52 protein-coding genes, 1 rRNA gene and 3 pseudogenes (1 of these 56 cut by a window edge) are annotated in these 56209 nt (G+C 68.1%); 27 read left to right on the top strand and 29 right to left on the bottom strand.

Annotated elements, in window-relative coordinates; all coding sequences use genetic code 11:
- Positions 1-205, bottom strand: the 5' end (the start) of a protein-coding gene (locus tag AMK34_RS30575) for an ATP-binding protein (protein ID WP_038517622.1). It extends 1160 nt beyond the left edge of the window; the window shows 205 of its 1365 coding nt (coding positions 1-205); it begins with the start codon at positions 203-205; its stop codon lies off the left edge, out of view.
- A gap of 77 nt (positions 206-282) precedes the next feature.
- On the opposite strand from AMK34_RS30575, the gene AMK34_RS30570 reads away from it, so the two are divergent.
- The 3 genes from AMK34_RS30570 to AMK34_RS30560 are packed head-to-tail and all read left to right on the top strand — an operon-like array spanning position 283 to position 2557.
- Complete coding sequence (locus AMK34_RS30570) at positions 283-789, top strand: ATP-binding cassette domain-containing protein (protein ID WP_228694630.1); 507 nt, start codon at positions 283-285, stop codon at positions 787-789.
- Positions 786-1445: an ATP-binding cassette domain-containing protein gene (locus AMK34_RS30565; protein WP_038517618.1), complete on the top strand. Its 660-nt coding sequence runs from the start codon at positions 786-788 to the stop codon at positions 1443-1445. Before AMK34_RS30570 ends, AMK34_RS30565 begins: the two co-directional genes overlap by 4 nt.
- Complete coding sequence (locus tag AMK34_RS30560; protein ID WP_038517615.1) at positions 1442-2557, top strand: ABC transporter permease; 1116 nt, start codon at positions 1442-1444, stop codon at positions 2555-2557. The genes AMK34_RS30565 and AMK34_RS30560 overlap by 4 nt, the downstream gene beginning before the upstream one ends.
- On the opposite strand, the gene AMK34_RS30555 is transcribed toward AMK34_RS30560, so the two are convergent.
- The 5 genes from AMK34_RS30555 to AMK34_RS30535 all read right to left on the bottom strand — a co-directional run bounded on the left by AMK34_RS30555 (position 2551) and on the right by AMK34_RS30535 (position 7949).
- Positions 2551-3255 carry a response regulator transcription factor gene (locus AMK34_RS30555; RefSeq protein WP_037346833.1) on the bottom strand — a complete coding sequence of 235 codons (705 nt, stop codon included), beginning with the start codon at positions 3253-3255 and terminating at the stop codon, positions 2551-2553. The two genes, AMK34_RS30560 and AMK34_RS30555, sit on opposite strands and share 7 nt — an antisense overlap.
- Before the next feature lie 76 nt (positions 3256-3331).
- Positions 3332-4804 carry an apolipoprotein N-acyltransferase gene (locus AMK34_RS30550; protein WP_073847666.1) on the bottom strand — a complete coding sequence of 491 codons (1473 nt, stop codon included), beginning with the start codon at positions 4802-4804 and terminating at the stop codon, positions 3332-3334.
- A 69-nt stretch (positions 4805-4873) separates the two neighbouring features.
- Positions 4874-5680, bottom strand: a complete 807-nt coding sequence (locus tag AMK34_RS30545; protein WP_073847665.1) for a sugar phosphate isomerase/epimerase family protein — start codon at positions 5678-5680, stop codon at positions 4874-4876.
- Positions 5680-6831 carry a dihydrodipicolinate synthase family protein gene (locus AMK34_RS30540; RefSeq protein ID WP_073847664.1) on the bottom strand — a complete coding sequence of 384 codons (1152 nt, stop codon included), beginning with the start codon at positions 6829-6831 and terminating at the stop codon, positions 5680-5682. Before AMK34_RS30540 ends, AMK34_RS30545 begins: the two co-directional genes overlap by 1 nt.
- 77 nt (positions 6832-6908) lie before the next feature.
- The gene (locus tag AMK34_RS30535) at positions 6909-7949 is read right to left on the bottom strand and encodes a LacI family DNA-binding transcriptional regulator (protein ID WP_038517603.1); all 1041 of its coding nucleotides are present in this window, start codon (positions 7947-7949) and stop codon (positions 6909-6911) included.
- A 38-nt stretch (positions 7950-7987) separates the two neighbouring features.
- Between AMK34_RS30535 and pip the strand changes: the two are divergent.
- The 4 genes and pseudogenes from pip to lpdA form a co-directional block, all read left to right on the top strand.
- A pseudogene (pip, locus tag AMK34_RS30530) lies at positions 7988-8926 on the top strand (prolyl aminopeptidase); the annotation flags it as partial.
- Positions 8927-8989: 63 nt separating this feature from the next.
- Positions 8990-9397: a nitroreductase family deazaflavin-dependent oxidoreductase gene (locus AMK34_RS43970; protein WP_435826488.1), complete on the top strand. Its 408-nt coding sequence runs from the start codon at positions 8990-8992 to the stop codon at positions 9395-9397.
- A gap of 63 nt (positions 9398-9460) precedes the next feature.
- On the top strand, positions 9461-10231 hold the full coding sequence (locus AMK34_RS30525) for a lysophospholipid acyltransferase family protein (RefSeq protein WP_073847663.1): 771 nt from the start codon (positions 9461-9463) through the stop codon (positions 10229-10231).
- Positions 10232-10278: 47 nt separating this feature from the next.
- Positions 10279-11664 (top strand): dihydrolipoyl dehydrogenase, encoded by a 1386-nt coding sequence (gene lpdA / locus AMK34_RS30520; protein ID WP_037346846.1) that lies wholly within the window; start codon positions 10279-10281, stop codon positions 11662-11664.
- A 42-nt stretch (positions 11665-11706) separates the two neighbouring features.
- On the opposite strand, the gene AMK34_RS30515 is transcribed toward lpdA, so the two are convergent.
- Positions 11707-11946, bottom strand: a complete 240-nt coding sequence (locus tag AMK34_RS30515) for an AMED_5909 family protein (protein ID WP_143202660.1) — start codon at positions 11944-11946, stop codon at positions 11707-11709.
- Between the two features lie 123 nt (positions 11947-12069).
- Between AMK34_RS30515 and AMK34_RS30510 the strand changes: the two genes are divergently transcribed.
- The 3 genes from AMK34_RS30510 to AMK34_RS42850 are packed head-to-tail and all read left to right on the top strand — an operon-like array spanning position 12070 to position 15310.
- Complete coding sequence (locus AMK34_RS30510; protein WP_073847662.1) at positions 12070-12813, top strand: DUF5919 domain-containing protein; 744 nt, start codon at positions 12070-12072, stop codon at positions 12811-12813.
- 10 nt (positions 12814-12823) lie between these two features.
- The gene (locus AMK34_RS30505) at positions 12824-13294 is read left to right on the top strand and encodes an NUDIX hydrolase (protein WP_073847661.1); all 471 of its coding nucleotides are present in this window, start codon (positions 12824-12826) and stop codon (positions 13292-13294) included.
- Between the two features lie 54 nt (positions 13295-13348).
- Positions 13349-15310 carry a hypothetical protein gene (locus AMK34_RS42850; protein ID WP_143202659.1) on the top strand — a complete coding sequence of 654 codons (1962 nt, stop codon included), beginning with the start codon at positions 13349-13351 and terminating at the stop codon, positions 15308-15310.
- Between the two features lie 24 nt (positions 15311-15334).
- On the opposite strand, the gene AMK34_RS42845 is transcribed toward AMK34_RS42850, so the two are convergent.
- Both AMK34_RS42845 and AMK34_RS30500 read right to left on the bottom strand, forming a co-directional pair.
- The gene (locus AMK34_RS42845; protein ID WP_143202658.1) at positions 15335-15538 is read right to left on the bottom strand and encodes a hypothetical protein; all 204 of its coding nucleotides are present in this window, start codon (positions 15536-15538) and stop codon (positions 15335-15337) included.
- Between the two features lie 666 nt (positions 15539-16204).
- Entirely contained in the window at positions 16205-16576 is a 372-nt protein-coding gene (locus tag AMK34_RS30500) for a PH domain-containing protein (RefSeq protein WP_038517592.1), read from the bottom strand.
- Positions 16577-16659: 83 nt separating this feature from the next.
- Between AMK34_RS30500 and AMK34_RS30495 the strand changes: the two genes are divergently transcribed.
- Positions 16660-17430, top strand: coding sequence for an FHA domain-containing protein (locus AMK34_RS30495; protein ID WP_038517590.1), 771 nt, complete (start codon positions 16660-16662; stop codon positions 17428-17430).
- Between the two features lie 17 nt (positions 17431-17447).
- Here AMK34_RS30495 and AMK34_RS30490 read toward each other — a convergent pair whose 3' ends face one another.
- The 3 genes from AMK34_RS30490 to AMK34_RS30480 all read right to left on the bottom strand — a co-directional run bounded on the left by AMK34_RS30490 (position 17448) and on the right by AMK34_RS30480 (position 20040).
- Positions 17448-17744, bottom strand: coding sequence for a hypothetical protein (locus AMK34_RS30490; protein ID WP_038517587.1), 297 nt, complete (start codon positions 17742-17744; stop codon positions 17448-17450).
- 76 nt (positions 17745-17820) lie between these two features.
- On the bottom strand, positions 17821-18900 hold the full coding sequence (locus AMK34_RS30485; protein ID WP_073847660.1) for a winged helix DNA-binding domain-containing protein: 1080 nt from the start codon (positions 18898-18900) through the stop codon (positions 17821-17823).
- Between the two features lie 3 nt (positions 18901-18903).
- A complete protein-coding gene (locus AMK34_RS30480; protein ID WP_073847659.1) occupies positions 18904-20040 on the bottom strand; it encodes an epoxide hydrolase family protein in 1137 nt (378 codons plus the stop codon).
- A 62-nt stretch (positions 20041-20102) separates the two neighbouring features.
- Here AMK34_RS30480 and AMK34_RS30475 point away from each other — a divergent pair, with 62 nt between their 5' ends.
- Positions 20103-21056, top strand: a complete 954-nt coding sequence (locus AMK34_RS30475; RefSeq protein ID WP_073847658.1) for a helix-turn-helix transcriptional regulator — start codon at positions 20103-20105, stop codon at positions 21054-21056.
- Here the strand turns inward: AMK34_RS30475 and AMK34_RS30470 are convergent.
- Complete coding sequence (locus AMK34_RS30470) at positions 21034-21495, bottom strand: GNAT family N-acetyltransferase (RefSeq protein WP_073847657.1); 462 nt, start codon at positions 21493-21495, stop codon at positions 21034-21036. The two genes, AMK34_RS30475 and AMK34_RS30470, sit on opposite strands and share 23 nt — an antisense overlap.
- 100 nt (positions 21496-21595) lie before the next feature.
- Between AMK34_RS30470 and AMK34_RS30465 the strand changes: the two genes are divergently transcribed.
- Entirely contained in the window at positions 21596-22507 is a 912-nt protein-coding gene (locus AMK34_RS30465) for an NADP-dependent oxidoreductase (RefSeq protein ID WP_038517573.1), read from the top strand.
- Between the two features lie 30 nt (positions 22508-22537).
- Here AMK34_RS30465 and AMK34_RS30460 read toward each other — a convergent pair whose 3' ends face one another.
- On the bottom strand, positions 22538-23131 hold the full coding sequence (locus tag AMK34_RS30460) for a hypothetical protein (RefSeq protein WP_073847656.1): 594 nt from the start codon (positions 23129-23131) through the stop codon (positions 22538-22540).
- Positions 23132-23293: 162 nt separating this feature from the next.
- Here AMK34_RS30460 and AMK34_RS30455 point away from each other — a divergent pair, with 162 nt between their 5' ends.
- Positions 23294-24547 (top strand): HNH endonuclease signature motif containing protein, encoded by a 1254-nt coding sequence (locus AMK34_RS30455; RefSeq protein WP_073847655.1) that lies wholly within the window; start codon positions 23294-23296, stop codon positions 24545-24547.
- A gap of 160 nt (positions 24548-24707) precedes the next feature.
- Positions 24708-25194 (top strand): annotated as a pseudogene (locus AMK34_RS42360) (HNH endonuclease signature motif containing protein); the annotation flags it as partial.
- A gap of 24 nt (positions 25195-25218) precedes the next feature.
- Here AMK34_RS42360 and AMK34_RS30445 read toward each other — a convergent pair.
- Genes AMK34_RS30445 through pstC form a run of 4 tightly spaced genes read right to left on the bottom strand, consistent with a single transcriptional unit; the run spans position 25219 to position 29712 of the window.
- Positions 25219-26754: a substrate-binding domain-containing protein gene (locus AMK34_RS30445; protein WP_073847654.1), complete on the bottom strand. Its 1536-nt coding sequence runs from the start codon at positions 26752-26754 to the stop codon at positions 25219-25221.
- Entirely contained in the window at positions 26751-27551 is an 801-nt protein-coding gene (locus tag AMK34_RS30440) for a phosphate ABC transporter ATP-binding protein (protein ID WP_378417405.1), read from the bottom strand. Before AMK34_RS30440 ends, AMK34_RS30445 begins: the two co-directional genes overlap by 4 nt.
- Before the next feature lie 41 nt (positions 27552-27592).
- Positions 27593-28726 carry a phosphate ABC transporter permease PstA gene (pstA, locus tag AMK34_RS30435; RefSeq protein ID WP_198941782.1) on the bottom strand — a complete coding sequence of 378 codons (1134 nt, stop codon included), beginning with the start codon at positions 28724-28726 and terminating at the stop codon, positions 27593-27595.
- Positions 28723-29712 (bottom strand): phosphate ABC transporter permease subunit PstC, encoded by a 990-nt coding sequence (gene pstC / locus AMK34_RS30430; protein ID WP_073847652.1) that lies wholly within the window; start codon positions 29710-29712, stop codon positions 28723-28725. Before pstC ends, pstA begins: the two co-directional genes overlap by 4 nt.
- A gap of 187 nt (positions 29713-29899) precedes the next feature.
- Between pstC and AMK34_RS30425 the strand changes: the two genes are divergently transcribed.
- From AMK34_RS30425 to AMK34_RS30415, 3 genes are all read left to right on the top strand, one after another.
- On the top strand, positions 29900-32248 hold the full coding sequence (locus AMK34_RS30425) for a hypothetical protein (protein WP_241832898.1): 2349 nt from the start codon (positions 29900-29902) through the stop codon (positions 32246-32248).
- On the top strand, positions 32245-33129 hold the full coding sequence (locus AMK34_RS30420) for a sortase (RefSeq protein WP_038517559.1): 885 nt from the start codon (positions 32245-32247) through the stop codon (positions 33127-33129). The genes AMK34_RS30425 and AMK34_RS30420 overlap by 4 nt, the downstream gene beginning before the upstream one ends.
- Positions 33130-33336: 207 nt before the next feature.
- On the top strand, positions 33337-35229 hold the full coding sequence (locus AMK34_RS30415; RefSeq protein WP_038517556.1) for a S8 family serine peptidase: 1893 nt from the start codon (positions 33337-33339) through the stop codon (positions 35227-35229).
- Between the two features lie 70 nt (positions 35230-35299).
- On the opposite strand, the gene AMK34_RS30410 is transcribed toward AMK34_RS30415, so the two are convergent.
- Positions 35300-36388, bottom strand: a complete 1089-nt coding sequence (locus AMK34_RS30410; protein ID WP_073847651.1) for a substrate-binding domain-containing protein — start codon at positions 36386-36388, stop codon at positions 35300-35302.
- 177 nt (positions 36389-36565) lie between these two features.
- Here AMK34_RS30410 and AMK34_RS43300 point away from each other — a divergent pair, with 177 nt between their 5' ends.
- Entirely contained in the window at positions 36566-36955 is a 390-nt protein-coding gene (locus AMK34_RS43300) for a hypothetical protein (RefSeq protein WP_198941781.1), read from the top strand.
- Between the two features lie 185 nt (positions 36956-37140).
- Positions 37141-37881, top strand: a complete 741-nt coding sequence (locus AMK34_RS30400) for an SDR family oxidoreductase (protein WP_073847650.1) — start codon at positions 37141-37143, stop codon at positions 37879-37881.
- 128 nt (positions 37882-38009) lie between these two features.
- Here AMK34_RS30400 and AMK34_RS30395 read toward each other — a convergent pair whose 3' ends face one another.
- On the bottom strand, positions 38010-39044 hold the full coding sequence (locus AMK34_RS30395) for an SDR family oxidoreductase (protein WP_073847649.1): 1035 nt from the start codon (positions 39042-39044) through the stop codon (positions 38010-38012).
- A 71-nt stretch (positions 39045-39115) separates the two neighbouring features.
- Here AMK34_RS30395 and AMK34_RS30390 point away from each other — a divergent pair, with 71 nt between their 5' ends.
- Positions 39116-40015: a LysR family transcriptional regulator gene (locus AMK34_RS30390; protein WP_073847648.1), complete on the top strand. Its 900-nt coding sequence runs from the start codon at positions 39116-39118 to the stop codon at positions 40013-40015.
- On the opposite strand, the gene AMK34_RS30385 is transcribed toward AMK34_RS30390, so the two are convergent.
- Positions 39995-41431: a peptide ABC transporter substrate-binding protein gene (locus tag AMK34_RS30385; protein ID WP_198941779.1), complete on the bottom strand. Its 1437-nt coding sequence runs from the start codon at positions 41429-41431 to the stop codon at positions 39995-39997. The genes AMK34_RS30390 and AMK34_RS30385 overlap by 21 nt on opposite strands.
- 118 nt (positions 41432-41549) lie before the next feature.
- On the opposite strand from AMK34_RS30385, the gene AMK34_RS30380 reads away from it, so the two are divergent.
- From AMK34_RS30380 to AMK34_RS30370, 3 genes are all read left to right on the top strand, one after another.
- Entirely contained in the window at positions 41550-42887 is a 1338-nt protein-coding gene (locus AMK34_RS30380) for an LVIVD repeat-containing protein (RefSeq protein WP_038517541.1), read from the top strand.
- Positions 42888-42901: 14 nt separating this feature from the next.
- Positions 42902-43339, top strand: coding sequence for a hypothetical protein (locus AMK34_RS30375; protein WP_073847647.1), 438 nt, complete (start codon positions 42902-42904; stop codon positions 43337-43339).
- 67 nt (positions 43340-43406) lie between these two features.
- The gene (locus AMK34_RS30370; RefSeq protein ID WP_073847646.1) at positions 43407-44480 is read left to right on the top strand and encodes a hypothetical protein; all 1074 of its coding nucleotides are present in this window, start codon (positions 43407-43409) and stop codon (positions 44478-44480) included.
- 9 nt (positions 44481-44489) lie between these two features.
- Here AMK34_RS30370 and AMK34_RS43610 read toward each other — a convergent pair.
- Positions 44490-44678: pseudogene (locus AMK34_RS43610) on the bottom strand (histidine kinase dimerization/phospho-acceptor domain-containing protein); the annotation flags it as partial.
- A gap of 74 nt (positions 44679-44752) precedes the next feature.
- Here AMK34_RS43610 and AMK34_RS30360 point away from each other — a divergent pair.
- Positions 44753-45391, top strand: a complete 639-nt coding sequence (locus AMK34_RS30360; protein ID WP_073847645.1) for a DUF6518 family protein — start codon at positions 44753-44755, stop codon at positions 45389-45391.
- On the opposite strand, the gene AMK34_RS30355 is transcribed toward AMK34_RS30360, so the two are convergent.
- The 5 genes from AMK34_RS30355 to AMK34_RS30335 form a co-directional block, all read right to left on the bottom strand.
- Positions 45388-45933, bottom strand: coding sequence for a DUF4232 domain-containing protein (locus tag AMK34_RS30355; RefSeq protein WP_083650045.1), 546 nt, complete (start codon positions 45931-45933; stop codon positions 45388-45390). The two genes, AMK34_RS30360 and AMK34_RS30355, sit on opposite strands and share 4 nt — an antisense overlap.
- A gap of 83 nt (positions 45934-46016) precedes the next feature.
- On the bottom strand, positions 46017-47798 hold the full coding sequence (locus AMK34_RS30350) for a choline/carnitine O-acyltransferase (protein WP_073847644.1): 1782 nt from the start codon (positions 47796-47798) through the stop codon (positions 46017-46019).
- Positions 47795-48628, bottom strand: a complete 834-nt coding sequence (locus tag AMK34_RS30345) for a class I SAM-dependent methyltransferase (RefSeq protein WP_083650044.1) — start codon at positions 48626-48628, stop codon at positions 47795-47797. Before AMK34_RS30345 ends, AMK34_RS30350 begins: the two co-directional genes overlap by 4 nt.
- A gap of 21 nt (positions 48629-48649) precedes the next feature.
- A complete protein-coding gene (locus AMK34_RS30340; protein WP_073847643.1) occupies positions 48650-49501 on the bottom strand; it encodes a HalD/BesD family halogenase in 852 nt (283 codons plus the stop codon).
- Between the two features lie 150 nt (positions 49502-49651).
- Entirely contained in the window at positions 49652-52207 is a 2556-nt protein-coding gene (locus tag AMK34_RS30335) for a bifunctional FO biosynthesis protein CofGH (protein ID WP_241832919.1), read from the bottom strand.
- 185 nt (positions 52208-52392) lie between these two features.
- Here AMK34_RS30335 and AMK34_RS30330 point away from each other — a divergent pair, with 185 nt between their 5' ends.
- On the top strand, positions 52393-53991 hold the full coding sequence (locus tag AMK34_RS30330) for an IS1634 family transposase (protein ID WP_083650043.1): 1599 nt from the start codon (positions 52393-52395) through the stop codon (positions 53989-53991).
- Here the strand turns inward: AMK34_RS30330 and AMK34_RS30325 are convergent.
- Together AMK34_RS30325 and AMK34_RS30320 are read right to left on the bottom strand one after the other, a co-directional pair.
- Positions 53930-54688 carry an SDR family oxidoreductase gene (locus AMK34_RS30325; protein ID WP_073847641.1) on the bottom strand — a complete coding sequence of 253 codons (759 nt, stop codon included), beginning with the start codon at positions 54686-54688 and terminating at the stop codon, positions 53930-53932. The genes AMK34_RS30330 and AMK34_RS30325 overlap by 62 nt on opposite strands.
- Entirely contained in the window at positions 54688-55491 is an 804-nt protein-coding gene (locus tag AMK34_RS30320) for an alpha/beta fold hydrolase (protein ID WP_038517514.1), read from the bottom strand. The genes AMK34_RS30325 and AMK34_RS30320 overlap by 1 nt, the downstream gene beginning before the upstream one ends.
- A gap of 463 nt (positions 55492-55954) precedes the next feature.
- Here AMK34_RS30320 and AMK34_RS30315 point away from each other — a divergent pair.
- Positions 55955-56209 (top strand): 16S ribosomal RNA (locus AMK34_RS30315); the annotation flags it as partial.

The following is a 56209-nucleotide window of genomic DNA, read 5'->3' as shown; positions in this document are numbered from 1 at the left end:
CGTTGGCCAGGTCGCCGGCCACGCCGAGGACGACGGTGTCGGCGACCCGTTCGAGGTCGTGGGTCGAGTTGCCCTCGTGGAACTTGGCGACCGCGATGGCCAGCGGCGCCCCGAACAGGGTGATCGCCAGCACCGCGGCCAGCACGGTGAGGGTGACGATCCGGCGGCGCACGCTCAGAGTGTGGCCGAAGTGCGAGAGGATCACCCACCCGACGCGATATTTTGCCGTCCGTTGACCTGAGATCAAGGCGATGTTGACCCCCTTCGCCTTACCTTGGGGCCATGCGCCGACGTGCCGCCGTCATGGCAGGCCCGGGGCCCGGATCCGTCCCCCTCGTCCGGTTCGCCGTCCCGGGCGAGTGTGTGGCCGTGCTGCCCGCCGGAAGCGGCGAGGCCCTCCTCGGCGCTCCAGGGGTCGGCGTGCTGCTCCGGCGCGGAAACCTCTTCGACCACCTCACCGTCGGGCGGAACGTCGTGCTGGCGGGGCGGCTCGCCGGGCGGCGCACCGCCGACGACCTGCTCGAACTGGTCGGGCTGGCCGGCCGGGGCGACGACTACCCGGGCACGCTGTCGGCGCTGGAAGGCGCGCGGGCCGGAGTCGCCGTCGCGCTCGCCGGAGCGCCTGACGTGCTCCTCGCCGACGAACCCGCCGGAGAACTCGACGGGCTCGCCGCACTCGAACTCATGGATCTGCTGTGCGCCGTCGCGGCCCGCGGGACGGCCGTCGTCGTGGCGACCCGTGACCCCGAGATCGCGGCGGCCGCGCAGCGGATCGTGAGAGTGGCGTGACGGCGCCACTGGTCCGCGCCGACGAACTGGCGCACACCTACGGTTCCGGGCTGACCGCCGTGGTCGCCGTGCACGGCGTCACCTGCGTGATCGGCGCGGAGACCCGCGCGGTGGTGACCGGCAGGGCGGGCGCGGGGAAGACCACGCTGCTGCACCTGCTCGCCGGGATGAAGAAACCGACGGCGGGCACCATCGACTGGCCCGCCTTCGAGCCGTCGCCGCCGGGGCCCGACCTGATCGGGCTGGTACTGCAGGACGGCGGGCTGCTGCGCGATCTCGACGTCCGGCTCAACGTCGCCCTGCCGCTCGTGCTCGCCGGGCGGACCGGAACGGCGGTCCGCGACGCCGTCGACGGCGCTCTGGAGCTCGTGGGCCTCGACGGCTTCGCCAAGAAGGCGCCCCGCGAGCTGACCGGCGAGCAGATCCGGCTCGCCATCCTGGCCAGGGCGCTCGCACCCGCGCCGAAACTGATCCTCGCCGACGACCCGGCGGGCTGGCTCGACCAGCGCGAGGGCGAGCGGCTCCTCGGCAGGCTCGTGCGTGCCGCGGACCAGCTGGCCGCCGGATTGCTGGTGGCGACGGCCGAAGCCGCCCCGGCCGGGCTGTTCGGGGAACAATGGGCCATGGTCGACGGGAAGCTGGTGCTGGACCGGTGATCGCCGCGATGGCGTTGTGGGTCGGCGGGATCGCGCGCGTGCGCCCCGCCAGGCTCGGCGTGCCCGCGGCCGGGGTCGCGATCGTGACCACGCTGCTCGCGGTGCACGACTGGACCTGGGCCCCGGCACCGCGCTGGATCCCCGCGATGGTGCTGGTGGTGCTGCTGTCCACGCCCTCGGCGAGAGTGCTGCGGGCGGATCAGGACCTGCTGCGTGCCCGCGGCGCCACGGGCGGGCAGGTGGTCGGGCTGGCCGCGGCCGAAGCCGCGGCGGCCGGGCTGGCGGGCGGCGTGGTCGGGAGCGTCGTGTCCCTGGCTTGTGGCTTCGCGACCGGTACGGGCGTAGCCGTCGTCCGGGAAATCGTTCTCTTGCTGTTCGCCGGACTGCTCGTCGCGGCACTCGCCATCCTGCCCCCGGTGCTGCGCGAGTGGTATTTCGTCCCGGCCGACGGCGGGCCGCCCTGGTGGTCGCCCTACGGCCTCGACGTCATCCTGCTCGCGCTCGCCTTCGTCTGGCCGCTGTTCGGCTGGGCGGGCGGCACGATGCTGCTGTGGCGGTTGGTGGAGCTGGGGCTGCGGAAGGGAAAACGGGCGATCGGCGGGATACTCCGGCCGCTCGTCTCGGGGCTCGCGGGCGTGATCGCGCTGTCCATTTCGTGGCGGAGCGCGCTCCTGGCGCGGTCGGTGGTGCTGGTCGCGCTGGCGGTGGCGTTCGCCATGGCGACCGCCCTCACCAGGGACGGCTGCGGCGAGGCCGAGGTGGACCTGATCGCCTCGCTGATCCTCGCGGCCGCCGCGGCCGGGCCGTCGTTCGGCGCGGCGCTCAACGAACGTCGCCGCGATCTGCTGATCGTGAGCACGCTCGGCGGGAAACGGCGGCAGGTGGCGGCGTTCATCGCGGGAGACGCGCTGGTGGTCGGCGGGGGTGGCCTGATCGCCGGGCATTTGCTGGGCGTGCTGTTCGTCTTCGTCTCGAAGGTGGAGAGGGTGCCTTCGCCGCACGGCTACTTCGGGCTGCTGGCGCTGGTGGTGATCGCGTCGTGCGTGGCGGCGTCGGCGCGGATCGCGCAGCTCGCCGCCCGCGACGAGGTCTCCGACCTGCGGGACTACTGATTCTCGAAGGGTTGTTCGAGGCGGTAGCCGTGGCCGCGCAGGGTCGAGATCCTGGGCGCCTGCTCGGGGGTGGGCGCCGATTCGGTCAGCTTCCGGCGCAGTGCCGCGATGTGGACGTCGAGCGTCTTCGTGGAGCCGTACCAGTGCGCGTCCCACACCTCGGACATCAGGGTGTCGCGGCTGACCGCGACGCCCGGCTGTTCGGCCAGCCGGGCGAGCAGGTCGAACTCCTTGGCCCGCAACGCGATCTCCTTGCCGCCGACGCTGACCCGGCGGCCGGCGGTGTCCACCCGCAGATAGCCGATGGCGATCGCGGGCCTGCTCTCCGGCGGCGCCGTCCCGCGCCGCAGATGCGCCCGCACCCTGGCGAGCAACTCTCCGAGCCGGATGGGTTTGGTGAGGTAGTCGTCGGCGCCGGCCTCCAGGCCCACGACGACGTCCATCTCCTCCTGGCGCGCGGTCAGGATGACCAGGACGGCGCCGGGCAGCTCCGCCCGCAGCCGACGGCAGACCTCGACCCCGTCCAGATCGGGCAGGCCGAGGTCGAGCAGGACGAAATCGATGTCGCCGTCCGCCGCGGCCGCGAGCGCTGTGCGGCCGTCACGCTGCCAGGAAACCTCGTAGCCGTGCAGACGGAGGGTCGATTCGAGGACGCCGCCGATCGCGTCGTCGTCTTCCACCACCAGCAGTTTCGGCATGCGGGGGAGCTTAACCGTTGAACACTGTTCTTTTCGGCTGAGACGTTAGGAACACCACGCTTTCCGTAACGGGGCGCTAACGTTTCCTTCGATATGTCCATAAAGGACAGAGCGCGGCGACCGCCAGGCACAGCCAGGCGAACACGTCACCGACACGGGCGTACACGGTCTGTGTTCTCGGCTGCACCGGCAGATCCGCGACGAGCGTCTGCTGATCCGTCCGGTAGTAGTCGGCGTGCGCGAGCACCCGGCCCTGACCGTCCACAGCTGTGGAATTCCCGTGGGTGGACTGCCGGAAGAGTGAATATCCGTTCTCCACCGCGCGGAAGACGGCCTTTTCCGCGTGCAGCGCGCCGAATCCCGGCCAGTCGTTGGCGGGGACGAGCATCAGCGAGGTCCCCTTGTCCGCGGCTTGGCGCATCAGACCGGGGAAATCCGCGTCATAACAGATGACCGACGCGATCCGTCCGTACGGCGAATCCGCGGTGGGGACGACTCCCGGGCCCGGTGTCATCGGCTCCATCGGCGTCGGATGCGTCTTGTCATAGGTCCAGAGCACCTCGCCGGAAGGCCCGACGAGCACGGCCACGTTGCGGATGAACGGAGCCTGCGCGGTGTAAAGCGAGTACGCGAGTCCGACGTGGATCCCCGCCTGCTTCGCTTCGGTGCCCATACGGGCGAGCAGCGCCGCTTGATCACGTTCCAGCACGCCGGCGTGCGTTTCCGGCCAGAGCACGATCTTCGCGCCCGCCGACGCCTGCTGCCGGGTCCTCGTCACGAGATCCTCGGTGACCGGCGCGAACGCCGCACCGACCGCGACCGGGTCGGCGGTGACGACTTCTTCGGCACGCCAGTACTTCACGCCGATCCGCTTCAGCGCGTCCGAACTCGACCGGTCCGCCTCCGCCGACGGGCTGATCCCCGCGACCCGCACCGTTTTCGTCGTGGGAGCGTCGAACAGCAACCGCGCGCCACCGGCGGCGAACACCACGCCGAGCAGGCAGAGATGCACGACGACCGTGCGCTTGACCGGCCGCCATCCCTCCTGCCAAACGGTGTTCGCCACCGAGGCGGACCACGCCATGACGAAGGTGAGGCCGTAGACACCGGTCACGGAAGCCGTTTGGAGCAGCGGCAGGTTCGTGGACTGGGTACTGCCGAGCGCGCCGAAGTCCCCGAATCCGGTGATCACCGTGAAGAGGTATTCACCCGCGACGAGCGTCACCGGGAACACCAGTGTCTTCAAGAGGCCGGCGCGGTCGGCGAGCAGGCGGTCGGCGAGGAACGCCGTCGTCTGCAGCACGGCGAGCAAGGTGAAGGCGAGCAGACCGGAGAGCACGAACAGCAGGCTGGTGACCCCGAGCCAGAACAGTTGCCCGATCAGCAGCGACAGTCCCACCATCAGGATCGCGCGGCGCGTGGGGACCAGCCGGGCGTAACGGAGGAGGAAGACCGGGAACACCCAGGCCGCGAGCGGAACGTTCCAGTCGGTGTGGACGGCGAGCAGGAGCAACGCTGTGCCCAGCCACCAGAGCAGCCGTGGTTTCATGCCGCGAACGGTAGGAGACCACGGCCGCCCGGACAGCCGACCTTGGGCAGCGAGGGACCCTTACTTTCGTCAGGAAACGTGGTCGCGGTAGGCCTTGACGGTCTCCGCGAGCACCTCGCCGCCGGGACGGCGCCAAAGGTCGGCGTCGAACACCTCGACCTCGATCGGCCCGGTGTACCCGGCGGCCTCGACACACGCCTTCAGATGCCGATGGTCGATCGGGCCGTCACCGGGCAGGGCCCGGCCGAGCAGGGTGTCGGTCAGGGGCACCTTCTGGTCGCAGACGTGGAATCCGGCGATCCGGCCCGCCGCCGCGGCGATCGACTCCTCGATCCGCGGGTCCCACCACACGTGGAATTCGTCGACGATCACGCCGACCTGATCGGCCGGATGTTCCAGCGCGATCGCCAGCGCCTCGTCCACAGTGGACAGGACGGAACGTTCGGCGCACTGCATGGGGTGCAACGGTTCCAGGCCGAGGCGGACCCCGCGCTCACCGGCGTACGGCGCCAGCTCGCCGACCGCGTCCGCGACACGCTGTCGCGAAGACTTCAGGCTGCCGTTCACCCCGCCGACGACCAGGACGAGGACATCCGCACCCAGCGCGGCGGCTTCGTCGATCGCCTCCCTGGTCTGCGCGACACCGTCCACAGGGGATCCTTCCGGGGTGACCCCGGTGAAGAAACCGCCACGGCACAACGACGACACGCCGACGTCGTACTCCTTGAGCAACCGGGCGGCTTCCTCGACGCCGGTCTCGGCGACCTTGTCGCGCCACAAGCCGATCCAGCGGACTCCCGCCTCGGCGCAGCCCGCGACGGCCTCCGGCAGCGACCACGCCTTGGTGGTGATCTGGTTCAGGCTCAACCGGTCCATCAGGACACCCCCGCCGCGGCCAGCAGCGGCCGCATCCGCGTGACGGCGAGCTCCGGATCGGTGAGCGCGCCCGCGGCGTCGGCCAGGCGCAGCAGTTCGGCCAGATGCGTGATGGAGCGGGCCGACTCGCGGCCCGCGACCATACGGAAGTGGTCCTGGTGCCCGTTGAGGTAGGCGAGGAAGACGACGCCGGTCTTGTAGTTCCTCGTGGGGGCGCGGAAGATGGCCCGGCTCAAGGCGACCGTCGGGTCGAGCAGACCGTGGAAACCGGCCTTGTCACCCTCGTCGAGGCGGGCGAGCGCGGCGCCCGCGACCTGCGCCACGGCGTCGAAGATGCCCAGAAGCGCTTCGCTGTGGCCCTGCTCGTCCCCGGCGATGAGTTCCGGATAGTTGAAGTCGTCGCCGGTGTAGCACTTGACGCCTTCGGGCAGCGCGCGGCGGAATTCGGTCTCGATCGACGCGTCGAGCACCGAAACCTTGACCCCGGCGATCACGCCGGCGTGCTCGGCGCAGAGCCTGCCCAGTTCCTCGGCCGCCTTGCGGACGTCACCGTGGCCCCAGTAGCCCGCCAGCGCCGGGTCGAACTGCTCGCCCAGCCAGTGCAGCAGGACCGGGCGGTCCGCGCCGGAGAGCAGTTTTCCGTACGCGGCATGGTAATCCGCGGGCCCGGAAGCCGACGCGGCGAGCGCGCGGCTGGCCATCACGACCGGGATCGCGCCCGCCTCGCCGACCAGGTCCAGCTGCTCGCGCCAGGCGTCCACAATGGACCCGGCGGTCGCCTCGCCGGCGGGGAGCTGGTCGGTGCCGACGCCCGCCACCCACGGCCGTCCGGCGGCGAGCGCCCCGGTGCGGCGGATCAGCTCCTTGGTGGTGGCCCAGTCCAGGCCCATCCCGCGCTGCGCGGTGTCCATGGCTTCGGCGACGCCGAGACCGCAGGACCACAGGTGCTCGCGGAAGGCGAGAGTGGTGTCCCAGTCCAGCACCGCGCCTTCTTCGGGGTCGGCGGGGGCGAACGGGTCGGCGACCACGTGCGCGGCGGCGTAGGCGATCCGGGAGGTCGGCGGTGTCGCCGGTTTCGCGGGCGTTTCCGCCCCTCGCGGCGTCCATTCCGCCAGTCCGCCGTCGGCGGTGGGAAGGGCGATCAAGGTCATCGGGTCTCCGTGGCGCGGTGTGAGAAAGCGCTTTCTCGGACCACGTTAAGTCACCCCGCGGGCCGCACACAAGGGTTTCAGCGCGCGGGAGCGGCGGTGCTGCGGCGCAGGACGACCTCGCCGGACATCTTCACCACGCGCGGCCGGGTGCCGGGGGAGGCCTTGAACGCCAGGTCCATGGCCCGTTCGCCCAGCTTCTCCAGCGGCAGCGCGACCGTGGTCAGCGCGGGCGTGAGATCGCGCACTACCGGGATGTCGTCGAAACCGGCGATCGACATCTCGCCGGGCACGGAGACCCCGGCGTCGCGCAGGGCCGACATCGCGCCGATCGCCATCACGTCGGTCACCGCGAACACGCACGTCGGCCACTGCTTGCGCGGCCGGGCGAGGACCTTCTCCATCGCCTCGTAACCGCCGTCGCGGGTGAACGCCGCCTCGAAGACGTCGTCCTCGGCCAGCTCGACGCCGTGCTCCAGCAGTTCCGCGGCGAACCCGTCGAGGCGGTCGACGACGGTCGTCAGGCTCTTCGGCCCGGCGAGCACGGCGAAACGGCGGTGTCCCAAGTCCAGCAGGGCCTTCGCCAGTTCGGCGCCGCCACCCCGGTTGTCTGGCTGGACGGTGTCCACTTTGAGCCCGCGATGCCTGCTGACCGCGGCGACGTGCCCGCCGCCGCGCCGGTACGGTTCGAGTTCGGCGGCCATCGCCTTTTCCCACGCCTTGTCCTCGAACGCGGAACCGATCAGCAGAATGGCCGACGCGCGCTGGGCACGCAGCGTCGAAACGTACGCGACCTCCTTGGCCGGATCGCGGAACGTGCTCGCGAGCATCACCAGAAGATCGTTTTCACTCGCCGCGCGCATGATCCCGCCGGCGATCGCGGCGAAATACGGATCGCCGACGTCGTGGCAGATCACCCCGACGGTCGGCTGTGAGCCACCGGCCAATGCCTGAGCGTGAGCATTGGGGGTGTACGAGAGCTCGGCAGCCGCGGCGATCACTCGTTCGCGGAGATCCCCCCGGACGGTGGCGGTGCCGTTGAGTACGCGGGACGCGGTCGCGAGCGACACGTCCGCGGTGCGCGCCACATCTTCCAGCGTCACGTGGGGGCGGGCCTTCATCGATCCTCCAAGCTGGCGTTTGGGGCATAGTGGCGGACATGCTCGGCCTTTATCCGGAAATCGAACCTTACGTCCAAGGGATGTTGCCCGTCGGTGACGGCAACGAGATCTATTGGGAGGAATGCGGCGATCCCGAGGGCAAGCCGGTGATTTTCCTGCACGGCGGCCCCGGGGGCGGTTCGAGCCCGAGACATCGCAGACTGTTCGATCCGGACAGGTACCGCATCGTCCTTTTCGATCAGCGCGGCTGCGGGCGCAGCACGCCGAACTGCGCCACCCCGGAGACGGAGCTTTCCGTCAACACGACGTGGCACCTGGTCGCCGACATCGAGCGCTTGCGCGAGCATCTGGACATCGAACACTGGATGGTCTTCGGCGGTTCGTGGGGGAGTGTGCTCGGGCTGACCTACGCGGAAACCCACCCGGGGCGCGTCACGGAACTCGTCCTCCGCGGGGTGGCCACCTTGCGGGTGAAGGAACTGCAATGGCTCTACGGCGGGGGAGCGGCGTTCCTCTTCCCCGAGGCGTGGTCGCGGTTCCTGGCCCCGGTGCCGTATTCGCGCCGCCAGGAGAACCTGATCGAGGTCTATCACGAACTGCTGAGCCATCCGGATCCCGCCGTGCACGGCCCCGCCGCGATCGCGTGGAGCCGGTGGGAGGGGGAAACGGTCAAACTACGTCCCCACGACGAGGTGATCGACGCGTTCAGCGATCCGACGTTCGCCCTCGCGATCGCGAGGATCGAGAACCACTACTTCCGGCACGGCGGCTGGCTGGCCGAAGATCAGCTGCTCCGCGACGCCGGGAAGCTCCGGGACATCCCGTGCGTTCTGGTACAGGGACGCTATGACGTGGTCACCCCGGCCATCACCGCGTGGGAACTCAGCCAGGTGCTGCCTTCCGCCGAACTGGTGATGGTCGGCGACTCGGGTCACGCGTTCGACGAACCCGGCACCCTGCACGAGTTGATCAGCGCGACCGACAGGTTCGCGTCAGACTGGCGAGGCGCCGGTATACGCCAGGACGAGAGGAACACAGACATGCTTTTCGGTGACGAGCACGTCCGTCGCTACGAAGAGACCGACGGCGAGGTGGGCCACGACTGGGAGCAGGGCGCGCCTTGCCTCATCCTCACCACCAAGGGCCGCAAGACCGGCGAGGACCGCAAGTTCGCGCTGATCTACCAGTTCGACGATGACGACAACCCGGTGATCGTGGCGTCCAAGGGCGGCGCGCCGGAGGACCCGGGCTGGTACAAGAACCTGCAGGCGAACCCCGAGGTGAAGGCCCAGGTCAAGGCGGACAAGTTCACCGCGCGCGCCCGGACCCTCGAAGGTGAGGAGCGCGCGAAGCTGTGGGAGAAGCTCGCCGCCGTGTGGCCGGATTACAACGACTACGCGAAGAAGACCGACCGCGAGATCCCCGTGGTGGTGCTCGAGCGCGTGTGATCCGCGCCGCGTTCGCGCGTGGTCGTAGCCGAACCGGAGCGGGTTCGGCTACGAATTACGTCCATGGTGCTGAGACCTCGTGAACGCTGGACCGCGCTGAGCCCCGCTTCGGGGGACTTGCTGACGTTCCGCCAGATGATCGCCTTCGGCCGGCGCTTCGCCCGCGCCGGCCGGGGCGCCTGGTTCGCCTTCGCGATCAACGTCGTGTGGCCGTTCCTGGTGCTGTTCACCCGGTTCCGGGTCCGCGGCGGGGAGCACCTGCCGTCGTCGGGCGGCTTCCTGGTGGCGTCGAACCACCTCTCGTTCGCCGACCCGACGACGGTGACGGCGTACTGCCTCGCGCACGGACGCGTGCCGCGCTACCTGGCGAAGGCGAGCCTGTGGGACGCGCCCGTCATCGGCTCGGTGATGCGTTCCGGCAAGCACATCCCGGTCTACCGCGGGGCGGCCACCGCGTCGGACGCGTACCGCGACGCCGTCAGGGCCGTCCGTGAGGGTGAATGCGTCGTGATCTTCCCGGAAGCCACCTTCACGGATCACCCGGACGGGTGGCCCATGCGAGGGAAGACCGGGATCGCGCGGATCGCGCTGGAGACCGGTGTCCCGGTGATCCCGCTGGCGAACTGGGGCACGCACCACCTGCTGCCGTCGGACGCCGTGCTCCCGCGCGCCTTCCCGCGCAAGACGGTGAACCTGGTCGCCGGTCCGCCGGTGGACCTCTCGGACCTCATGACGCCTTCGCCGTCCCGTGAGGTGCTGGAGGAGGCGACCAAGCGGATCATGACCGCGGTGACCGAGCTGCTGATCGAGATCCGCGGTTCGCGTCCCGAGTAGGCAGTCTCACCCTTCGGACCGCCCCGGTGAGGGGTAGGTTTCGGGGTATGAGTGCACACTATGACGTCGTTGTCCTGGGGGCCGGAGTCGGCGGTTACGTGGCGGCGATCCGGGCGTCGCAACTGGGGCTGAGCGCGGCGGTCGTGGAGGAGAAGTACTGGGGCGGTGTCTGCCTCAACGTCGGCTGCATCCCGTCGAAGGCACTGCTGCGCAACGCCGAACTCGCGCACATCGTGACCAAAGAGGCGAAGTCCTTCGGGATCCAGGTCGAGGGGAAGGTCAGCTTCGACTACCAGGCCGCCTTCGACCGCAGCCGCAAGGTCGCGGACGGTCGCGTCAAGGGCGTGCACTTCCTGATGAAGAAGAACAAGATCACCGAATACGACGGGCACGGCACCTTCCTCGACGCCAACACCATCGAGGTCAACGGCGAGCGGATCACCTTCGACAACTGCGTGATCGCCACCGGCGCGACCGCGCGCCTGCTGCCGGGCACCACGCGCAGCGACCGCGTGGTCACCTACGAACAGCAGATCATGGAAAACGAACTGCCGGAGAGCATCGTCATCGCCGGCGCGGGCGCGATCGGCGTCGAATTCGCCTACGTGCTGCACAACTACGGCGTGAAGGTGACCATCGTCGAATACCTCGACCGGATGGTCCCGCTGGAGGACGCCGAGGTCTCCGCGGAACTCGCGCGCCGCTACCGGAAACTCGGCATCGAGGTGCTGACGTCGACCAAGGTCGAGTCCATCGACGACACCGGCTCCAACGTGCGCGTGACCGTCTCGAAGAACGGCGAGCAGCGTGTCCTGGAAGCGGACAAGGTGTTGCAGGCCATCGGTTTCCAGCCGCGCGTCGAGGGCTACGGCCTGGACAAGACCGGCGTGGAACTGACCGACCGCGGCGCCATCGCCATCGACTCGCGCGGCCGCACCAACGTCCCGCACATCTTCGCGATCGGCGACGTCACCGCGAAACTGATGCTCGCGCACGCGTCCGAATCCATGGGCGTCGTCGCCGCCGAAACCATCGCGGGCGCCGAGACCATGGAACTCGACTTCGTCATGATCCCGCGCGCGACCTACTGCCAGCCGCAGATCGCCAGCTTCGGCTGGACCGAAGAACAGGCCCGCGAAAAGGGCTTCGACGTCCAGGTGGCGAAGTTCCCCTTCACCGCCAACGGAAAGGCGCACGGCCTCGGCGAGGCCGTCGGCTTCGTGAAGATCCTGAGCGACGCGACGCACGGCGAGCTGCTGGGCGCGCACCTGATCGGCCCGGAGGTGACCGAACTGCTGCCGGAACTGACTTTGGCGCAGCAGTGGGACCTGACGGTGCACGAGATCTCGCGGAACGTGCACGCTCACCCGACCCTGGGGGAAGCGGTCAAGGAAGCCGTGCACGGCCTCGCGGGGCACATGATCAACATGTAAGCCCTCGTGAGTGTTTCGGGTCGTTCTAACGACCCGAAACACTCACGAGCTGGTTCTGGCTGCAGCGATTCGTGCGGCTAGCTCCTCGGCCTTGCGTTCCTCGAAACCCACCCAGTACCTGAGTTCGTGGTGATGCCACCGGTCCACCTCGGATACCTCTCGGTACATGCGGGCGTTGGCCCGGTGGAACGTCAGCCACTCCGACACATCCGCCTCCGGCCGAGGGCGCCGGCTCGCCGCGTCGGTGTGCGCGTCACGCAGGGTCTGCGGCTCGGTCTTCATCAATCCCTCCCTCTCGACGCCGTCAGTTTTCGGCAACTGCGGAGACGTGATCACCTCACGGCAGGACATCTTGGGACGTCCTTGGTACGGTCGAAGACGTCCCTACAAGTCCCTGGAGCGCGGATGCCGAACGAACGCCTTCGGGACGCCTTGCTGCGTAACGGCTTCTCGCTGGAACAGGTCGCCGATGCCACCGGGGTCGACCAGAAGACCGTGGAACGGTGGATCACCAAGGGGCGGACGCCTTACCCGAAGCACCGGCACAAGATCGCCGCGATGGCGCGCGAGTCCGAGACCTACCTCTGGCCGGACTCGGTGGCCCCGGAGCGCAAAGTGGAGACGGCCGCCGCCGAGGTCGTGCAGGTGTTCCCGCACCGCAATGTCATTCCGGTCGAGCTGTGGGACCGGCTGATCAAGGAAGCGTCGGACACCGTTGAGGTCCTGGTCCACGCCGGGCTGTTCCTGGTGGAGCGCCCGCGGTTCGTCAAGGACCTGACCGCCAAAGCCGCTGCGGGAGCGCGGGTCCGCCTGCTGTTCGGTGATCCCTCCAGCGACAGCGTCGCTCTGCGCGGGGCCGAGGAGCAGCTGGGCGACGGGACGCTCGCGTCGCGCATCCGCAACGCACTGGCGTTCTACCGGCCGCTGGTCGGAGTGAACGGAGTGGAGATGCGCTTCCACGACACCACGCTCTACAACTCGATCTTCCGCTTCGACGACGAAATGATCGTGAACACGCACGTCTACGGCTTCCAGGGAGCCCACGCCCCGTCCCTGCACCTCCGCCGGCTATCCGCCGGGGACCTCTTCGAGACGTACTCGGAGAGCTTTGAAGCCGTCTGGAACCTCGCCAAGCCCGCCACCTTCTAGGAGGCCACACATGGCACGCGTCGACTACCTCAACGATCCCAACGCGCCGAAGGCGAACAGCATCGCGGTCGCTGTGTCCGTGTTCATCCAGGACGACGAGGGCCGCATCCTCATGATCCGGCGGACGGACAACGACCTGTACTCGATCCCTGGTGGGCAGCTTGAGCTCGGTGAGACGTTGTCGCAGGCCGCTGTGCGGGAGGTGCGCGAGGAGACCGGGATTGAGTGCGAGGTGACCGGGGTCATCGGGCTGTACTCGAATCCGAACCACGTCATCGCGTACGACGACGGCGAGGTGCGGCAAGAGTTCTCGATCTGCTTCCGTGCCAACATCCTGGGTGGGCACGTTCGAGGCAGCTCGGAATCGTCCGAAGTCGTTTGGGTGGAACCAGAGCGGCTCGAAGGTATAGCTATTCATCAGTCAATCAGGCTGCGCGTAGGGCATGCTCTTGAGGGTTCTTCACAAGTCTACTTCAGTTGAGTTACATGCATCTTGAACATGTAACACGCGCTCGCTACTGGCCGACATGTGGATATGGCACAGAATCCCGACCAATCTAGGCTGCCTCGCATCGTAAGCGGCCCTGCGGTGTATCTAAGCGAGGGCGACAAGGCGAGAGCTATTGATCTTCGCCGCCTTGTTGCAGGTCGGGTACCAAATGGAATACCCGCGAACTTTATATTCACGCCACAGGAGAATGAAGCCTACTTTGTGGGCACTGCCATTAAGGCGTTGAACGCTAAATGGAAGGTAATCAAAAGTGGGCTGATTGTTCCGGATCATCTGGCCCAACCTTCTGCGCCGATTGATCAGATTAGCGTTTATCTGACTTCGGATGAAATATTCGGGTTCCCTGTTCCGCCATCCCTCCTAGTTGAAAACTTGAGAGATCTGACAGCGGAGACTGTGCTGCGCACTTCAGCCGCTATTCTAGCGGACTATAGGCATCCGGGTGTTGTGCGGGCGGAAGTCGACAAAAAATACGCGGCGATGTGGTTTACGTCGCCAACAAAAGAACGTGTCCTGAACCTATTGCGAGAGCCAAGTCGTAGCCTGGTGGTTCCTCAGGTCTTATATACCCTTATTTGCCATTCAATGCGACTTAGTGGCGATTCGCTCTTGCCGGAAGTGAGTGCCGGAAACTTCGTAGTCGCCCTGATGGCGGCTCAGCAAGAATTCGGAGATGGGCCCGGATCTGGCGATGAGCACGTAATTACGATGAAGCCAGGAATGCTGGGAAGAGAGATGATCTCAAACCAGATATTTAACTCTGCAATAGATGAAGCTCATTTATTGGCAAGATTTGCCAGAATTTGGCTCCAGTTATCGACTGAGCTCGAAGGTGAGCCGGAAATAGAAGACCTTGAGAAGGGTTATTCTGAAATTGTCGGGGTACCGCTGAGGGATGTACTGGCCGTGGGGCTGATTCTATTTAGTGTCGCGGTGAGCGGTCGGTCGATGATAGGGCCTGAGTACTTTTCGAAGCTGGTGTGGGACAAAGAGCGGCTGGATCGTGCTCTGTCTGTATTTTCTGTAGAGCTTCCTGAGTTTCGCGCGGCAACTCTGGCTGAGCGGAAGGCGGAGCAGGTGAGTTGGAGGTTCGATACATTTGGCCGGTTTCCGGTGGTTAGAATGTGGCATGGCGGGGTCATAGTCCTGGATATCGCACTACTTTTGCCGCGATTATTTGGCTGGCTACCAATCTTTGATATCGAGTTTGCTGCCAAGGCTAGCGGAAGTCGAGAGAAGCGAAAGAAAGCTGAGCGGCTCAAGCAAAGCTTGCGCCGACTGTCAGAAAAATACTGTGCTGAGGTACTAGACAGCATTGCGGGTTCCGGCACCGGCCAAAGGCGCGTGTATCACGACGAACAGCTTAAGGCCGCGTATGGAAATCGTGACGGCGTCAGAATTGCGGATGCGGCAATTGATTATGGCGACTCCTGGATTGTTATAGAGGCGACGACTACTCAGCTTAAACGCGATTCAGTTTTCGGCATCTCGGATGATTCTGTGGTGGAAGATCTTGTTAAGCTGGTCGGTGAAGTTGAACAAGTGGATTCATCGATCAATTCGATTCGAGTCAATGAGACTGCTCTGACAGGCTATCCGTCCGGAGCTAAGAAGAAGTTCTTTCCTGTCTTGGTCTTAACGGAAGGCTTTCCTGTAAACCCGATTTCATTGACCCTGCTTCGTGAGCATGTTGACGAAGCTGGTTTGCTTCAAGGAGATGACGTTGCGCCCTTGGAGGTGGTCGATATTGTCGAGCTTGAAATCGTCGAGAGTCTACAGCGAGAGGGCGGCCCTAGCCTTATTAAGCTTCTTGAGCTAAAGCAAAGCGCGGAATTATGGCGATGCAGTCTTCGTGACTTCATTTTGGTTGAACTAAAGCTATTCCCGCGTCGGCCTGATCGTATTGATCAACTATGGCACGGTCTCACCGACGAGTTAGCTCGGCGGATGTTTGGTGACGAAGTGGTTGATCAACGAGGCTTCTAGCTTGCCGAACTTGGCTCTATGGGATCAAGGCGCGCCGCCGCCGTCGGCGGCGCTGGTCACCTTGCGTCCGTGTCTCGCCTGCGGGCGCACCTTGCCCGACACGGCGGGCTGCCGCTCCGCTCCGCCCACCGGCCGGGCGGTGCGCCCGCTGCCGCCGTGGACATGTGCAGCCGCCGCCAGCGGCGCGCAGGTACGCCAAAGAGCACGTCGGCCTCCTCGCTGAGACATTCGTGCCACCGATGTCGCAGACGGACCAACGGCTGTTACGCGGAGCCATCGCCCCGATGCCAGATCGTCACAACGGCCGTCACGCCGCGTCAAGGCGGGAAAGCGTGCCTTGACCCGACGCGACGGCCGCGTGGATGGCTTCGTATCGGGGAGATGGGGGAGGAGTGGCCAGGCCGTCTCCAGGCCGTCAGACGTCGGGTAGGGGTGAGAACACGCGAGAAGTGTTCAGCCCTGTCCGCGCAGGTCAGCGACCATCCAAAGCGATCATGCCGAGGTCAGCGGAACCCTGGCATCAGAAGATCAACATGTAGGTCCTCGTGAGTGTTTCGGGTCGTTCTAACGACCCGAAACACTCACGACCATCGGTACCGCGCCGGCGGTTTCGCGTGATTGACCGGACGACACGCGTGATCCGGCGGACGACACGTGTGACTGGATGGACGACTCGGGCGACGGGGGCGGGGCGGCCGCCCGATCACGTGTGTCGTCCCTCCCGACACGTGTGTCGTCCGTCCAATCACGCGAGACGGCCACCCGCGCACAAGCTGCTCTCGGGGCGCACGGGCTGATGCTGACCAAGCGTTGCGAAAGCCACTTTCGCAACCTCCAACGTTGCGAAAGTGGCTTTCGCAACGCGCCCGCCGCGGCCCAGTGTCCGCAGGCGGGCTAGAGCGTGTGTGTGGCGATCAGTTGCCCAATGGCCCGGATGTCGGAGCCCCGGAACTCAAGGCGCACGTTCCCCAGCCCGCTGAACCAAAGGTCCAGTTCCGCGTCGAGGTCGAACGTGCCCGCGGTTTCGATCGAGAAGGCCTGGATCCTGTTGTAGGGCAGCGAGGTGAAGTCCTTCTTCCGGCCCGTCATGCCCTGGACGTTCACCGCGATCAGCCGCTTGTTCGTGAACACCACGAAGTCGCGCACCGCCTTGAACGACGAGATGATCTGCTCGCCGGGGATGATGATCGGCTGCACCGTCGGCGCGATGTCCTTCGGCTTGCACGGCGTGAGCTTGAAGACGGTGTCCTTGGAGAAGTCAATCATGTACCCACGATACGGACGAGCGCGACACCGGGACCCGTCCCCGGCGGGATCTCGCATAATGCCGGGGAGCAGGAGGAGGGACGATGAAGCGGCTCACGACGACGCACGAGAGCCTGGCGCTCGGCGTGCCCCGGTCGGCGCCCGGCGCGGTCTTCGCGCTCACGCTCGCGGGCGGCGTGTCCGTCGATCCCGGCGAGGGCGGCGAGATCTCTTTCGGGCGTAATCGGCCGCAGGTCGACGTCTGTGTGGGCGAGAACGACCTGCAGGTCAGCCGCAAGCACGGGCTGCTGAACTTCACCGACGGGCAATGGTGGGTCAGCAACACCGGCCAGTTGCCCATCCGCCTGCCGAATTCTCGCTGGCTTTCCCGCGGTGAGGAGCCGATTCCCCTGTCGGACGGGTACACGCCGCTGTTCGTCCGCGGTTCGGGCAGGCGGGAGCACCTGCTCGAGTTGTACGTCGCGGGTCCCGAGGGCGGGCATCCCGTCACCCGCCACGACGACGTCACCGTGCCGCCCCGCCGTTGGCGCCTCAGCGCGGAAGAACGCCTGGTCCTGGTCGTCTTCGGGCAGCGCTATCTCCTCCACGACCTCAATCCGCAGCCGTTGTCCCGCCAGCAGACGGCCGAGGTGCTCTCCGAACTCAGGCCGGACGAGACGTGGACCGCCCGCCGGGTCGAGCACGTCGTCATCGACGTCCGGGGGCGGTTGTCCGCCGGCGGCGTTTTCGGGCTGCGGCGCGAAGAGGTCGGCGAGCCGGTCGGCAACGCGTTGAACGACAACCTGTTGCGAGAACTGGTGCTGTCCACGACGCTCGTCCCGCCGGACCTCGCCCTGCTCGAAGCGCTCGACTGACTGTCCATAAAGGACGGTCAGCGCACGCCTTCCATCGCCGCCTTCGCGACGTCGCTGCCTTCATCCGCCTGAGTCGCCACCTTGACCAGTGCCGCGGTGGCCTGATCCCGGCTTTCTTCGGCCTTCACGCGTCCCGCCGAGGCCGCGTTCACGCCGAAGAAGGCGCCCACCACGGTGCCGATCACCGTTCCCGCCGCGGTGATCACCGCCGTCACATCCGAAGTGTTCGGATACCGCCACACCGCCGCGACCGCGATCACCGCGAGCGCGCTGAGGCCCGCCAGCACCGTCATGAAACCGTAGTTCCTGCTCATGGCCCGCTCCCTTCAGGCTCTTTGCGCTCATGCTTCGCCCGAACGGTGCCCATCGTTACGGCAAAAGGCCGGACCGTTATCCGCCGATGCCGAAACGGATGTCGTGCTCGGAATCCGGCACTACGAATTCCAGCAGCCGCGCGCCCTCTTCGGCGATCGAATCCTGATCTCGCAAGGGTTCCCGCGATTCGATCGTCAGGGTCGCCCCTTTGATCGCCCAAATGGCCAGGAATTCACCGTCGACCAGGAGCGTGCCCCGGCGGCCGCCGTTACCCGGCGGCAACGGCACGCGGCGGCCGTCGGGGATCACCCGGACGCGGTCGGCGTGGGAGAGCAGGACGTTGTCGTACTCGGGAAGGAACCGGGGCGGCGCCGGGGTTTCCGGGTCGGGGCGTGGGGCGCCCGGAAGGTCGAACAGTTCCTTTCCCTCGACGTCGGTGAAGGTGATGAGCCGCGCCCGCAGCCGCTCGAAGACCTCCTTCAGCCGAGTGAGCCCCGACCAGACCTGTGCGTCGCGGACGGTCGCCGGGCCGAACGCCCCGAGATAGCGCAGCACCAGGTCGTCGAGGGAGATCCCGTCCGTGATCGGTTCGCCGACCCAGTCTTCGAGCAGGGCGAACGCGGCCGGTCCGGTTTGTCCCCACAGGCCACGTGGGGTCACATGCGCGAGGGGGAGCAGGCTGTTGACCGCGTAGCCGAGCGTCGGCTGGTCCGCGTCGGGCCATCGGGGCGCCAGCGCGGCCCGGATCTCGGCGCGGGTGCGTGGCCGGTCGGCGATCAGGGCCCGCCCCGCTTCGGCGACCGCAGCGAGGTCGAGCCGCGCGACCTCCCGCGAGTAGTGGCCGAGGAAACCGCGCTCGACCACCGGTTTGAGGGTGGGCCACAGCGCGAGACCGTCGGCGGCCGTCACCAGGTGCACGGTGCCGCGCATCAAGGTCATCCGGACGGCTTCGCGGGCGGCCAGCGGCTTCGCCAGCTCGTCCACCTGGAAATCCCGAAGCCGTGACCACAGTCCGACATAGGACGAGTCGGGGGCCTGCGCCTGGAGGCCTGCCAGCCGCTCGATCGCGGTGATGGCGGGCAGATCGGCGCGATCCAGCAGGAGTTGCCTGGCCAGAGTCGCGCGGTTGAGGGCCCGAGGGCTGAGCTGATCCATTCGTCAGACGCACTTTCGCAGGAAGGAACGGAGGTCTTCGGCGAACAGGCCGGGGACCTCCATCGCCGGGAAGTGGCCGCCTGTGTCGTACTCGGCCCAGTGTTCCACCGGACCGTCCTGAAGGCTCCGGATCGTGGTGTCCCCGGCGAAGACGGCGATCCCGCGCGGCGGACCGGCGGGCGCCTCGCCGCCGTCGTCCCACCCGCCTTGGGCCATCTGCCGGTAGACCTCCATGCCTTCGTAAACCGCGTGCGCGGAGGAAGCGCCGGCACCGGTGAACCAGTACAGGCTCACCGCGGTCAGCAGGTGGTCGCGATCGACGGCCTCGTCCGGCAGTTCCTTCGCAGGATCGGTCCATTCGGCGAACTTCTCGACGATCCACGCGAGCTGGCCGGTGGGGGAGTCGTTCAGCGAATAGGCCAGCGTCTGCGGCCGGGTCGCCTGAAGGTGCAGGTAGCCGAGACCGTCGGACTGGAACCGGTTGAAGCGTTCGCCGCGCTCGCGGTCCTCCTCGTCGAGACCGTCGAGGTCGATGGCCGGGCCGAACGGCATGCCCGCGCTGGTCCCGGTGAGGTGCACGCCGACCACCCGGTGCGCGGCGATCATCGACAGGATGCCCGCGACCCCGGCACCCGCGTCGGTGCCGTGGACGCCGAAACGCTCGTAGCCGAGGCGGTCCATCAGCGTGATCCACGCCTGGGCGACGCGGAACAGGTTGCCCCAGCCGGGGCCGTTCACCGGGCTCGAGAACCCGTAACCGGGCAGCGACGGGATGACCAGGTGGAACTCGCCGCTGAGCTCCTCGACGACCCGCCGGAATTCGAAGGGCGAGCTCGGCCAGCCATGCGTGAGGACCACCGGCAGCGCGTCGGGGGCGGTCGACCGGATGTGCAGGAAGTGGATGGTCTGGCCGTCGATCTCGGTGGTGAACTGCGGGAACTCGTTCAGTTCCGCTTCCTGGGCGCGCCAGTCGAAGCCGTCGGCCCAGTACTCGGCCAGCCCCTTGAGATAGGCGACCGGGACGCCTCGGCTCCAGTCGCCGGTGACCTCACGGGGCCAGCGGGTGCGGCTCAGGCGGTCCTTGAGGTCGTCGAGTTCGGCCTGGTCGATGGCGATGCGGAAGGGCTTGATCTCAGTCATGGGGCTAGATTAGGAACGATTGCGGAAAGGTTCGTTCCGCGATTGCGGACAAGGTGGGATTCATGGCGGAAACTTCGGCGAGACTGCTGCGGCTCCTGTCGTTGCTGCAGGCCAGGCGCACTTGGACGGGGCCGGAACTGGCCGAGCGGCTCGACGTCACGACCAGGACGATCCGGAACGACGTCGAGCGTCTTCGCGGGCTGGGCTACCCGGTCGACGCGACGCCCGGCGTCGCCGGCGGGTACAGCCTGGGCGCTGGCGCGGCCATGCCGCCCCTGCTGCTCGACGACGAGGAGGCCGTCGCGGTGGCGATGGGCCTGCGCACGGCCGCCGGCGGGACGATCGCGGGCATCGAGGAGACGTCGGTGCGCGCGCTGGCGAAACTGGAGCAGGTGCTGCCGTCGCGGCTACGGCACCGTGTCGCGGCGTTGAATTCCGCGACCCTCGCGGTGCAGGGCGGCGGACCCACGGTCGACGCCGAGGTGCTCTCCGCCATCGCCGCGGCCTGCCGCGACCGCGAAACCCTGCGCTTCGATTACGTGGGACACAACGGATCCGAGACCCGAAGGCAGGTCGAGCCGCATCGCGTCGTGCATATGAGCCGCCGGTGGTACCTCGTCGGCTGGGACGTCGACAAACAGGAATGGCGCACGTTCCGCGCGGACCGGGTGCGGCCGCGTACGCCGAACGGGCGCCGTTTCGAGGAACGCGAACCACCCGAAGGAGGCGTGGTCGCCTACCTCCAGCGTGGTGTCGGCGCGGCGTTGTGGCGGCACCACGCGACGATCCGGCTGCACGCCCCGGCCGCCGAAGCCGCGGCGAAGGTGCCGCCCGCCGTCGTCGTCGAAGCCGTCGACGAGCGGACCTGCCTGCTCAAAGCCGGTGCGGACACGCTGGAGTATCTGGCGCTCTACCTGGGCCTGCTCGACACCGACTTCGAGGTCGTCGACTCGCCGGAATTCGCAGGCCACCTGCGCAAACTGATCGGACGGTTCAGCCGCGCGGTGGGTGCTTGACGTCGAAGACCAGCTCCGGGCGCTCCCAGGTGATCTTCGGCGGGCTGGCGGGCAGGACACCGACGCGGCGGGCGCCCATCCGCTCGTAGAACCCGGCGGCGGGCGGATGGGAGACGACTCGGATCTCGGTCATGCCGAGGCTCGCGGCCTGCCCGAGCATGTGCTCGACCAGCCACGCGCCGATGCCCGTGCCCTGGGCCGAATCGGCGACGAACAGCAGGTCGAGCTCGGCCGGGTACTCGATCAGGCTGTAGAAACCGACCACGTCCCGCTGCGCGTGGGCGACGTACGCGGGATGGGTGGCGAGGTAGTCCTCGGTGACCTGGTAGCCGTCGAGGATCGAGGCGTATTCCCCTTGGTAGGCGGCCGATTCGTGCATCAGCGCCGTCAGCCTGCCTGCGTCGGAAGCGCTTGCCCTGGAGATGCGGTAGCTCGTCACGAGCGCAGCTTAGAACGTCACACCGACAGTTCTTGACCTCCAGCTATCTGGAGGTATCAGGCTGGGTTCCGACAGCTGGGGAACGAACTGGAGGAACGAGATGAAAGCGGCCGCGTTCACGGAAGCCGGTGGCCCGGAGGTGCTCCGGGTGCTGGAGCTGGAGGAGCCGCACGCCGGAGCGGGGGAGGTCCGGGTGCGGGTGAAGGCGGCGGGGGTGCAGCCGTACGATGCGGCCGTGCGGGCGGGCTGGGAACCCGCGGGGTTCGAGCTGCGTTGGCCGCGTGTCCCGGGGAACGAGTTCGCCGGGGTCGTCGACGAGGTCGGTTCCGGGGTTACCGGCCTCGTCGCGGGGGCCGAGGTGCTCGGGTTCACCGCGGTGCAGGCGTACGCCGAGTACATCGTGGTGCCCGCGGAGAACGTCACGCCGAAGCCGGCGGAGATGCCGTGGGAGGTCGCGGGCGGGTTCACCGCGGGGACGCAGACCGCGTACCTGGCGCTGGACCTGCTGCGGATCGCCCGAGGGGAGACGCTGCTGATCCACGGGGCGGCGGGCTCGGTGGGCACGGCCGCCGTCCAGCTCGCCGTGCTGCGCGGCGCGAAGGTGATCGGGACGGCGAGTGAGGCGAACCAGGATTACGTCCGTTCGCTCGGCGCCGAACCGGTGGTCTATGGCGACGGCCTCGCCGACCGGGTGCGGGCGCTCGCTCCCGCCGGGATCGACGCGGCGCTGGACGGGGCGGGTGGGGAGGCCTTCGACCTTTCCCTGGAGCTGGTCGGGAATCCGGACCGCGTGCTGACGTTGGTCGAGCACGGCCGCGCGCCCGAAGCCGGGGCGCGAGTGGTCACCGGCACGCGGTCGGCCGAACGGCTGGGGATGCTGGCGTCGTTGTACGCCAAGGGGGAACTGCGCTTCCTCGTGCGTCGGACGTATCCGTTCACCGAGGCCGCGGCGGCGCATCGGGAGATCGAGACCGGGCACGGACGCGGGAAGATCGTGCTGACCTTCCCTTAGAGGGCTGGCGGGGGCGTGGGGCGCCCCCGGTCAGGTGCAGGAAACGCTGACGATCTTGACGGAGACCTTGGTCTTCGAGGACGGCGTCGAAAGTACGGATCGGTGCGCGGTCACGCTCGTTCCGACGAAACTGAGGGTATCGGTGACCGTGCCCGATTCGTCGCCCGTGATGTCGTAGGTCATCGAGCACATCCCGTGGCTCAACAGGGTTTCCGCGGAGCCTTTGTAGGTCAAGGCGGGTTCGACGACCACGTTGCAGCCGGCGGAGCCGAAGCATTGTTTGGAATAGGTTTTCAGGTCGAGGGTGAAATCCGTCGGAGTGAGCGGCGGAGTACTGGTCGTCGTCGGTGCTACGTAGGCGGGAGGGGTCGCCCGTGTGGTGCTCTCGTAGGAGCCGTCGGCCAGGACCCAGCCGTTGATGCCTTGACAGGGCGGTTTGAGCGTCTGGTCCCGGCAAGGTGACGCGGTCGACTTCGACGCGCCTGCCTTCCCAGCGCGTTCGTTGCCGAGCAGTACGAGGGTCAGGGTCGCTGAGAGCGCTGCGACGACGATTGCGGCGGCGAGTATCCAAGGCCATCGTCGAGGTTTGCCCGGACGTGTCGCCGGTTCGGGTGGGATGTACATGGCGCTCCCGCATCTGGTGGTACTTGCCGGACGTACTCGTTTGTCCCGCGCGCGGTGTTACGACACGTCCTGTCGATATCACCCTTCAGTGGTAAATGCGCTCTTTGATTGTTGCTTAAAATTACGAACACATGTTCGACGAAATTGCGGTATTATTGCGGCGTGTCCGAGACCTTCCTCCCCGAGTTGCCGCAGGAGCTGTGGCGCGCCGGCAAGCTGGAGCTTGCCCATGGCGTGCAGCAGTCGCTGCAGGTGATTCGGATCGCGACCGCTTGCCTGGGGCGGCTCTTGGCGGAGATCGAAAATCGGGGCGCCAAAGACTTGTACGGGCATGGCAGTACGGCGAGCTGGCTCGCCGAGATCGCGGGGCTGTCACGGGGTGAGGCGGGTCCGATCGTGAAGCGCGCCATCGCGCTGAACCCCACCCGAGCCTTGGATGGCACGGAGGTTCCGCCTCTCGCTCCCGCCACTGCCGCCGTTGCCGCTCAGGGGTTGGTCGGTGATGAGCGGATCGATCAGATCCTGGAGATCTTGAAGAACCTTCCGGCCGACACCTCTGCCGAGGATCGGGCGGAGGCGGAGAGGATCCTGGCGAACCTGGCCCCGAACGCCGGTCCTGCACAGCTCACCAAGGCCGAAGCGAACCTGCTGGGCTGGCTGGATCCCGACGGCAAAGAACCGAAGGATCCCGAGCCGAAGGAGCCGCGCCGCGAGATCACTCTGGAGCGCCGCAAGGACGGCTTCTGGAAGCTGACCGGCCTGCTCGATGACGAGACCGGGGCCCGGACTGCGGCCGCGTTGGAAGCACACGCCCAGCCACGCCCGGTGGACGAGTTCGGTCAGGCGGATCTGCGGATGAAGTGCGAGCGCATGGGAGATGCCTGGGCCGAGCTGCTCGATCTGGCGATCGCGTGCCCGGACCAACCTGGGACCAGCGGCTACCGGACTTTGGTGCACGTCACCATCGGGCTGGAGGAACTCAAATCGGGTCTCGGCACCGCTTGCTTGGACTTCGTGGGAACGATGACCGCGCGGGAAGCCCGGCTCGCGGCCTGCGACTGTCTGATGGTGCCGGTCGTGATGGGTGCCTCGGGGGAACCGCTGGATATGGGGCGCCTGAGAAGATTCGTCACTCCAGGGCAGAGACGCGCGTTGAACATCCGAGACGGCGGCTGTGCCTTCCCCGGCTGCCACCGGAAGCCCAAGAATTGCCACGCTCATTATATTGAGCACTGGGCAGACGGCGGACCGACAGATCTTCGGAATCTCGTGTTGCTCTGCGGCTTCCATCATCGGCTGATTCACCACGGTGACTGGGAAGTCCGCATGGCGGCCGATGGGTTACCGGAGTTCATCCCACCCCAGTATCGAGATCCGCTCCGACAACCTCGGCGCAACACCTTGCATCACGTCTGAAACCCGAGGAGCCCGCCAGCCATCCAGGCGACGGGCCCCTCGGCATGCCCGCAGTCGGTGACTCCATCACCACAGGACCGGTCACGACCGAAACAGCGGCACCCGCAAAACCAGACCCCCTCAGTCCCAAGCACACCAAGGCATGCCTGATCCCGAAGTGTTCTGGAAACTCACGTGCCTCCTCGACGACGAGACCGGGGCCCGCACGGCGGCGACGTTGGAAGCGCACGCCCAGCCACGGCCAGTCGACGAATTCGGTCAGGCGGATCTGCGGATGAAGTGCGAGCGCAGGGGAGACGCCTGGGCCGACCTCCTCGACTTGAGCAGCTGAAGTCGGGTCTCGGCACCGCCTGCCTCGACTTCGTCGGGACGACTGGCCGAGAAGCCCAGCCAGAGACGCGCACTCAACATCCGAGACGGCGGTTGCGCCTTCCCAGGACGTCACCGGAAACCCAAGAATTGCCACGCTGACCACATTCATCACTGGGCAGACGGCGGACCCACCGATCTCCGGAACCTAGTCCTGCTGTGCAGCTTCCATCACCGGCTGATTCACCACGGTGGCAACCCCGCCGCAACACCCTGCACCACGTCTGAATACCGAGGAGCCCGCCAGCCACCCCAGGCGACGGGCCCCTCGGCATGCCGAGCCTCGACCGAGCCAGGCATCGTCATGCCCCTCGCAGTTTCCTCACCACTCCGCGCACCACCAAAGGCGTCACGATCGCCACGAAGAGCACCAGCGCCGCCCAGCCGCCGAAACCGCCGAGCCCGCCCTCGTCGTAGGACGCCGGGGCGGCTTCCCTCCAGTTCTTCGAGCCGCCGCCCGCCGACTCCTCGTCGGGATTCGCCGTCGCGGTCGCGGTCTTGTCGCCGACGGCCGGACCCGCGCCGGGACCGGCGGAGGCCTTGGGGCCCGAGGTGGCGGCCTTGGGTTTGCCGTCCGGGGCGATGATCCCGGCGGTCACCAGCGGATCGGGCGGGCTGGCCGCGCCGGCGCCGAGGCTGCCGTGGAAGGTCGGGTTGCCGCAGTTGCCCGCGTTCAGCTGTTTCGCCGGTTGCCCGGTGAGCCGCGCGTTGGAGTTCATGATCTCCTGCGACAGGTTCGGCGGCAGCGGCGAGTAGCCGATCCGGGCCATGTTGATCTGGCCGTCGCAGGCGACGTGTTCGAGGAAAGCGGTGATCGTGTCGGTCTTGCCCAGGTCGCCGTAGCCGCCGCGGCAGGTGTCACGGCCGTTGGTGCACGGCATCATCACGTACGAGTACGCCGAGATCGGATACGACTTCGGATCGGTGTTCGAGTAGACCTTGTCCAGTTTCTGGCTCAGGTCCGGCCGCAGTTCCGCGTGCTTCAACGCGGCCGCGATGTTCTCCGCGTAGGGCTGCGTGTACTGGCCCGCGCCGTTCTGCACCCACGCCGACGGAACCTGGTACCGCTGGGCGTAGGCGAATTCGTCGTAGCTGATGGAGAACGGGATGGTCGCGTTGTCCATGGCCGTCGCGATCTGGTCGGAATCCGCGAGCAGCCGGTACCACTCGGCGTCCGGCCCCTGCCCGGGAAGCTGGATGGGGCGGACGCCCGCGGGCAGGTTCCCCATCCCGTTGCCGACGTTGCGGGAGACGAACCGGTTGTAGGCATCGGGTGCCGCGTGCGCGATGAAGTCGTAGAACAGCGCCGTCGTCCCCGATTGCCCGGTCCGGCCGACCAGGGTGATGGGCTGATCGGGCAAGGACTTCCCGCCGTTGGTCGCGGTGATGGCGGGATCGCTCCAGCGGGTGATGTCCCGGCTGAAGATCCGGCCGATCGCCTCCCGGCTGAGGTGCAGGTAGTCGACGCGTTTCCCGGCCTGGTCGTTGACGTTGTACATCAGCGCGATGGCGCCTGCGACGTCCGGGACGTACTGGTAGCCGCGGGTCTGCGCGGACAGTCCGCCGCCGCCCGCCGCGATGAGCGAGGAGACCTCGGCTTCGGTCCCGGCGAAGTCGACCGTCCGGTCGCCGAACTGGTTGACCCCGGCGGGGGAGTTGTTGGCCGAGTAGTTGACCGGGATACCGCGTGACGTCGCGCCGTTCTGCCAGTCGTTCATCGCCGGGCCGACGTAGCTGGAGCCGGAGCCGGTGATCCTGGTGAGCGCCGCCGCGCCGGGGGCGGTCGCCACGGAGACCGAGAACAGCAACGCCATCACCGCGGCCAGCCTCATGATCATCCGAATCGCCCGTTCACGTAGTCGTAGGTCCGTTCGTCCGACGGTGCGTTGAAGATGGTGTCCGTCGGCCCGTGTTCGATCACCCGGCCGGGTTCGTTCTCGGCCGCGAGGAAGAACGCGCAGTGATCCGAAACCCGTTGGGCCTGCTGCATGTTGTGCGTGACGATGACGACCGTCACCTCGTGCCCGATCTCGGCGATGGTCTGCTCGATCCGGCGGGTCGACGTCGGGTCGAGCGCCGAGCAGGGCTCGTCCATCAGCAGCACGTTCGGCTGCACGGCCAGCGACCGCGCGATGCAGAGCCGCTGCTGCTGCCCGCCGGACAGCGCGCCGCCGGGGGAGCCGAGCCGGTCGCGGACCTCGCGCCACAGCCCGGCCCGCTCCAGGCTCTGCTCGACGAGCGCGTCCTTGTCGCCGCATTTGACACCGGCGAGCTTCAGCCCGGCCAGCACGTTGTCGCGAATGGACATCGCCGGGAACGGGTTCGGTTTCTGGAACACCATGCCGATCCGCAGCCGGACCTGCTGCGGACGTGTCCCGTCGGCGTAGATGTCCGTACCGTCCAACAGGACCTCGCCGGTCAGCGACGCCGACGGCACCAGCTCGTGCATCCGGTTCAGGATGCGCAGGAAGGTCGACTTGCCGCAGCCGGAGGGACCGATGAGCGCGGTCACCTCCTTGGCGGGCATCCGCAGCGAAACCCCTTCGAGCACCAGGCGGTCACCGAACCAGGCACCGATCTCGCGGGACTCGAGTTCCGCCGCGCCGGGCGGCGGCCCGCCGGTCAGTTCGACCAGCGGGCGCGCCGGACTGTCCACGTAGGACACTTCAGTGTCGGTCACCGGTTCTCCTGTGTCTTGACGGTGGTTCTCTTCGCCTTGCGCTTCGACCGGTCGCGGCCCACCACCCTGGCGATCGCGAACAGGCCGAAGATGAGCAGGATCAGCACGAGCGCGCCGACGTAGCCGCGCTGCTGGACGTTCTCCAGCGGCTGCTTGATGAAGCGGTAGATGAACAGCGGGATGCTCTCCTGCGGATCGGAGAACGGGTTCGCGTTCATGCCCAGCGCACCGAAGGAGGTGAACAGCAGCGGTGCGGTTTCCCCGGCCACGCGGGCGATGCCGAGGATCACGGCGGTGGTGACGCCGGTCCTGGCGGTCGGCAGCACCACCGACCACACCGTGCGGGCCCGGCTCGCGCCGAGCGCCAGCGACGCCTCGCGCAGGCCGTCCGGGACGAGCCGGAGCACGACGTCCACGGTCCGCGTGACGGTCGGCAGCATGACCATCGTCAAGGCGAGGGTGGCCATCATCCCGTTGTAGCTGAACAATCCCACGCCCGCCTGGATACCGGGGATGATCAGCGCCGCGTAGACGAACAGACCGGCCACAATGGACGGTAGGCCGCTCATCGCGTCGACCATGATCCGCACCGGACGGCGGAACCGCGACCGCGTCTCGTTCAGGAACACCGCGGTGAGCACGCCCAGCGGGACGACGAGGACCAGGGTGAGCGCGGTCTGTTCGAGAGTGCCGACGACGGCGTGCAATCCGCCGGTGTCGGTCACCGGATCGGTCGGCGCGACCGCGGACATGTCGTGGGTGAAGAAGCCCGGCCGCAGGTACGGCGCGCCCTCGACGACGATGTAGATCAACAGCGACAGCAGCGGCGCGAGCAGGACCAGCGCCCCGGTGACGACGATGGTGGACACGAGCCGGTCGGACGCGGCGAGCTTGCCCAGCCGGTCGCGGGTGACCAGGTACAGCATCGCCAGGTAGAGCAGGTACGCGATGATCAGGTCGGCCAGCCAGCCGGGGGAATCCAGCAGCAGATGCATGACGAACCAGGTGAGCAGCGTGGCCGACACCGCGCAGCCGAGCGCCGCGAGCCGGTCCTGCCTGGTCGTCTCCGACGGGCGGCGTTTGACGAGCTTGCGCGGCGGGGTGACCGGGGGAGTCATGGTCGCGGTCACGCGTCCACCCCCGCGCCGGAACGGCTCTTGGAGATGATCATCGACGCGGTGAAGTTCGTCGACAGGGTGAAGACGAACAGCACCAGGCCCGCGGCCATCAGTCCGGACAGCGCGAGCCCGGACGCGCCGGAGTTGTTGGCGATGAACCCGGAGATCGTCGCGCCGCCGAACTGGACGAGATGTTTCGTGATCTCCGGAACCTGTGGCAGCAGCAGGGAAACGGCGATCGTCTCGCCGAGCGCGCGGCCGAGCCCGAGCATCGAACCGCCGATGACGCCGCCGCGGCCGAACGGCAGCACCACGGTTTTGACCATGCCCCAGCGCGTGCTGCCCAGCGCGAGCGCCGCCTCCTTCTCCCCGGGCGGTGTCTGCGCGAACACCTCCCGGATCACCGAGGTCGTGATCGGCAGGACCATCAGCGAGACCACCAGACCCGCGATGAACATGGACTGGATGTACAGCGCGTTCTCCTTGGCCGAGAACACCGGGATCCAGCCGAGGTTTTCGGTGAGCCACGACGAGACCGGCACGATCTGCGGTCCGAGGAAGGCGAACCCCCACAAGCCGTAGAGCAGGCTCGGGATCGCGGCGAGCAGGTCGACCAGTCCGGTCAGGAAGCCGCGGATCCGCCCGCTGGAGTACTCCGTGATGAACAGTGCGGCCAGGACGCTCAGCGGGACCGCGATCAGGACCGCGATCAGCGCCACCACGATCGTCCCGTACAGCAGGCCGAGTACGCCGAGGACACCCGAAGCCGGATCGAACCGGATCGTGGTGAAGAAGCCGAAACCGCTGGAGTCGAAGGCCGGCCCGGACCGGTAGACGAGGAAGAAGCCGATGACCACGAGGATCGCCAGCATGGTCAGCCCGGCGCCGGTGGTGACGCGGCGGAACGCGCGGTCGGCCCGCGACAGGACTTCGGTGATCGCCCGCCGCACCGGGGCCCCGGGCGGGGACGGGTCGGGCCGGGGTGGCGCGATCGTCACGAGCGGCCTTCCTTCGTGTTGGCGGGTAAAGGAGTCGAGGGCACACCACGTCGCCCCCCGATGCGGCCAGTATGTGGTGCCCGCGCCCGGGAAAGGTGTCCACACGGAGAACGCCCGACGGGACGTGTGTGAATCAGTGCGGGGGACCCGTTGACCCCCGCCGGGTGACTCGTGGACGTTGGGTCCCGTGAAATCTGGGGAGTCGTCCGTGTTCCTGTTCCGCGCGAGACGAGCCGGGATCGTGCTGATCTGCGGGATGCTCGCGGTCGCGGGGGTGTCCATTCCCGCCGCACAGGCGCAGGCGCCCGCGAATCCGCCGTATCGGCTCAAGACCGAACCCGCCGATCTTTCGGCGGTCCAGAACGGCGATCCACTGCGGATCACGCTTTCGGGATTGCCCAAGGGGGCCAAGGCGAAGCTCGTCATCTGCCCGAAAGACGTGCCGGACAACCTCATGAAGAAGGTGTACGTCCCGCCGTGGCCCAAGGACAGCACCCTGCTCACCCGGGTGCAGTCCTACTGCCAGGACGAATTCGGCGACGAATTCACCGGCAAGGCCGCGGGTATGCAGTCGATGGAAAGGGTGCGGAGCAGCACGACCGGCGACATCGTCTTCGACACGACGATTCCGCGCGGTACCTTGCGCCCGCACGCGGTGGCCTGGGATCCGCTTTACACCACTTATGAAAAGGCGGTGAATCCCGGCGACAAATTCCCCAAGGTGCCGTGGGCGGACAATCCCGTCGTCGTCGATCCGGCGACCGGTGCGAAGAGCAGAAGGCAGTATTCGTTCACCTGCGACGAGAACAATCCCTGCACCGCCACGATCCAGATCACCGCGCAGGACGCGACCGGCAAGACGGTGACCTGGGTCGACGAGTCGATCAAGTTCACCCCGTACCTGCCGGGGATCGGCGTCAAGGGCTGCAAGGGGATCGGGCGGAACACGCTCAACGCCAGCATGCCGGAGCGGCTCGGCCGGGCCGCGGTCGCGTGGAACCAGGCGCTGTGCGCACCCACCCAGGCCGATCAGCCCGCCAACATCGTGAGCGAGACCGAGGACACCGGGCTGACCGCGTTCGACAAGGGCACCTCCGATCTCATGATCACCGGCAGCGGGAACGCGCTGGCCGCCCAGACGGTGCGGTCCAGGGAATACGTCCCTGTCGGCGTGAACGCGGCGGTGATCGCCGCGGTCGGATGGTCGCCGACCGACGTCAACGACGAAGGGAACCCGCTCGGCTCGAAGCTCGCCACGACGATGTCGTTCACCACCACCGAGCTGGCGCACATGTTCACGAAGGGCGGGCAGAACCCCGACGCCAGTGGCCGGGGCGGTGTCTTCAAGAACGGTTCCCCGCTGGTCGAGCGCAATCCCGCGCTCTCGGCGATCAAGGACGGCCAGCCCGCCGGCGTGATCGCGGTGAACCGACGGGCCGGATACGGCGGAAGCCCGGACTTCTTCGGGGTGACCGGGGAATCGGGGGCGGGGACGGTCCCGTTCGCGCTGAGCAGGCTCCTCGCCACCACGGCGCCGGAGGCGTGGGTCTTCCCGGCGCTGGGCACCGACTATTTCGGCGAGCTGAGCGGGAAGTCGCCCGGGGTGATCTCCGATCTGAGCGTGCTCGACCCCGGCAAGTCGCGGGTGAACAACGTCGACGCGAAGACCGGGCAGCTGTCGGTGCGCAAGACCGTCGACAACGCGGTCGTCGGCCGTGGCGCGGACTGTGCGGGCGGCTGCCTGAACTGGGTGATCACCGATCTCGCGACGGCGACGGTCAACCGCTGGACGCCGGTGGCGCTCCCGGACGGCAAGGGGAACTTCGTCGCGCCGACCGAGCAGAGCCTGCAGCTGGCGGCCGATTCGATGAAGGTCGGGCCCGACGGGACGGCCGAGACCGGCACCGTCACCAAGGACGGCGCCTACCCGCTCACCTTCGTCGAGTACATGGCCGTTCCGGTCAACCCGCTGATCGACGCGACCTGTAAGCCGATGCAGGAGAAGCAGGACCAGCTGAAGGCGTTCGCCGGTCTCGCGGCCGGATTCGGACAAGCGTTGCTTCCGCCCGGAATGGCCCGGCTGACCCCGGGATTGGCCGCGACCGCCGCGGAACGCGTCGGCAAGATCGGCACCGGTACCGCCGAAAAGGCCTGTCAGGAAAAGGAAGAAGCGAAGAATCCGCCGCCACCGGGCGCGAACGGCGTCACGCAGGCGTCCAACGCCTCGCTCACCGGCCCGTCCGGCGGTCCGGGGTCGTCGGCCGGTGCGCCCTCGGCCGCCACCGGACCCGCGCCGGCGGCCGCCCCGACACCCGAAAGCGTGGCGGCGGCGAAGAACCTCGCCGAATCGATCGAGATCCCGAAATTCGCCGGTGCCGGCGCGCTCGGTGCCCTGATCCCGTTGGTGGCGCTAGTGATCCTGGCGACCTTGCCGTCCGCGACGGCGTATCTCGCGGCAGGCCGTCCGGTGCCGTCCTGGTTGACGAGGGCGTTGGCCGCTCTCCTGCGTCGCAGGCAGTCGGGCGGCGCGGCGTGAACACCGAAGTGGAGGAGAGGCAATTCCTGCGGTTCGGTCCTGGCTGGATCGGCGCGGTCGTGTTCGCGTGGCTGGTCACCACCCTGGTCGCGCTGGCACTGGTCGTCTACGCGCTGGGCCCGATGCTGCAGTCGAGTGATCAGCGGAAGGCGCTGACCGAGATCCGGGGCGAGATCGGCGTGGCGCTGGGTGCCAGCCAGAGCCTCTTCGGGGCCGCGCCGCCCGCGAAACCGGTCGAGTTCGGCAGGCCGGTGGCCGTCATGGAGATCCCCGCCCTCAAGGTGCAGCAGGTCGTCATCGAGGGCGCTTCGAGCGGGGAAACCGCGTCCGGACCAGGGCATGTGCCGGGAACGGCCGGGCTGGGGCAGCCGGGCAACGCGGTGATCGCCGCCCGGAACGCCGGGTTCGGCGGCCCGTTCGGCTCGCTCGGCGCGCTGGAGAAGGGCGACGAAATCGTCGTCGCGACCACGCAGGGCAAGTCCGTCTACCGGGTGACCGACAAGGCCACCCGTCCCCTCGACGAGGGCGCCGATTACGGCAAGACCGAAAACGACCGGCTGACCTTGGTGACGTCGGCGTCGTGGTGGCCACTGGCCTCGGCGGAGGCGACGGTGGTGACCGCCGTCCTGGAGGGCAGGCCCTTCCGCCCGAGCCCGCAGAACGGCCGGGCGGACGCGCAGGACGGCCGCACCGGCGACGGTGACGCGTGGGCCGGGCTGGTGCTGGCCTTCGGCGGATTCGTGGTCGCGGCGGCCGGGGCGACATTCCTTTATCGCCGTTGGCGTCCGGTTTCGACCTATGTCATCACCGGGCCGGTGCTGCTCACCCTCGCCGCGCTCGCGGCGCTGGCGTTGTGGCGGCTGTTCCCCGCCTGGGCGTAAACGGGATATCGGTCTTTTCGGACCGGAATCGTTCCCAGGATGTGGATCATCCCCCGATCCAGACTTTGGTCGGTGGACTCGTCACGGATCGCTCTTTAGATTCTCCCCATTACACCCGGTCAGGGTAATTCATTCGGGCGGCCGAAGGGATTCCTGTTGCGGGCTGTGTCGTGTGGGCAGTGCTTTGGAAAAGCCAGGGAGATTTCGATGAGCAGATTCAGCCGGGTGGTCACATGCTCGGTTCCGGTCGCGGTCGGCGCTTTGCTGCTGTCGACGGCGGTTTCCGGCGCCCAACCGTCGGAGGAGGCGCGCACGCAGGCCGGGATCACCGCACTGCAGAGCATCAAGAAGAGCCTCACCCCGGCTGAGCGCAAGCAGTCGAGCCAGCTCGTCGTCGAGAAGCGCCTGCGCGCCGACAAGGGCCTGGCCGGCAAGCTGCCCGAATACCGGACCGGACTGGGCGTCAGCGACGCCGGCACGGTCGCGGTGGACATCAAGGGCGCCGGACAGTCCCTGGTGGACGCCGTCAAGGCGGCGGGCGGCACCGTCCGTTACGCCTCTCCCGCCGGCGCGATCCGCGCCGACCTCCCGCTGAACGCCGTCGACGCGATCGCCGGACGCGGGGACGTCGCCGAGGTCAAGGCCGCTTCCCAGGCCATGACCTGGAACGAATCAGCGCAGCAGGACCGGCGGCAGGCCGCGGTCAAGCAGACCGCCGCCGCGCTGCAGGTCGCCGAGGGCGACAAGGCGCACGGCAACGACACCGCCCGCACCAAGTACGGCGTCACCGGCGCGGGCCAGAAGGTCTGCGTGCTTTCCGACGGCATCAAATCCCTGAAGGCGTCCCAGACCGCGGGCGAGCTCCCCGCCGTCGACGTCCTCCCCGGCCAGGCGGGCAGCGGTGACGAGGGCACCGCGATGCTGGAGATCATCCACGACATGGCGCCCGGCGCCGCGCTCGGTTTCGCCACCGCGTTCACCAGCGAGCAGAGCTTCGCCGACAACATCCGTGCCCTGCGCACCACCGGCAAGTGCACGATCATCGTCGACGACGTGTCCTACTTCGACGAGTCGCCGTTCCAGGACGGCCCGGTCGCGCAGGCCGTCAACGACGTGACCGCGGCGGGCGTGCTCTACTTCTCCTCCGCGGGGAACTCGGGCAACCTGACCGACGGCACCAGCGGCTACTACGAGGGTGACTTCCGCGGCTCCAGCAGCAAGATCTCCGGGATCACCGGTACGCCGCACGACTTCGACCCGAGCACCACGACCCAGCTGTACAACGCGCTTTCGCCGAACTCGGTGGGCCGCTACGTCACCCTGTTCTGGTCCGACCCGTGGGGCAAGGCCACCAGCGACTACGACCTGTTCGTCCTCAACTCGTCCGGTTCGGTCGTCGCCTCCAGTGAGGGCTCGCAGAACGGCACCCAGAACCCGTACGAGATCGCCCAGGTCCCGGCCAGCGGCTCGGGCTTCAAGGTCGCCGTGGTCAAGTACAGCGGCTCCGACCGGTTCATCGCGCTCAACGTGATCCGCGGCCGCTTCGTCACCTCGGGTGCGCTGAAAGCCTTCAGCACCAACGGTGTCACCTCCGGACACTCGGCAGCCGTCAACGCCTTCAGTGTCGCGGCCGCCCCGGCCGCCGGTGCCTTCGGCCGCGCGCTCGAGACCGGTGACCCGGCGAACCCGGCAGGCCCGTACCCGGGTCTGTTCACCTCCGCCAGCAAGTGGGAGCGGTTCACTTCGGACGGTCGCCGTCACCAGTTCTACAACCCGGACGGTTCGGTGATCACCCCCGGCAACGTGTCCTCGACCGGTGGCGCGACGCGCAACAAGCCGGACATCACCGCGGCCGACGGCGTCGCGACCTCGGTGACCGGCTTCCAGCCGTTCTTCGGGACCTCGGCCGCCGCGCCGAGCGCCGCCGCCATCGCCGCGCTGCTGAAGCAGGGCAAGCCTGCCGCGACCCCGGCGGAGATCCGGAACGCGCTCGTGTCGACCGCGATCGACCTCGGTGCCCCCGGCTTCGACCCGGTCACCGGCGCGGGCGTGATCATGACCGACCCGGCGCTCGCCGCGCTGGGCGTCGCCCCCAAGTAGCACTTCCCGCGTGAAGGCCCCCTTCCCCCGGCTCAGCCGGGGGAAGGGGGCCTTCACGCGCTAGGAGGGGTCAGGACTTGACGCAGGACAGGCCGTTCGGGCCCGACACGGTCAGGAAGCCGTACTGCTGGATGGTGGCGGCGAGCTGACCGCCGCACAGCGGGCTGGCGGTCGAGGCCGTGTCACCGTCGTCGAAGCCGACGGCGCGCTTGGCCTGGTCGTAGCTGGGGGTGCGGGAGTCGACGATGTTGTAGACGCTGCGCGAACCCAGGAACGCGGTGGTGAACGCCGGGGTGTAGCTGCCCGCGGAACCGGCGACCGGGGAGCCGTTGAAGCCGGCACCGGTCAGCGGGTTGACGGTGAAGCCCGCCCGCTTGTCGGCGACGACCGTGTTGCCCTGCGCGATCCACTGCGCGATGGAGAACGGCGCGATGGCGGTGGCGCGGTCGGCGGCCGGGATGGAGTTGCCGTCGTGCTCCTGGAAACGCTTGATGGTGACCGGCTTGGTGGTCGGGTCGAAGCCGAGGACGGTGCCGGTGAAGAAGCTCAGCGTGCCGGAACCGGTCTGCGGCAGGTAGACCTTGATGGGGGAGTTGGCGCCGCCGACCTGGTTCCAGTTGGTGATGGAGCCGTCGTAGATGCCGCGCAGCTGCGCCAGGGTGAGGGTCAGGCCGGCACCCGAACCGGTGGCCGACGAGGCCCAGGTGACACCGTCGGTGGCGAAGGCGAAGTACTCGAAGGTGCCGGGGTCGGACGAGCCGCGGGCCGAGGACGACCGCGCGATGTCGATCTTGCCGTCGCCCGCTTCGGCGGAGGCCTTCAGCGCGGCCTTGCCCTGCGACGAACCGTTCGGGGCCGGGTTGCCGGCGCTGTAGACGACCTCGTCGGCGAACGGGTCGGCCGGGACGGTGAAGGTCTGGGTGCCGGACAGCAGCGGCGGCACGTTGACGAAGTTGTCGGGGTCGCTGTTCCAGGCGCCGCCGTTCGCGTTCGCCAGGATCGCGCCGGTGATGTCGACCGTGGTGTCCGAGCCCGCCGCGGCGATGACCTCGGAAAGGCCGTTGGCGGGGGCGACCGCCGAGGCGGTGCCGGTCAGGGTGAGGCAGGCACACGCGGCGATCGCGGTGGCGCCGAGAAACCGAGTGGTACGAGCACGCATCTTGTTTGCACTCTTTCTCTAGTCCCCAAGTAGTCGCGGGATTCCGTGACTTGGCACAATCCTCGCTCCGCGACACTGTCCGGCGGCGGTGCTTCGCGTTCCCGCCCGACGTCATGGTGGTTAATCTCCGGGGAACGCACTTTCCGTGATCGGCCGTCACGGAGAACGATTCGGTGAATGTCCACCGGAATCGCGACGGTATTTCCGGCGCCAATCGGCGATCGTCTCGATTCCTTCGCCGATGGACGCTTCGGTGGTGGCCGAGCGGAACCGGTCGAGGCCGCGCTGTGCCTCGATACGCCTTCCGTAGGCGTGGCTGGCGATCGCGACGAGCCGGTCGCCGGTGTGCAGGCGCCAGCGCCAGCGACCACCGCTGAGATGACTGAAATCGCTGGTCAGTTCGGAAATATGCGTGCTGAGCCAAGCGATCGCGACAAGGCATTCCTCGGCTCGCGGATAGTCTTCGGGCGCCGATCCCAGCGACACGTTGTTGCCGCCGAGCAGCCGCCATCGAAGGGTCTGCTCGCCGGTCTGGACGAGTTGAAAGCGTGGATTCTTCGCTACTGAATTCCCCCTGGTCACATCCCGTGAATCGCCGCCATGTGGTGAAGGGGTTACCGGATCCGCTTAAGGCGCGACGGCCGACGGGTGAACGTTTTCCCCCGGCGGCGGCGCGCTAGCCTGAACGGACGCGGGTAATCGGAAAAAATCACCGAGCCGGTCCGCTCCGGCACGGTCTGCGAGGAGGATCGATGGGCAACGGCAGGATCGCGGTCGTCACCGGGGCGGGCTCCGGGCTCGGCAGGGAGATCTCCCACGCGTTGCTCGGCGCCGGTTACCGGGTCGCCCTCGCCGGCCGCCGCGCGGACGCGCTGGCCGAGACCGCCGACGGCGCGGCGGACGCGCTTCCCGTGCCCACCGACGTCGGCGATCCCGATTCCGTCGCGGCACTGTTCGAGACGGTCCGCGCCCGCTGGGGGCGGCTGGACCTCCTGGTGAACAACGCGGGCGTGTCCGTGGGCGGGACGGTCGACGAACTGTCCTTCGCGGACTGGAAACGCGCCGTCGACACCAATCTGACCGGGATGTTCCTGTGCGCGCAACAGGCCGTGCGGCTGATGAAGGCGCAGGACCCGCGCGGTGGCCGGATCATCAACAACGGCTCCATCTCCGCGCACGCCCCGCGCCCCGCGTCCGTCGCCTACACCGCGACGAAACACGCGGTCACCGGGCTGACGAAGTCGATCTCCCTCGACGGCCGCGCCTGGAATGTCGCATGTGGACAGATCGACATCGGCAACGCGGCCACCGAGATGACCCTGCGGATGGCCGACGGGATCCCGCAGGCCGACGGCAGCGTGAAGGCCGAGCCGACCTTCGACGCCCGGCACGTCGCGGACGCCGTGCTGTACATGGCCGGGCTGCCGCTGGACGCGAACGTCGGATTTCTGACCGTCACGGCGACCGCGATGCCGTACATCGGGCGCGGCTGAAGGGGACTTTCCCCGCATCTCACGCGGTGAAGGGCGCTTTCGTCGCGTCGGATGCGGGGAAAGCGTCCTTCACCTCCCACTGATCAGCCCGCGACCACGACACCTTTGCCTTACCGCTCACGAGAGCCTCACGGGATCACTTTCGTCTTGCGGAACTCGTCGAACAGCCGGAAGAACATCTCCGGCGTCTCGGCGTACTCGTGGAAACCGGCACGCCGCGCCTTCGAGCCGTCCGCGAACATGTCGTAGTCCCAGCCGAACACGAAGTCCGCGAACGCCCACGACGACGAAACGGCGCTGTAGGGCACTTCGAGGCCGTACTTCGCGGCGATCGACGTCCAGAGTTCTTCCTTGTCCGCCATGACGACGTCCAGCGACATCGGCAGCGGCGGCGCCACCTCCAGGTCGAAGTAGCGCGCGATCCGCGGCCAGAGGTCGTTCCACCGGAACAGATCCCCGTTCGCGATGTTGTACGCCTCGTTCTCCGAACCGGTGGCCCAGACGGTGGCCTTCGCCAGCAGTCCGGCGTCGGTCATCTCCAGGAGACTGCCGTACGCGCCGGGCTTGCCCGGGAACCGCAATGGCAGGCCGAGTTCCTTCGAGATCGACGCGTAGACCGCGATGGCCAGCGCCAGGTTCATCGGGTTGCCCAGCGCGGTCCCGCCGACCACCGACGGCCGGATCGCCGACCACGTCCAAGACTTCCCGGCCTGGCGCCGCTCCAAGAACTGCTGCTGGTCGACGTTGAACTCGGGCGGCATATGCCCGGCGTCGTCTTCCCGCGCCGGGGTCTTGAAGGGGCCGAGGTGGGCGCCGTAGACCTTGTAGCCCTGCATGAGGCTGATGTGCCGCAGGCCGGTCGCGACGGGTTCGATCGCGTCGACGAGGTTGGTCAGCATCGCCAGGTTCGGCGGCACCAGTTCGGCCCAGGTCGGCTTGTCGACATAGGCCGCGTAGAACACGTGCGTGACGTCGTCCAGGCCGCCGAGCTTCGCGCGGGTGTCGTCCGCGTCGAGCAGATCGACCGCGATCAGGCCGGGGCCGCCACGCCGCGACAGGCCGATGACGCGCCAGCCGGGCAGCGTCTCCAGGTGGGCGATCAGGTTCTTGCCGATGACCCCGTTGGCCCCGGCGACCAGGGCGACCTTGTGTTCTTCGTTCATGTCTCCGAGCCTGGACCAGGTTGCAAGATAAGTCCAAGGCATAGATCTCACCGCTCCGATAAACTCTCTGCATGACCAGTTTGCGGCAGCTCGAATACCTGGTGACCGTCGTCGACACCGGCTCCTTCACCAAGGCCGCCGAGTTGCTGCACGTGACGCAGCCCGCGCTGTCGCATCAGGTGCGCGCGCTGGAGAAAGGTGTCGGCGGCCCGCTGCTCGAACGGCTGCCGCGCAGCGTCCGGCTCACCCCGATGGGCCGCGCCATGTTGCCGCACGCCCGCGCCACCCTCGCCGACGCCGAACGTGCGCGGTGCGCGGCCCGGCAGGCATCGGGGCTGGAAGCCGGGGAACTGCAGATCGCCACGGTCTACTCGGTCGGCCTCGGGGTCCTCCCCGCGGCGTTGCGGGTGTGGCGCCGCGAGCGGCCCGACGTCGACGTCCGGCTGGTGGAGTTCCGGCACGCGGACGAACTCCGGGAGGCGATGGCGGCGGGGGAGGCCGACGTCGCGGTCGGCCCGGTCCCGCCGGACTGGGACGGGCCGGTGCGCGAACTCGGGGTCGAGGAGTTCGTCGTCGTCCTGCCGATCGACGGGCCGCGCGAAGACGACGGCACCGGCGTCGTCGACCTGGCGACCCTCGCCGACTGCGCGTGGGTGCACTACGCGCCGGGCAACGGCTTGGCCGACCTCGTCGACCAGGCCTGCGCCGCGGCGGGATTCCAGCCGAGGGCCGCGGTCCGCACCGAACAGAGCGCGGCCGCCCCGTTGCTCGCGGCCGCGGGTCTCGGCCCCGCGCTGGTCCCGGCCAACGTGCTGCCCGAAGGTTTCCACGGCCGCGTCCTGCGGCCCGAGCCGGCGATCCGCCGCACGCTCGCCGCCTATTGCCGCAGCACTCCCGACCCGCTGACCTCGGCCTTCATCGACGTCGTCGCGGGGGAATGCACGCTCGGGTCACCGCACGGAAATCCCTGAGAGGTCAACGCCGCCGAACGCCGTCGCCTTGACGTCGCCGACGCGGTCCGCCCAGACGGCGTGCCCGTGCCCGGACCACAGCGGGACGACCGGGAGATCCCGCAGCAGCTGGTTCTCCACCAGCCGGTAGACCTCGCCGCTGTCGGCGGAGTCGGTCTCCTCGGCCGATTTCAGCAGGTCGGCGAATCCGTCGCTCTGGTAGCCGGTCGCCTTCACGATCTCGGCCAGCACTTCCTGTGGGCTCGGCGTCGTCAGGGCAACGTCGATCGCGAACGGTCCCTGTCCCGGTTCCGGGGCGAGCGGGACACCGACGGCCTTGCCGACCTGCTCCGCGAGCGGGCGAAGCCAGCTCGCCTGCGACTGTCCGAAGTGGACCGGCGTGGCCGGGAACTCCGCCTGGGTCAGCAGGGATTTCCCGGCTCCGGCGTCGAACGTGCAGGGGCGGCACGTGCTGCTGCGCTCGCCGGGGGCGACGGCGGGCGGCAGCAGCGACTTCGCCGGATCCACCTGCTTGCCGAGCGCACCGGCCTCCAGCGCCGCGCGGTCGATGCCGAGCCCGAAGCCGTGCCGGACGGTCGCGTCGGAGAAATGCGGCGCGTTCAAGGGAAACCCGAGGTAGGCGACCGTGGGCAGGGCCCACATCACGTGCCGCTGCGCGAAATCCGCGTGCATGGCCTCGTGGCGATCGCCGGGGACGAAGGTGGAGAGGTCGAGTTTCCCGGCCTTGACCTCGTCGTACTGTGCCGCCGCGTCGCCGGTCTTCAGCTCGACCGTCCGCGCCTTGCCCGGCGCGTCGGCGACCCGGACCAGCTTGCCGCCCGACGGCTGCCAAGCGCCGTCCAACCGGAACGGCCCGTTGCCGACCGGCCGTTGCGTGAAACCCGCCCAATCACGCGAAGCCAGCGCGGAAGCGGGCAGCGGGACCAGCGCGGGCGAGGAGAGCAGTGCCGGGACCTGCCCGGACGGCCGGTCGAGTACGAGGCGGATGGTGAGCGGGTCGGGTGCGGTGATCTCCTTGGCCCGCAGGAGATCCTTGACCACCCGGGACGCCTGCCACCGCTCCGCGCCGATCGCCTTCCAGGTGTCCACATAGGACTGCGCGGTCACCGGCGTGCCGTCGTGGAACTTCCCGCCGTCCTTGAGCTTGACCGTCCAAGTGACCCGATCGGGGCTGGCGAACGATTCGGCCGCCCGCGGCACCGTCTTCCCCGTCGTCGGGTCGTAGTCCGCCAGCGGCGTCCACAGCGCGCCGGTGACCATCCGTCCGGACTGGTCGCGGACGTCCGCGGGCAGCAGGGTCGCCGGGGCGGCCAGGCCCACGCGAAGAACGTCCGGTGCGGGCGGTTCGCCGGATTCGGTGCAGCCCGCCGCGACCAGGGCGGCGGCGAGGAGCGGGGCCAGAAGACGCAAGCGCATGAGGATGTCTTAGCAGTCCCGCACCGGGCAGTCCCACAACCAATGGCGGTTGTGCGGGCAAAGTGGCGATCATAGGGTGCGGGGACCAGCCTGGGAGGTTTCTGTGCGAGGAAACTGGTTGCTCCGTTCGTGTTTGGCGCTCACCACGGTCACCGCGACCTTGATCGCCACCGGATTGCCCGCCGCGGCCTGCGGCGAAGAGGACAAACCGGCCAGTGAGAAGGTCCGGGTCGCCGGTGCGCCCGGCGCGGTGAAGAACGTCAAGGCCGTCGGCAACGTGCCCGACGCGCAAGGCGCCATCGCCATGGGGTTCCTGCAGTACGGCAACCGTGACGTCATGGCGGTTTCCGGCGAGTTCGGCCTGAAGGTCTACGACCTGACGAAGAACCCCACCGCCCCGAAGCTGATCGGCGAGGTCAGCCTCCCCGGCCTGTGGGAGACCGAAGACACCGAGGTCGACGTCAAGCGCAAGCTCGTCTTCCTCGCGCGGGACCCGCGGGCCTACGGCGGCACCACGCAGACCGGCGAGTCCGGCATCTACATCATCGACCTGAAGAACCCGGACAAACCGGCCATCCTGAGCTACACCAAGGTGCCCGCCGGCCACACGACCAGCTGCGTCGACGACTGCCGGTACCTCTGGACCGGCGGTCCCGCGAAGGCCGCGAACCAGCCGGCGGACTGGGGCGGCCGCCCGATCTGGGTGACCGACATCCGCGATCCGCGCAACCCCAAGACGTTCCCGAACCCGATCGAACTCGCGCGCAACGACGGCAAGACCGACTACGTGCACGACGTCCAGGTCGACGACGAGGGCGTGGCGTGGGTGTCCGGGCGCGGCGGCGTCCGCGGTTACTGGACCAACGGCCACCACCGCGATCCCGTGCAGGGCAAGGTCCGTCGCGCGACGGCGTTCGACCCGGTGCCGTACGCGGGCGGCGGCATCGAGGAGACGGCGGCGCCGTCGAAGTTCATGCACAACAGCTTCCACCCGGCGGGACACCGCTCGGCCGACGGCGCCGACTCGAACCGCTGGCGCGGCCGCGACCTGATCTACGCCACCGAAGAGAGCTTCCTCGACGGCTGCGCCGGTGACGGCGTGCTGACGATCTCGTCGCTGCAGAACTCCTACAACGGCGAAGGCTGGCGCTCGACGCCGGAGAAGCCGTTCCGCCTCAAGTCCGTCGGCACCTGGAGCGTCGCCGGGCAGGAAGGCAGCGACCCGGCCACGGGTGACTGCTCCGCGCACTACTTCGACGTCCGCGGCAAGGTCCTCGTGCAGTCGTTCTACACGCAGGGCACGCGTTTCCTCGACGTCAGCGACCCGACCGACCCGAAGCAGATCGCCTACTTCCGCCCGGCCGACGCCAGCGCGTGGGCGCCGTACTGGCACAAGGGTTACGTCTATGTCGCCGACAACACTCGCGGAATCGACATCCTGAAGCTCACCGCCTGAGTCAAGATGTCCCCATGCGCACCATGGGGAAGACGCTGGGAGTCACGGCCGCGATCGTCCTGATCGCGGCCTGTGACCCGGCCCCGCCGAAGGAAATGGCCGTCCACACCGATCCGGCGCCGGTCGCCGAGACGTTCCCGGAGGTCGGCGAGATCGTCCAGGCGTCCTGGGTCGAGGAGCGGATGGGCACCTCCGAAGGGCGGGTCGCGGCGCCGGGACCGTCCGACTTCCGGCTGTCCGCGGTGGTGAAGTTGCGTCCCGAGGCCGTCGCGAAGGTGCTGGACGACTACAAGTGCCAGGCGGCTTCGCCTGCCGTGCCCGAGTCCTTGAAGGGGCTCTTCCCGTCCGGGGTGAAGTGGCTTTCCTGTGAGCTGCCCATGAACGGCAAGGCGCGGACGGCGTTCGTCGCCGACGGGTCCGAACAGGCCTTCCTCTCTTCGACAACCATGTAACGGTTCTGTGGCGGAACTGTCGCGGGACCATCACGGCAGCGGGATGATCCGTTTCTAGCTTGGCGTCATGACCACCTTGCTCGAGCGGGCCCCGGTCCCCGTCGCCGGGAAGACTTCGCGACGAAGCGTCACCGCACTGTTCGCGATCGCCGTCCTCCTCGCCGGCTACACCGGGTTCCGCTTGCCGGGGGAGTGGGCGGCGACCCTGCAGGCCGTGTCCCTGACGGACGGATTCCACCGCCGTTTCCTCGTCGGCACGCTCCTCAAACCGTTCGGGCACGACTACGCGGTCTTCGCGGTCGCGAGTTTCGCCGTCCTCGGCGCGGTACTGGTGGTCTTGACGCTCGCCTTCTTCCGCAGCCGCACCGAAAGCCGGCGGTGGTTGATCGTCGCCTGGCTCCTGTTGCCGACCGGCGGCTACCTGTTCCACGAGGTCGGCTACCTCGACCAGGTGCTGTATCTGCTGCTGTCCGGCGCGCTGTGGGCGGTGCACCGGAACAGACCCGTGCTCGCCAGTGCGGTGATGGCGCTTTCGGTGACCGTGCACGAGATCGCGTTGCTCACCGTGCTGCCGATCTTCGGTTTCGCCCTGCTGCGGAAGGTTCCGTTCCGGCGCGCGTGCGCGTTGCTCACCCCGGCGGCGGTACTCGGCCTGGGAATCCTCGCCCTGCCGCCCGCCGCTCCCGGCACCATCGACGGTCTCCGGCGCTCACTGTCCACAGCGGACTTCGCCTACCGCGCCGACGCGCTGGACCTGTTCGGGCGCACCCAGTCCGAAAGCTGGCGGCTGTACTCGATCACCGGAGTCCTGCTCTACCTGCTGCCGATCGCGGCCGTGGTGCTCGGCGGTTTCCTGTACCTGCACCGGCCCACGCTCGCGGCCGTGGTGCCCGCCGCCGCGATCGGGGCGCCGGTGCTGCTCGCGTTCGGCGGCTGGGACGACGCCCGGTGGGGGTTCCTGCTGATGACCAACTTCTTCGTGGTCGTGTGGCTCTGGCTCGGCCATCGTGAGCTGAAGCTGCCGCAGATCGGTGTACTGACCGCGCTCCTGCTGGTGCTCACCCATGTCCCGTTGCCGTATTTCGACGACTACACGCCACGCGGGCTCACGCTGGTGACTCCCGTGGAAGACGCACGGTGAAAACGGCGCCGCGAGGTCGACCAGTTCGGGCCGCAGGTCCGCGGAACCCGCGTCGAACCGCGAGATCTCCAGCAGATCCTCGACGAGCCGCGCCAGGCGCCAGGTCCGCGTCCCGAGCAACTCGGCCGCGCGGGTCTTGACCTCGGGGCCGGCGTCGAGGGTGTCGACCGTGGCGACCATCGACGCGAGCGGTGTCCGTCGCGGAGCCGTGCGGTCTCGTCACAAAACCCGGTCATCTGCTTCACTGTCGTATCCGCGAGCTAGGGGGAGCGATGTCGGTCGAGGTGGGGAAACGCGTGTCCGGCTACTTCGGGTTCTCCGAGGTGGCGGTGCTCGTGGCGGGTGCGGTTTCTGGCGCCGTCGGTGCCTACGCCTACTACAGCGAGTCGCTACGGCCGCTGGCGCACAGCTTCACTCTGTGGATCGTGCTGATCGTCGCGGTCGTCCCCGGGATGCCCCGCCGGCGGGCGGTGATCCGGGCGGTGTGCGCGCTGATCGCGGCGGTCCTCGCGTTCTACCTCGGCAAGGCGTGGGTCTACGGCGTCAAATACGAGGGCACGTACCGAATCGACCCTTCGACGCTCGTGCTGTGGTGCGGTCTGGCCGTGGCCGCTGGACTCGTCGCCGGGCTTCTGCTCGACGCCGTGGGGCGGGCCGACCGCCGCGGCACCCTGGCCACCGCGGCGGTCGTGGGTCTGCTGATCGGTGATCTCGTCCGGCGATCCGACCGATCCGGTGTCGGAACGCTGGCGGTCGCCACGGCGATCGCGATCGCGTTCGTGGCCTGGCGGGGGATTCGTTCACCGCGTCAGGCCGCCGAGGTCGCCGTCGTCGCTCTGCCGTTGGGACTTCTCGGTCTCGTGATCGTGTCGGCGCCGGACTTCTTCGAGGGCTTGTTCGCGAGCTTCTAGTTCTTGAGCTTGGCGTTCCAAGCCGTCAGCGTCAGCTTGCCCGTGGTCCCGAGGTCGGTGTCGACCGTGATCCGCTGCTCCGGATCGCCCTTCGCGGCCGCGACCGTCACGTAGGCGCCGGCCTCCGGCGAACCCACGGTGACCGTGTTCGACCACGAGACGACCGAGAGCAGCGTCCCGCCGGGCTGGACCGTCTGCGGGCTGACGCCGGGATCGATCGCCATATACGACGTGCCGTGCTCCACGGCAACGTTCATCGGCCGCTTTTCCTTGTCCAGCAAGCGGATTTCGGGATAGCCGGTGAGCGTGCGCGGGGTCGTGCCGCAGTTGGTGAGGGTCAGCACGACCGCGCGATGCCCCAGCGCGGCCTCGACCGGCCCGGACTTCACCGTCACGCCGGTGTCGAGACAGCCTGCCGGGACCACCGGGCCCGGGTCCGGCGTGTGGACGGTGGGCGGGACCGGCGGCGGTGGCGGCGGAGGCTCGCCGCACCCCGCCACGACTAGCAGCAATCCACCCAGTGACCCCAGTTTTCCCAGCACGCCGGAACCTTACCTGGGGCCGAAGGCGTCCTTCACCGCATCCGACGCGGCGAAGGACGCCTTCGGCCCATCTCAGACCCCGCTCAAGAGGCCAGCAACTCCTGCAGTTCACGCACCGCGTCGGCCAGTTCCGTCGCGAACAGCTCCATGTCGTGCGCCACGTGCTTCGGCGTGCACAGGTACAGATTCAACGACTCCGGCAGCAGCACGTACGCGATGCCGATGCACTGCGGGCTGGTCGACCCGAAACCGAAGTACTGGATGTTCACCGACGGCGCCGAGCTGGTGCTCAGGTAGTCGTTGCGCATCTTCAGCCAGCCGGGTGACGAGTACAGCGACGGGGAGTCCTCGACGCCACGCCGCTTCTGGATCAGCTGCAGCTCCCATAGGTGCTGCTCCGGCGCGTCGCCCGCCTGGCACTCCTTCGCCCGCGTGACGTGCTTCGCGGCCGCCGCGCGGAAAGCCGCCTGACGGGTCTGGCGGTCGGCTTGCGGGTCGTCCATCACCTGGACGAACCACAGCACCTCGGGCGTCACCACGCGCATCGCTTCGGTGCGCCCGTTCTGGTACTGCCGCGTCGCGATCGACTCGTACGTCGCGCCCGTGATCCCCTTCGCCCGCTTGTGCGCGAGCTGGTACGCCATCTGCGCGAAGGCGTCCGGGGACATCCCGAGCTCCTTCGCCCGGTTCGCGCCGAAGTCGGTGAAGGACACCGTCTTCGTAGCGGTCGCGTCGGCGTACTCGGCGAAGGACGCGGCTGCGGCGCGGGCGTCTTCGCGCAGCGCGTCACCCAGGACGAACTCGATGACCTCGGACGACGGCACACCGTCGGCGGGCGGCCGCTCCAGCCGCGTACCGCTGAGCAGCGCGTCGGTGAACCCGAGGATCGTGGTCCCGTCCAGTTCACAGTGCTCGACGTTCAGCCCCGCCGTGCCGTCCTCGAACACGATCAGCGACACGGCCTTGTCGAACCAGCGGTTCCCGCTGTCGCCGTGCAGCAGGGCGTCGCACGCCTCCTGCGTGCCCGACGGCGTGAAGTCCTCCAGGCACAGGCAGAACAACGCCGTCTCGATGTCGTCGAGCGCGGCCGCGTTCCCCGCCGCCAGCAACGCTTCCCGCGTCGCCGCCCATTCTGCCCTGGCCTTGGTGGTGAAATGCCCGGCGGCGGTCCGCGGGTCCTCGACGAAGGTCCCCGACTTGACGATGGCCTGCAGTCCCGCGACCAGCTGTTCGGGGGAATACGGCCGGCCGTCCGGCGCGATGACGTCCATCCGGAACGGGGTGTCGCGGTGGAAGACCACGATGTGCCGCGCCCTCGACGGCCCCGGCCAGTCCTCGCGGTACGGCGTGCGCGCGGTGTCCTGCGCGGCGCCGGGGATGCGGGTCGCCGAGAACAGGAACTTGTGCTGCACCATCGACTGCGGCCGCCCGCGCAGCAGGATCGGCGGGATCAGTTCCTCGTCGAGCTTCAGCTTGTAGTCCACCGCCGAAGCCGTCAGTTCGGCCGCGCGCTCCAGCTGTTCCAGCGGGGATTCGGTGAACAGGAAGAAGAAGTTCGCGTTGAGGGCGATCCGGTCGCGACGGCCGAGGTAGCGATACGGCCAGAAGGTGTCGAGCCAGCTTCGGACATCTTCGCGCTTGTCGTAGGCCTCGAGCGCGCTCTGCAGCTCGTGCGCTGGGCTTCCTTCGGCGAGGAACTCGGTGACGGCGCCTTCGGTCTCCGCGAGTTCGCCGGGGGTGAGCAGCGGCGAGCACCACTCGAGGAACCGGCGGCAGGTGTCCTCCAGGCTGGGGACGGGGACCCGCGGCAGGCTGTCCTCGTTGCCGAACGTGCGGGTGGACGGTTCCGTACTGCTCACGATCATCCTCGATCTCGAAGGGGAAGGGCGTTCAGCGCGGAGGCGAGCCCGCCCGCCGCGCCGTGGGGACGGGAGACGAACAGCCGTGCGTACAGCCGGCCACCGGCCTCCAGCCCACGCGGGTCGACGCCCGCGACGGACAGATTGTCCAGGATCTGCGTCTGTTCCTCATCCGAAGCGAATTTCCGCTGCCGGAAGACGCCCTCGACCCCGGTCGTCTCGTAGTCCAGTTCGCCGAGGCTGTCGGCGACCGGGCCGTAGGAGAACATCCGGAGGACGAAATGCGCCATCCACGGCCGGTTTTCCCGCGCGATCCGCACGAGGGTCTTCTCGGTGACGTAGCCGACGCAGCCGGTCGAGATGACGATGTCGACCTCGGACAGCAACGCGCGCTGTTCCTCAGTCGGGTCTTCGTTCTCCAGATCGGCATGGATCGCTTCGTCGATGAATCCCGCTGCGAGCGCGTAGTCCAGAGCGGGCGCGGAGGCGTCGAGGCCGATGAAGCGGACGTCATCGCCGACTGCGTCCATCCGGCGGTCACGCGCGATCAATTCGTCCCGGCTCAGCGCACCGGCGGACGCGTAGTGGTCGTACAGCCGTTCCATCGTGGTGTCGCATCTGTACAGCGCCGCGTTGACACCGTAGGAACAGCCCAGGTCGAGCACCGTCGGGACCTTGACGTCGGCCTCCGCACGGTACTCGTCGATCAATTTCGCGAAGTAGGCTTTCGCCTGCTGCGGGATGTCGTAGTCCAGACGGCGCAACGTACCGAAGAAGGCGCGTGGATCGGGCGCGGTGTAGATGTCGTCGAAATTGATCTTGCCGGTCGAATCCAAAGGCACGGCCAAGCTCCTGACTTAGTCGAGCAGCTGATCGCCCCGGACCGCCGCCGAAGCGACGTGCTCCGGCAGGACCCGGCCGAACAGTTGCCTCGTCCGTTCCGGACTGCCGATGACCCCAGGGCGCTCGCTGTACGCGAAGATCGCGGAATGGCGGGCGACTGCCCCTTGAACACTACTCACCCGGTGCAGCGCGAAGCGTCCGCGAAACAGCTGAAGATCGCCAGGACGGAGAGTGAGCCGCCTGATCAGGTGCTCACCTTCGCCCGCCAGGACGGCACGGACGTCGTCGAAGTTCTCCGCCGTTTCGGAGCGGATGTTCGGGCAGTACTCGAAGACACCGCCGTCGGCCGCTTCCTGCGTGAGCATGCTGACCGTGTACTCGTTGGTGTCGAAATGCCACGGATGCGCGCGGCCCGGTTCGATCACGTTGAGCACCAGGCCGGACAGCGGATCGGCGAGTTCGTGCAGCTCGGGGAGTTCGAAGCAGTCGGCCACGAACCGCTGGAACTCGCGGCTCGAGTACAGCTGCTGGATCACCGCGGTCGCCGGGATCCGGTCCCGCGCCACGAAAGCGTTGCCGCGTTCCATGATCGTGCGGCCGGGATGGTCCTCCGGCAGCGGAGTGTCGATGGCGATGTTGTAGGCGTTGACGCGTTCGACCTTCGCGTACGCCTCCGGAGCGATCTTCGCGCCTTCGTGGCGAAGGACGTCTCGCAACTCCGGACGGATGAAGTCGGCCAGCACACTGCAGCCCGTTTCCCGCAGTTCGGCGCGGGTCCGGGAAACGATTTCGCGCCATGCCGGGCTTCCCGGTTCGGACAACGGATAGCGGGCGGTATCGGCCACTTGGACTGCGCTCGCGGTCATCGACGTCCTCTCGGCTGCCCGGAAGTGATTCTCGGGTTTAGCACAGAAAACGCCCGCGACCCCTGGGCCTTGTGAGCGGTGCCACACGCAACGTGACGGCCCCCTTCCTCGCGTTTGTACGCGAGTCAGGGGGCCGTCAGGGGATTTTCGTCAGCTGGTGACAAGCGGCAGGAGCGGCCGCCGCACCGCGGTCGCGACGCCGTCGGACGCCTGGGCCGCGGCGATCCGCTCGGCGGTCGGCGTGCCGTACTCCGTGGTCCGCTGCCGCAGCGGGCGGCCCAGCGGCTCGACCATCGCGCGCATGTCGCTGATCGTCTTGTACGACCCGTTCGCCGCGCCGGCCATCCGGCTGATCGTCTCCTCCATCAGCGTCCCGCCGATGTCGTTGACCCCGCCTTGCAGCACCGCGCGGCTGCCCTCCTCGCCGAGTTTCACCCACGAACTCTGGATGTTGTCGATCATCCCGTGCAGCAGCAGGCGGGCCAGCGCGTGCACCGCGCGGTTCTCGCGCAGCGTCGTACCCGCCCTCGCCAGCCCGGCGAGGTAGATCGGGGAACTCTGGTGGATGAACGGCAGCAGCACGAACTCGCTGAACCCGCGCCGCCCGTTGCGCTCCAGGCCTTCCCGCTGCAGTTTCGCCAGCAGCTTCAGGTGCCCGACCCAGTGCGCCGGGGTGTCGACGTGGCCGTACATCATCGTCGACGTCGTCGTGATGCCGAGTTTGTGCGCGGTGGTGACGACGTTGATCCATTCGGACGTCGGCAGCTTGCCCTTGGTCAGTACCCAACGCACGTCGTCGTCGAGGATCTCCGCCGCCGTGCCCGGCAGCGAGTCGACGCCGGCTTCCTTCGCCCGCGCCAGCCAGTCCTCGATCGAGAGGTTGGTCCGCGAAGCGCCGTTGACGACCTCCATCGGCGAGTACGAGTGCAGGTGGATGTCCGGCTGACGGCGTTTCACCTCCGCCGCGAGGTCGAAGTACGCGGTACCCGGCAGATCCGGGTGGATGCCGCCCTGCATGCAGATCTCGGTCGCGCCGGCGGCCCACGCCTCGTCGACGCGGTCGCCGACCTGCTCCAGCGAGAGCGTGTACGCGTCGGCGTCGGTGCGCCGCTGGGCGAACGCGCAGAACCGGCAGCCCGTGTAACAGACGTTGGTGAAGTTGATGTTCCGTGTGACTACGAAGGTGACGTCGTCGCCGTTCACCTCGCGACGCAGGTCGTCGGCGATCTTCGCGAGCGCGTCGAGCTCCGGCCCGTCGGCGTGCAGCAGCGCCAGCGCCGCGTCGTCCGAGAGTCCGGCGGGGTCCTTTTCCGCGCTGCGCAAGGCATCCCGGATGTCGGTGTCGAACCGCTGCGGCCCGGTCTTGATGTTGCCCTTGATCTCGGCCCAGTCGCCGTAGACCGAGTCGAAGTCGCTTCGGCGGTCCTCCGTCCGCCCGACGGTGTCGACCTCGACGTGCAGATCGGTACGCCCGGCCTCCTTCCACCCGCCGTCCGGCTCCTGCCACGGGATGCCCACCGGGATGGCCTCTTCGATCGCGAGCCCGGTCTCGGTGTCGGTCAGCGGCGCGAGATGCGCGTTCAGCCGCGGGTCCAGCCACGGCTCGCCCGCCTTGACGTACTCCGGATAGATCGGCAGCCGCTCGCGCACAGTGAACCCGAGCGCCTCGGTGCGGCGTTTGAGCTCGTCGATCTGCGGCCACGCGCGTTCGGGGTTCACGTGGTCGGGGGTCAGCGGCGAGACACCGCCCCAGTCGTCGATGCCCGCGTTCAGCATCAGCTCGTACTGCTGGCCGATCAGGTTCGGCGGCGCCTGGATGCGCATCCGCGGCCCGAGCACCAGCCGCGCGACGGCGATGGTCGCGGCGAGTTCTTCGAGGTCGGCGTCCGGGGTCGCGCGCATCTTCGTGTCCGGCTTCGCGCGGAAGTTCTGGACGATGACCTCCTGGATGCCGCCGTAGGTCTTCGCGACCTTGCGGATGGCGAACAGGGAGTCGGCGCGTTCTTCGAAGTTCTCGCCGATGCCGATCAGGATGCCCGTGGTGAACGGCACCGAACTGCGGCCGGCGTCCTCCAGCACCCGCAGGCGGACGTCCGGGTCCTTGTCCGGCGAGCCGTAATGCGGGCCGCCCTTCTCGGTGTACAGCCGCTTCGCCGTCGTCTCCAGCATCATGCCCATCGACGCCGACACCGGCTTGAGCCGCTGGAAGTCCTGCCAGGTCAGCACGCCGGGGTTGAGGTGGGGGAGGACGCCGGTCTCTTCGAGCACCCGGATCGCCATCGCCCGGACGTAGGAGAGCGTGTCGTCGTAACCGTGCGCGTCGAGCCAGTCCTTCGCCGCCTTCCAGCGGTCCTCCGGACGGTCGCCGAGGGTGAAGAGTGCTTCCTTGACCCCCATCGCGGCACCCTTGCGGGCGATGTCGAGCACCTCGTCGGGGGAGAGGAACGGCGATTCGAGGCGGCCGGGAACGGTCGCGAAGGTGCAGTAGCCGCAGCGGTCCCGGCACAGCCGGGTCAGCGGGATGAACACCGAACGGCTGTAGGTGACCACGCCGGGACGGCCGGCCGCGACGAGCCCGGCGTCGCGGACCCTCGAGGCGTGCTCGGACAGCGTCTTGAGGTCGTCGCCGCGCGCCTGGAGCAGGATCGAGGCCTCGGTGATGTCGAGGGTCTTCCCGTCGCGCGCCCTGGCGAGCGCCCGGCGCATCGCCGAGGTGGTGGGGGCGTTCGCGTCAGCAGGGGATGCCATTCCCGCACGCTATGGCCGGACTCGCTCCACCTGCCAGTGTGCATCCCGCCACCGCGTCACCCACGTGGGTGTGGTCACTGTTTCCGCTGGTCAGAGCGTGATCTTGGTTGCCGATCAAGGGGTCGGCGTGTATTACCTAAAGTGTGGCTTCGGTGATCGGCAAGAAGGTCGGCGGGCGGACGTACTACTACCTCGTCACCTCCGCGCGGGTCGACGGCGAACCGAGGGTGGTTTCGCAGCGCTATCTCGGCACGGCCGAGGAGATCGGGCGCGCGATGGACGGCGACGTCTCCGCGCCCGGCGAAGCGCGGCACCGGACCTTCGGCGACGTCGCGGCGGTGTGGGCCACGCTGCGACGGCTCGACTTCGTGCGCCGGGTCGACGAAGCCGTCGGGGCCCAGCGCGCGGCGACCACCCTGGGGACGCATCTCGCGCTCGCCGTCCTGCACCGGGCGACCGCGCCGGAAACGCAGTTGGCCGACTGGTGGCGTGACTCCGTCGCCCGGGAATTCCTCCAGGCCGACCTGCCCAATCACCGGCGGGCCCTGCAACGCCTCACACCGGACCGGATCGCGCGGATCGAGACCGCGGTCGCCGACGCGGTGCTCTCGTGGCTGGGGACGGGCGACGCCGCGCTCGCCGTCGACGTCCCGCAGTTCGCCACCTTCACGACGGTCGACCCCTGCCGCTGCGAACTCGCCGGTCTCGGGCTGGTGGTGACCAAGGACGGCGCGATCCCGCTGGCCTCGCATATGTACCCGCGGGAAGGGGCGCCGCCGTTCGCCGCGCTCGCCGAAGAACTCCGCTCCCTATATCCCGTGACGCTCGTCTTCACCGCCGGCCAGGCCGCGCAACTGGACCTCGGACGGCATTTCGTCGGCGCGCTCCCGCTGTCGGAGCACCCGGAACTGCTGGCGAAACCACCGTCCGCGCGCAAACCCGTCGACCCGGAACGCTTCGCCGGGCTGACCGCCCTCGACACCCGGGCCGTGGTCGCCGGGATGAGGCGGCGCGTGATCCTCACGCATTCGGAGACCCTGCACAACGCGCAGGCCCGCGCGTTCGGCGAGGAACTGGGCACCGCGACGCGCGAACTCGCCGGCCTCGACGCCGCGCTGGCCTCGGGCACGTACCGGGGCGATCGCGGCCAGGTGAACGCCGAAATCGCCCGGATCACCCGCGGCCGCCGCGTCGAACGGGTGCTCTCACCGGCACTGACCGGGACGAGGCCGGGGGAGATCCGGCTGACCTGGAAGGTCGACGACGCCGCGGTGTCGCGGTTGCACGACGAGTTCTTCGGCAAGCAGGTGCTGGTCACCGACCACGACTGGCCGGTGGCCGAGGTCGTCACCGCGTACCGCGCCCGCACCCACCTCGACTCGACGTTCCGCTGGCTGACCGGCCCCGCCGTCACCGGCCCGGCCCCGCGCTGGGAGTGGACGCCGCACCGGATCGCCGTGCACACGCTGGTCACGGTGCTCGCGTCCACGGTCACCCACCTCATGCGGCGCGAGGCCGACCGCGCGGGGATGAACCTGTCGGTCCGCGAACTGATGGACAGCCTCGCGGGGATAGGGGAGACGGTGCTGCGGTATCCGTCCACCGGCGGCCGACCGCGGACGCGGCGCCTGCTGACCGAGCGGAACCCGGAGCAGCAGGCGCTCTTCGACCTCTTCGGTCTCAGCTCTCTCGGTGAATATGGAGCGCGGAGAAGCTCTGCACCACCGGCATCAACTCGATGACGTTGATGTTCACGTGCTCCGGCTGCGAAGCCGCCCAGAAGACGGACTCGGCCACGTCGGCGGCCGTCAGCGGCGTCGTGCCCTTGTAGACGTTGTCCGCCTTGCCCTGGTCGCCCTCGAACCGGACGACGGAGAACTCGGTGCCGCCGACCAGGCCCGGCTCGACGTTGGTCACCCGGACGCCGGTGCCCTGCAGGTCCGCGCGCAGGTTCAGGCTGAACTGATGCACGAACGCCTTGGTCGCGCCGTACGCGTTGCCGCCGGGATAGGGGTAGCTTCCCGCGACCGAGCCGATGTTGATCACGTGCCCGCGGCCGCGCTCGACCATGCCGGGCAGCAGGGCGCGGGTGAGGTGCGCGAGCCCCTTGATGTTCGTGTCGATCATCTGGTCCCAGTCGTCGAGCTTCGCCCGGTGGGCGGGCTCGAGCCCCTTCGCGAGGCCGGCGTTGTTGACCAGCAGGTCGACTTCGGCGAACTCGGCGGGCAGCGTGCCGGGGAGGGCGGCCACCGCGTCGGCGTCCCGGACGTCGAGCTCGAAGGGGAGGACGTTCTCGCCCAGCTCGCCGGCCAGCTTGTCGAGCCGGTCCTTGCTGCGCGCGGCCGCGACGACCTTGGCGCCGTCGGCGGCGAACCGGCGGACGATCTCGACGCCGAACCCGGCGCTGGCACCGGTCACGAAAACGGTCTTCTGGGGCATCAGTCAATCTCTTTCAAGAATCGTGCGAACACGTCGTTGAACTCGGCCTCGCGCTCCAGGTTAGGCATGTGCGCGGCGCCCTCGATCACCGCCAGGGTGGAGCCGGGGATGAGGTCGTGCATGAGCTCGGCGTCCGCGACCGGGGTGAACTCGTCCTCGGTCCCGACCACGACCAGGGCCGGTACTTCCACGCGGGTGAGGCTCTCCCGGTAGTCCGGACGCTCGGCGCGGCCCCTGAGCGCGGCCGCCGCTCCTTCCTTGGGCGTCGTGCGCATCATCCCGAGGACGTGCGCCGCCACGTCCGGCATCGTGCGGACGTTCTCCGGGGAGACCATCTTCGTCAGCACTTCCTCCGCGTAGGGGTTCAGTCCTTCCGCGAGGACGCGGTCCGCCATCTCGTTGCGGACGCGCTTGCCCTCCTCTGTCTCTTGTTGGGGAGAGGTGTCGGCGAGCAGAAGGCCGGCGACGCGCTCGGGGTAGGTGCGGTGGAACTCCATGACGATCTGCCCGCCCATGGAGAGGCCGCCCAGAACGAAGCGCCCGAGACCGAGGCGATCCGCGAGACGGCAGATGTCCTTGGCGAAGACGTCGAGTCCGGTCTTCGTGCTCTCCGGCGGCATGGTCGTCTCGCCGTACCCGCGGAGGTCCGCGGTGATGACCCGGTAGCCCTCCCGGCTGAAGCGTTCGGCCTGGGGCCGCCACATCGAACGATTGAAGGGGTGGCCGTGGACGAGGACGACGGGCAACCCGGTGCCGAGGTCGTCGTAAGCGACGGTGATGCCGTCGAGTTCCGCAGTACTCATGAGCCCGACGCTAATCGGAGCAATCGCCGGGATCAATACGGTGCAATGTACTCGGAGCAATGTTCTTGCCCGGGAGTTCACCTGCGGTCTCCTGGGGCGATCACCGCGTGATCGCCGGGTTCGGGCCCGTTTATGGCCTCTGAACTGCGCGAATGTCGTTAAGGTACCCCCCTGTTTTCGGGGGTTTCCGGCCATGTAAAGTTCTCTTCGTCGCCAGGGAAACCGAGCGGCCGACCGGGACACGAACCAAGCTCTCGCTCAGTGCGATTGAGTGGGTGTCCCACCAAAAACTGCTAGGAATGACTGCTTCGGATAAGGCCGCTGTGATGGTGGTGCGATTCGGGGTGTGTTGCTTGAGAACTCAACAGTGTGCTAGTGAACTAAGCCAGTAGAGCTTATGTATTGAAACCTCGTATTGAGGTTCCTTTGAGAGCAAGAAAATTTGCCTCGATCAAATTTGACATTGTTGGAGAGTTTGATCCTGGCTCAGGACGAACGCTGGCGGCGTGCTTAACACATGCAAGTCGAACGATGAAGCCTTTCGGGGTGGATTAGTGGCGAACGGGTGAGTAACACGTGGGCAATCTGCCCTGTACTTTGGGATAAGCCTGGGAAACTGGGTCTAATACCGGATATGACCGAGCCTCGCATGGGGTTTGGTGGAAAGCTCCGGCGGTACGGGATGAGCCCGCGGCCTATCAGCTTGTTGGTGGGGTAA

The organism is Amycolatopsis sp. CB00013, from assembly GCF_001905755.1.
Classification (GTDB): domain Bacteria; phylum Actinomycetota; class Actinomycetes; order Mycobacteriales; family Pseudonocardiaceae; genus Amycolatopsis; species Amycolatopsis japonica.
The sequence above is the reverse complement of the archived record's forward strand: the minus strand, read 5'-3'. Positions and strand labels throughout refer to the sequence as shown.

Bases quoted from the DNA above. Each gene is read 5' to 3' on its own strand.
- AMK34_RS43970 (WP_435826488.1), top strand. From the start codon at position 8,990: ATGCTTTTCGGTGACGAGCACGTCCGTCGCTACGAAGAGACCGACGGC.
- AMK34_RS30335 (WP_241832919.1), bottom strand. From the start codon at position 52,207: ATGCGCCGGGCGCTCGCCAGGGCGCGCGACGGGAAGACCCTCGACATC.
- AMK34_RS30370 (WP_073847646.1), top strand. From the start codon at position 43,407: ATGACCACCTTGCTCGAGCGGGCCCCGGTCCCCGTCGCCGGGAAGACT.
- AMK34_RS30465 (WP_038517573.1), top strand. From the start codon at position 21,596: ATGAAAGCGGCCGCGTTCACGGAAGCCGGTGGCCCGGAGGTGCTCCGG.
- AMK34_RS30320 (WP_038517514.1), bottom strand. From the start codon at position 55,491: ATGAGTACTGCGGAACTCGACGGCATCACCGTCGCTTACGACGACCTC.
- AMK34_RS30395 (WP_073847649.1), bottom strand. From the start codon at position 39,044: ATGAACGAAGAACACAAGGTCGCCCTGGTCGCCGGGGCCAACGGGGTC.
- AMK34_RS30475 (WP_073847658.1), top strand. From the start codon at position 20,103: ATGGCGGAAACTTCGGCGAGACTGCTGCGGCTCCTGTCGTTGCTGCAG.
- AMK34_RS30325 (WP_073847641.1), bottom strand. From the start codon at position 54,688: ATGCCCCAGAAGACCGTTTTCGTGACCGGTGCCAGCGCCGGGTTCGGC.
- AMK34_RS30545 (WP_073847665.1), bottom strand. From the start codon at position 5,680: ATGGACCGGTTGAGCCTGAACCAGATCACCACCAAGGCGTGGTCGCTG.
- AMK34_RS30385 (WP_198941779.1), bottom strand. From the start codon at position 41,431: ATGCGCTTGCGTCTTCTGGCCCCGCTCCTCGCCGCCGCCCTGGTCGCG.
- AMK34_RS30410 (WP_073847651.1), bottom strand. From the start codon at position 36,388: ATGCGTGCTCGTACCACTCGGTTTCTCGGCGCCACCGCGATCGCCGCG.
- AMK34_RS30525 (WP_073847663.1), top strand. From the start codon at position 9,461: ATGGTGCTGAGACCTCGTGAACGCTGGACCGCGCTGAGCCCCGCTTCG.
- lpdA (WP_037346846.1), top strand. From the start codon at position 10,279: ATGAGTGCACACTATGACGTCGTTGTCCTGGGGGCCGGAGTCGGCGGT.
- AMK34_RS30390 (WP_073847648.1), top strand. From the start codon at position 39,116: ATGACCAGTTTGCGGCAGCTCGAATACCTGGTGACCGTCGTCGACACC.
- AMK34_RS30415 (WP_038517556.1), top strand. From the start codon at position 33,337: ATGAGCAGATTCAGCCGGGTGGTCACATGCTCGGTTCCGGTCGCGGTC.
- AMK34_RS30505 (WP_073847661.1), top strand. From the start codon at position 12,824: ATGGCACGCGTCGACTACCTCAACGATCCCAACGCGCCGAAGGCGAAC.
- AMK34_RS30490 (WP_038517587.1), bottom strand. From the start codon at position 17,744: ATGAGCAGGAACTACGGTTTCATGACGGTGCTGGCGGGCCTCAGCGCG.
- AMK34_RS30550 (WP_073847666.1), bottom strand. From the start codon at position 4,804: ATGAAACCACGGCTGCTCTGGTGGCTGGGCACAGCGTTGCTCCTGCTC.
- AMK34_RS30555 (WP_037346833.1), bottom strand. From the start codon at position 3,255: ATGCCGAAACTGCTGGTGGTGGAAGACGACGACGCGATCGGCGGCGTC.
- AMK34_RS30375 (WP_073847647.1), top strand. From the start codon at position 42,902: ATGCGCACCATGGGGAAGACGCTGGGAGTCACGGCCGCGATCGTCCTG.
- AMK34_RS30500 (WP_038517592.1), bottom strand. From the start codon at position 16,576: ATGATTGACTTCTCCAAGGACACCGTCTTCAAGCTCACGCCGTGCAAG.
- AMK34_RS30535 (WP_038517603.1), bottom strand. From the start codon at position 7,949: ATGAAGGCCCGCCCCCACGTGACGCTGGAAGATGTGGCGCGCACCGCG.
- AMK34_RS30360 (WP_073847645.1), top strand. From the start codon at position 44,753: ATGTCGGTCGAGGTGGGGAAACGCGTGTCCGGCTACTTCGGGTTCTCC.
- AMK34_RS30400 (WP_073847650.1), top strand. From the start codon at position 37,141: ATGGGCAACGGCAGGATCGCGGTCGTCACCGGGGCGGGCTCCGGGCTC.
- AMK34_RS30480 (WP_073847659.1), bottom strand. From the start codon at position 20,040: ATGACTGAGATCAAGCCCTTCCGCATCGCCATCGACCAGGCCGAACTC.
- AMK34_RS30350 (WP_073847644.1), bottom strand. From the start codon at position 47,798: ATGATCGTGAGCAGTACGGAACCGTCCACCCGCACGTTCGGCAACGAG.
- AMK34_RS30570 (WP_228694630.1), top strand. From the start codon at position 283: ATGCGCCGACGTGCCGCCGTCATGGCAGGCCCGGGGCCCGGATCCGTC.
- AMK34_RS42850 (WP_143202659.1), top strand. From the start codon at position 13,349: ATGGCACAGAATCCCGACCAATCTAGGCTGCCTCGCATCGTAAGCGGC.
- AMK34_RS30540 (WP_073847664.1), bottom strand. From the start codon at position 6,831: ATGACCTTGATCGCCCTTCCCACCGCCGACGGCGGACTGGCGGAATGG.
- AMK34_RS30510 (WP_073847662.1), top strand. From the start codon at position 12,070: ATGCCGAACGAACGCCTTCGGGACGCCTTGCTGCGTAACGGCTTCTCG.
- AMK34_RS42845 (WP_143202658.1), bottom strand. From the start codon at position 15,538: ATGTCTCAGCGAGGAGGCCGACGTGCTCTTTGGCGTACCTGCGCGCCG.
- AMK34_RS30445 (WP_073847654.1), bottom strand. From the start codon at position 26,754: ATGATCATGAGGCTGGCCGCGGTGATGGCGTTGCTGTTCTCGGTCTCC.
- AMK34_RS30515 (WP_143202660.1), bottom strand. From the start codon at position 11,946: ATGAAGACCGAGCCGCAGACCCTGCGTGACGCGCACACCGACGCGGCG.
- AMK34_RS30460 (WP_073847656.1), bottom strand. From the start codon at position 23,131: ATGTACATCCCACCCGAACCGGCGACACGTCCGGGCAAACCTCGACGA.
- AMK34_RS30495 (WP_038517590.1), top strand. From the start codon at position 16,660: ATGAAGCGGCTCACGACGACGCACGAGAGCCTGGCGCTCGGCGTGCCC.
- AMK34_RS43300 (WP_198941781.1), top strand. From the start codon at position 36,566: ATGTCCACCGGAATCGCGACGGTATTTCCGGCGCCAATCGGCGATCGT.
- AMK34_RS30485 (WP_073847660.1), bottom strand. From the start codon at position 18,900: ATGGATCAGCTCAGCCCTCGGGCCCTCAACCGCGCGACTCTGGCCAGG.
- AMK34_RS30340 (WP_073847643.1), bottom strand. From the start codon at position 49,501: ATGACCGCGAGCGCAGTCCAAGTGGCCGATACCGCCCGCTATCCGTTG.